Here is a 57,671-nt window from a genome sequence, read left to right as displayed (position 1 = left end):
GATTAATTCTATTTTTTCTTACGAAGAAAATTGAATGAATAAATAAAGCGAATAATACGAAGTGTGATATTGATCACGTTTAACTGTAAGTATGTAGCAAATCATTAACTATTTATTAATTATTACTGCGACAATTCTGCGCTAACTCGAAAAAATTAAATATTTATTCACCTTTTCGCTACTTACTGATTGAATTCATTTCGCCTGCCCGTATAATTTGCTCGTTTTTGTCTCTTGACACATTTAAGCAAAGGCAGTTTTATACAACACTTAGCGTTTCTGAGGCTGAGAAGAGCTGGGAGTATCAAAAAAGTTATGTCTGTATCCCTTTATGACAACAAGCATGCTGCAAAGCAGTTGTCTGTTCAGTTTATAACTTTAGTGATCCTCAGTGGGGCTTTCTGTGCAAATAGTATAGAATGGGGGGCCTCTGCTCTTGCTGGTGGGTTAGCATGCTGGTTACCAAATATCGTATTTATGCTGCTAGCACAATTTCAGAAAGCAAAGGAAGAGGATGAACCTGTCCGCATTGCCTGGTTCTTAGCATTAGGAGCAGGGCTAAAGGTTGTTACAACTATCGTTGTTTTAGTTGTTGCTTTCGGTGTGTTCAAAGCGTCATTAACACCACTGGGTTTGACCTATTTAGCGGTGCTAATTGTTCAGATTGTTGCACCAGCCGTTTTTAAACGGTAAGTATTTTTAAACTACAAAAGGGTAAGAGGCATCATGTCTGCATCAGGAGAAGTGATGACTACAGAGGATTACATAGGCCACCATCTGAGAAACCTTCAGTTGGACCTGAGTACCTTTAAGTTGGTCGATCCCCACGCTAGTCCAACATTTTGGACGTTGAACATTGACTCGCTTTTTTTCTCAGTAGTTCTCGGGGCTTTGTTCCTGTGGCTATTTAGAAAAGTTGCAGCCAATGCGACTAGTGGCGTACCCGGTAAGTTACAGACTGCAATAGAACTGATCATTGGTTTCGTTGATAACTCAGTCCGTGATATGTATCACGGAAAGAGCAAAGTTATTGCTCCTTTAGCATTAACTGTGTTCGTCTGGGTATTCTTAATGAACCTGATGGATTTACTCCCAATTGATTTCCTTCCGTATATTGCTGAGCATTATCTCGGGTTACCTGCATTACGTGCAGTACCAACCGCTGATGTTAGTGTCACCTTATCGATGGCTATTGGTGTGTTTATCCTAATCCTCTTTTACAGTATTAAGATGAAAGGAATTGGCGGATTTACGAAAGAGCTCACTATGCAGCCTTTCAACCATCCTGTTTTTATTCCTGTTAACTTGATTCTTGAAGGGGTAAGCCTGCTGTCAAAACCTGTATCACTCGGTCTGCGACTGTTTGGTAACATGTATGCAGGTGAATTGATCTTTATTCTTATCGCGGCTCTGCTTCCGTGGTGGTCACAGTGGTTGTTAAGCCTACCTTGGGCTATCTTCCACATACTGATTATTACGCTACAAGCCTTTATTTTTATGGTTCTGACTGTTGTCTATCTGTCGATGGCATCTGAAGAGCACTAATTTAATTATCAATAATTGTATTAACTGAAACAAACTGGAGACTGTCATGGAAAACCTGAGTATGGATCTGCTGTACATGGCTGCCGCTGTGATGATGGGCTTAGCGGCGATCGGTGCTGCGATCGGTATCGGCATCCTAGGTGGTAAATTTTTAGAAGGTGCTGCTCGTCAGCCAGATTTAATTCCTCTGCTGCGTACACAGTTCTTTATCGTAATGGGTCTGGTCGATGCTATTCCGATGATTGCTGTTGGTCTGGGATTGTATGTAATGTTCGCTGTTGCTTAATTAACGTTACGGAACACTTTAAGAACATTAATTCACTAATGAATAAGAGGTATTGTCTGTGAATCTAAATGCAACAATCCTCGGCCAGGCTATCGCGTTTGTCCTGTTTGTTTGGTTCTGTATGAAGTATGTATGGCCACCGATTATGGCGGCCATTGAAAAACGTCAAAAAGAAATTGCTGACGGTTTATCTTCCGCAGAACGTGCTAAAAAGAACCTGGAACTGGCGCAAACCGACGCAACCGACCGACTGAAAAAAGCGAAAGCTGAAGCACAAGTCATCATTGAGCAAGCGAATAAACAACGCACTCAAATGATTGATGAAGCAAAAGCAGAAGCAGAAGCAGAACGTGCAAAAATCGTCGCACAAGCGCAAGCTGAAATTGATGCTGAGCGTAAACGTGCACGTGAAGAGTTACGTAAACAGGTTGCGATGCTTGCTATCGCAGGTGCCGAGAAGATCATTGAACGTTCCGTGGATGAAGCTGCTAACAGCGACATCGTTGATAAACTAGTCGCTGAACTGTAAGGAGGGAGGGGCATGTCTGAAATTGCTACTGTAGCTCGCCCCTACGCCAAAGCAGCTTTTGACTTTGCTGTGGAAAACCAATCTGTTGAAAAATGGCAGAATATGCTGGGCTTCATCTCAATGGTGTCGCGTAATGAACAGGTTGGTGAGCTGCTTTCTGGTTCTATTGCACCAGAAACATTAGCTAAAACGTTTATCTCTGTTTGTGGAGATGAAATTGACGAGCATGTTCAAAACTTGATTCGTGTTATGGCAGATAATGGGCGTTTAACTACGCTACCAGAAGTATTAACGCAATTTATTCAATTACGTGATGCTCTGGAATCAACGATTGAAGTTGATGTACTTTCTGCAAACGAGTTGAGTGAACAGCAGTCAGCTAAAATTTCTGCAGCGATGGAAAAACGTCTGTCACGCAAAGTTAAGCTGAATTGCAAAATTGATAAGTCTGTTATTGCTGGAGTGATCATTCGTGCTGGAGACCTCGTCATTGACGGTAGTATCCGCGGTCGCTTAGAGCGTTTAACTGACGTCTTGCAGTCTTAAGGGGACTGGAGCATATGCAACTGAATTCCACCGAAATCAGCGAACTGATCAAACAGCGTATTGCTCAGTTCGATGTTGTGAGTGAAGCTCACAATGAAGGTACGATTGTATCCGTTAATGACGGTATCATTCGTATTCACGGTTTAGCCGAAGTCATGCAGGGTGAAATGATCGCGCTGCCAGGCAACCGTTACGCCATCGCATTGAACTTAGAGCGTGACTCTGTTGGTGCGGTTGTTATGGGTCCTTATGCCGACTTGGCAGAAGGCATGAAAGTAAAATGTACTGGTCGTATTCTTGAAGTTCCAGTAGGCCGTGGCCTACTTGGACGTGTCGTGAATACACTGGGTCAACCAATTGATGGTAAAGGCCCTGTTGAGAATGATGGCTTCTCTCCAATTGAAGTTATTGCTCCAGGTGTTATCGAACGTCAATCCGTTGATCAGCCTGTACAAACTGGTTATAAATCAGTCGATGCGATGATTCCAATCGGCCGTGGTCAGCGTGAGCTTATCATCGGTGACCGCCAGACAGGTAAAACTGCTCTAGCGATCGACGCAATCATTAACCAGCGTGATTCTGGCATCAAATGTGTTTATGTCGCTATCGGTCAGAAAGCATCTACAATTTCTAACGTAGTACGTAAACTCGAAGAACACGGCGCTCTGGAAAACACCATTGTTGTTGTTGCGACTGCATCTGAATCAGCAGCTCTGCAATACCTTTCCGCATACTCTGGATGCGCAATGGGTGAATACTTCCGTGACCGTGGTGAAGATGCACTGATCGTTTACGATGACCTGTCTAAACAGGCTGTCGCATACCGTCAAATTTCACTGTTGCTGCGTCGTCCACCAGGACGTGAAGCATACCCAGGTGATGTTTTCTATCTGCATTCACGTTTACTTGAGCGTGCAGCTCGTGTTAACGCTGAATACGTTGAAAACTTTACTAAAGGTGAAGTTAAAGGCAAAACAGGTTCATTGACGGCTCTGCCTATCATTGAAACTCAAGGCGGTGACGTTTCTGCATTCGTACCGACTAACGTAATTTCGATTACAGATGGTCAGATCTTCCTGGAATCTAACCTGTTTAACTCTGGTATTCGTCCAGCGGTTAACCCAGGTATTTCAGTATCTCGTGTTGGTGGTGCTGCTCAGACTAAAATTATCAAGAAATTGTCTGGTGGTATTCGTACAGCACTGGCTCAGTATCGTGAACTGGCAGCGTTTGCTCAGTTTGCTTCCGACCTTGATGATGCGACTCGTAAACAGTTAAGTCATGGTCAGAAAGTAACTGAATTGCTGAAACAGAAACAATATGCACCGATGTCAGTAGCAGAGCAGTCATTGTCTCTGTTTGCGGCAGAACGTGGATTCTTGGATGATGTTGAGTTAGCGAAAATTGGTGCATTCGAAACAGCATTAGTTTCATATGCACTGCGTGAGCATGCTGACCTTATGAATGAAATCGGCCAGGCTGGTAACTATAACGATGATATCGAAGGTAAGTTGAAAAAACTGCTCGAATCATTTAAAGCAACTCAGTCCTGGTAATACTATTCGGCCCGTGAGTTTTTATGGGCCGTCTGGTTAATAAGGAGAAGCAGTAATGGCCGGCGCAAAAGAGATACGTTCCAAGATTGCCAGCGTGCAAAACACGCAGAAGATCACTAAAGCGATGGAAATGGTCGCTGCGTCCAAAATGCGTAAATCGCAAGAACGCATGGCGGCTAGCCGTCCTTATGCGGAGACCATGCGCAGTGTTATTGGTCACCTAGCGTTAGGTAATCTGGAATATAAACATCCATATCTCGAAGAGCGTGAAGTTAAGCGCGTAGGGTATTTGGTTGTTTCAACAGACCGTGGTCTGTGTGGTGGTTTGAACATTAACCTGTTCAAAAAACTCCTTGCAGATATGAAATCATGGTCTGAGAAAAATGTTCAGGTTGATTTGGCTTTAATCGGCTCTAAAGCGGTTTCATTCTTTGGTTCTGTTGGCGGCAATGTCGTTACACAAGTAACCGGAATGGGGGATAACCCAACGCTTTCAGATTTGATTGGTCCAGTTAACTCTATGCTACAAGCCTATGATGAAGGGCGTTTGGATAAACTGTATGTGGTGACTAACAAGTTCATCAATACAATGTCTCAGGAGCCAACTATTCTTCAATTATTGCCATTGCCTGCAAGCAATGATGAAACATTGAAGAAGAAATCTTGGGATTATATATACGAACCCGATCCTAAGGCGTTGCTGGATACCCTGCTACGTCGTTATATCGAGTCGCAGGTTTATCAGGGCGTCGTTGAAAACCTGGCTAGTGAGCAGGCCGCACGAATGGTAGCGATGAAAGCCGCTACTGATAATGGTGGTAACCTGATCAAAGAGTTGCAGTTGGTTTACAACAAAGCTCGTCAGGCCAGCATTACTCAGGAGCTTACCGAAATTGTTTCGGGTGCTTCCGCGGTTTAACAGCTAGGTTTACGAATTACGTAGAGGATTCAAGATGGCTACTGGAAAGATTATCCAGGTAATCGGCGCCGTTGTGGACGTCGAGTTCCCTCAAGATAGCGTACCAAAAGTGTATGACGCTCTTGAGGTTATGAACGGTAAAGAAAAACTGGTGCTGGAAGTTCAGCAACAGTTAGGCGGTGGTGTTGTCCGTTGTATCGCAATGGGGACATCAGATGGCCTAAGCCGTGGTTTAAGTGTTGTTAACTTAGATCACCCAATCGAAGTACCAGTAGGTAAAGCAACTCTAGGACGTATCATGAACGTTCTGGGTGAGCCTATTGATATGAAAGGTGATATTGGCGAAGAAGAACGCTGGTCAATTCACCGTGCAGCACCTAGCTATGAAGAGTTATCAAACTCAACAGAACTACTGGAAACCGGTATCAAAGTAATGGACTTAATCTGTCCATTCGCGAAAGGTGGTAAAGTTGGTCTGTTTGGTGGTGCGGGTGTTGGTAAAACAGTAAACATGATGGAACTTATCCGTAACATCGCGATTGAGCACTCAGGTTACTCAGTATTCGCAGGTGTTGGTGAGCGTACTCGTGAAGGGAACGACTTCTATCATGAAATGACCGACTCTAACGTTTTGGATAAAGTATCACTGGTTTATGGCCAGATGAACGAGCCACCAGGAAACCGTCTGCGTGTTGCGCTGACTGGTCTGACTATGGCTGAAAAATTCCGTGACGAAGGTCGTGACGTACTGCTGTTCGTAGATAACATCTATCGTTATACACTGGCGGGTACTGAAGTATCAGCACTGTTAGGTCGTATGCCATCAGCGGTAGGTTATCAGCCAACGCTGGCGGAAGAGATGGGTGTTCTGCAAGAACGTATTACCTCAACTCAAACAGGTTCTATCACTTCCGTTCAAGCGGTTTACGTTCCTGCGGATGACTTGACTGACCCATCACCAGCAACCACCTTTGCTCACTTGGACGCAACGGTAGTACTGAGCCGTCAAATCGCATCTTTGGGTATCTACCCAGCGGTTGACCCTCTCGATTCTACTAGCCGTCAGCTAGACCCACTCGTAGTTGGTCAAGAGCACTATGATGTTGCGCGTGGCGTTCAGTCTATTCTGCAACGTTACCAAGAACTGAAAGATATTATCGCAATTCTGGGTATGGATGAGTTGTCTGAAGAAGACAAACTGGTTGTTGCTCGTGCTCGTAAGATCCAGCGCTTCCTGTCTCAACCATTCTTCGTTGCTGAAGTATTTACCGGTTCACCAGGTAAGTTCGTTTCCCTGAAAGACACTATCCGTGGTTTCAGTGGTATCCTGAACGGTGATTACGACCACCTGCCAGAACAAGCGTTCTATATGGTTGGTACCATTGAAGAAGCTGTGGAAAAAGCTAAAAAGCTTTAATCCAGCTGACAGGAGGTTGATATGGTAGCTGCAATGACATACCACCTGACTGTTGTTAGTGCTGAAAAACAAATGTTTGAAGGCCTAGTACAGAAAATTCAGGTGACAGGTAGTGAAGGTGAGCTGGGGATTTACCCGCAGCATACCCCGCTGCTGACTGCCATAAAACCGGGCATGGTACGTATTACCAAGCAGTTTGGTGAAGAAGAACTAATTTACCTCTCCGGCGGTATTTTAGAAGTACAACCAAACGGTGTTATCGTACTCGCTGATACAGCGATCCGTGGTAAAGATTTAGACGAAGCTCGAGCAGTGGAATCTAAACGTAAAGCGGAAGAACACGTCCGTAAAGCACACGGTGATGTTGATTATGCTCAGGCATCGGCAGAACTTGCAAAAGCAATAGCCAAACTTCGAGTGATCGAATTGACTAAAAAGCTAATGTAATGATAGCAGTATAGAAAAAAGCCAGTTGGTTAACCCTAACTGGCTTTTTTATTTGAACGAAATATGTAGTAATTTATAAAGGAAATAGGTTTACTTTCATCCCTAAGTTGGAGTTTCAGGAAAAATGACTGTGCAAAGAAAAAGTGTCGTGATTTTAGCTGCCGGTAAAGGCACACGGATGTATTCAAATCTACCTAAAGTTTTGCATTTACTTGCGGGCAAACCGATGGTGCAGCATGTTATAGATACAGCAAAATCCATTGGTGCATCAGATATTCATCTGGTATACGGACATGGCGGTGATTTACTGAAGGAAAAACTGGGTGAGCAAAACCTAAATTGGGTATTGCAGGCCGAACAACTTGGAACGGGCCATGCGATGCAACAAGCTGCACCAAACTTCCAAGATGATGAAGACATTGTCATGTTATATGGTGATGTCCCATTGATTGCCAAAGATACCTTAGATCGCTTAATTGAAGTGAAACCTGAAGGTGGAATTGGTTTACTGACCGTTATCTTAGATAATCCAAGTGGTTATGGACGTATCATTCGTGAAAATAATGAAGTTGTCGGTATTATTGAACAGAAAGATGCGACTGAAGAGCAACGTAAGATCCAAGAAATCAATACTGGTATTATGGTTGCTAGTGGTAAAGATTTTAAACGTTGGTTGGCTCAGCTAAACAACGATAATGCACAAGGCGAATATTACATTACAGATGTCATCGCATTAGCGCATAAAGAAGGGAATAAAATTGCAACTGTTCATCCTAAACATTTAAGTGAAATGGAAGGCGTGAATAACCGTCTGCAATTGGCTGCGTTAGAAAGGGTTTATCAGAAAGAACAAGCTGAAAAACTGTTATTAGCGGGGGTGATGCTAATCGACCCTGCACGTTTTGACCTGCGCGGAACATTGACTCATGGTCGTGACATTATTATTGATACTAATGTGATCATTGAAGGCGATGTGACATTGGGCAATAACGTCCATATTCAATCTGGCTGTATTTTGAAAAACTGTGTAATTGGGGATAACTCAGTTATTAGCCCATATTCAGTAATAGAAAACTCTGATTTATCATCAGAATGCACGGTTGGCCCTTTTGCGCGTTTACGCCCAGGTGCTAAATTAGCGGCCAAAGCGCACGTAGGTAATTTCGTTGAAATGAAAAATGCGTCTTTAGGGTTAGGTTCTAAAGCTGGCCATTTGAGTTACCTCGGTGATGCACAAATTGGTGATAACGTGAATATTGGTGCTGGAACTATCACTTGTAACTATGATGGCGCTAATAAACATAAAACCATTATCGGTGATGATGTATTTGTAGGCTCTGATACCCAATTAGTCGCGCCAGTTTCAGTGGCAAAAGGTGCAACCATTGGTGCTGGTACGACAGTGACTCGTGATGTGAATGAAGATGAGCTTGTTGTTAGCCGTGTAAAGCAAATGCATATAAAAAACTGGCAACGTCCAGTTAAGAAAAAATAAGTAAATATTAAGGAGTGATAGCGATATCTCTCCTATGATAAAAACGCTAATAAATAGCAAAGATTAAAATAGCTACCTAAGGTAGCAATATAAAAATAAATATCCCCATTTTCTACAAGGCTGGGGAACAGTGAAAACTGTACAACAATTAGGTTACGACAAAATAAGGGTCTCTATAGAAAGAGCCTTTTGTCTAGGAATCAATAAAATATGTGTGGAATTGTAGGTGCTGTTGCACAACGTGATATCGCAGAAATTTTGTTAGAAGGTCTTCGTCGTCTTGAATATCGTGGTTACGACTCAGCTGGTATGGCTGTTGTTGATCACGAAGGTCATCTACAACGCTTACGTGAAGTGGGCAAGGTGCAAATGCTGGCGGAAGAAGCGGAAAAGAACCCTGTATCAGGTGGAACGGGGATTGCGCATACTCGTTGGGCGACTCATGGTATTCCAAGTGAACGTAATGCTCACCCGCATACGTCAGGTTATATTGCAGTTGTTCATAATGGTATTATTGAAAACTACTTAGAACTGAAAGAAGAACTGAAAAAACTCGGTTATGTCTTTAGTTCAGAGACTGACACTGAAGTGATTGCTCACCTTGTTCACCATGAACAACAAAAAGGTGGGTCACTGGTGGAAGTGGTTCAACGTGTTATTCCACAATTACGCGGTGCTTACGGTACGGTAATTATGGATAGCCGTATTCCTGAATTATTAGTCGCCGCACGCTCTGGTAGCCCATTGGTTATTGGCTTAGGTGTGGGTGAAAACTTCTTAGCATCGGACCAATTAGCACTACTGCCTGTGACTCGTCGTTTTATTTACCTTGAAGAAGGTGATGTCGCGGAAGTTACTCGCCGTACTGTTCGTATTTTTGATAATAACGGTGCCCCTGTTGAACGTGAGCAAATCGAATCAAATGTTCAATATGATGCAGGTGATAAAGGCGTTTATCGTCATTACATGCAAAAAGAAATTTACGAACAGCCAATGGCAATTAAAAACACCCTTGAAGGGCGTTTTGACAAAGACAATGGCATCGATTTGAGCGAATTAGGCCCTAAAGCCGGTGATATTTTATCTCAAGTTGAGCATATTCAAATTGTTGCTTGTGGAACATCTTACAATGCAGGCATGGTTGCGCGCTATTGGTTTGAATCCTTAGCAGGTATTCCATGTGATGTGGAAATCGCTTCAGAGTATCGTTATCGCAATCCAGCACATCGTAAAAATAGTTTAATGATCACGTTGTCTCAGTCAGGTGAAACGGCGGATACATTAGCGGCATTGCGTTTATCTAAAGAATTAGGTTATCTGACTTCTTTAGCTGTTTGTAATGTTGCAGGCTCTTCATTGGTACGTGAATCAGAATTTGCGTTGATGACAAAAGCGGGTGCAGAAATTGGTGTGGCATCAACCAAGGCATTTACTACACAATTAACTGTTTTACTGATGTTAGTGGCGTATATGGGGCGTTTAAAAGGTGCAAACCCTGAGCTGGAAGAAAATATTTCCCATGCATTACATGCGCTCCCTTCCCGTATTGAAAGCATGTTGTCTCAAGATAAAGTCATCGAAGCATTAGCGGAAGATTTTTCTGATAAGCACCATGCATTATTCTTAGGTCGTGGTGATCAATTCCCTATAGCAGTTGAAGGGGCATTGAAATTGAAAGAAATTTCATATATTCATGCGGAAGCTTACGCTGCGGGTGAATTGAAACATGGTCCATTAGCGTTAATTGATGCAGATATGCCTGTCATTATTATTGCTCCTAATAATGAGTTACTTGAAAAGCTTAAATCAAATATTGAAGAAGTGCGTGCTCGCGGCGGTTTATTGTATGTGTTTGCTGATAAAGACGCGGGATTTGAAGCCAGTGAAAATATGAAAATCGTTTCTTTACCTCATGTTGAAGAACTGATTGCACCAATTTTTTATACTGTCCCATTACAATTACTGTCTTATCACGTCGCATTAATTAAAGGTACTGATGTAGATCAGCCTCGTAACTTAGCGAAATCTGTTACGGTTGAGTAATTAATAAATTGATTAATAAAGGGCTTGTGGGATGGCAAAATAGTTCTAAAATGGACAAAATAGATCTAAAGCAAGACAAAATAGATCTAAAATAGACAAAATATTTGTAAAATGAAAAAGTCCAGTTATGCTGATTAAAAAGCATACTGGATTTTTTTATGGGCAGATCTCAGCAATCTCTCTCTGAACTTCAAATTGCGCGTCGAATTAAAGACGGTCGTGGCCAAGGAGTTGGTAAAAAGTACACGCCTTGGCTTTATGTACAAGATGTTCCCTCCGAAGGCCGCTCGCACCGAGTGTATTCACATAAAACCGGCAGAATTCATCATTTATTGTCAGATCTAGAACTGGCAGCGTTTTTAGTGTTTGAGTGGGCATCTCATATCGTTGATATTAGAGAGCAATTCCCGTTACGAAGAGATGAAACTCAAGCAATAGCTAAAGACAATTGTCTGAGGCATCCCAGCATACGCGCTGTAGATCAGGTGATGTCATCCGATTTCCTCGTTGATTCTCGTATTGGCCCTCACCGGCAGTTTGCTGTACAGGTGAAATCATCTGAGTCGTTCAATGATACGAATATTATTGAAAAACTTGAAATCGAGCGTCGTTATTGGCTATCGAAGCAAATCCCATGGTTTTTAGTGACGGAGCATGAAATTGACCCAGTCATCAAACAAAATATCAGTTGGTTGTACCCGACGAAATCAGATGGCTTTATTGATGTGGAGCTGATTCAACAGTTGCCTATCCTTCAAAGTGCCTTTAGTAAATCGCCCCAGTCAAAAATGATTGATGTATGTAAGCAAATGGATACCGCTTATGATTTGGAACTTGGACAAACACTTCGAGATGTAAGAACGTTAATCGCGAACGGCTATTTAAAATTTAACATGTATCAAGCTTACAGAGTGCTCACAGCCTCAGATCTAGTTTTTTGTCCATTCAGTGATATAGAGGATTTGCTGCATGTGGCAAACCAATGAGGTCGTGAAGTTTGACGGCAAACTTTACCGCATTTTACTGGTGTTACCTGGTGAAGTTGTTTGGATCTGTCTTGAATCAGAGACTGCACAGCCTGAATACGTTCATGAATTGACTTTAAACAGTTTCATCGATGATTCGCGTTTATTTCGGCATGACGATCCCTTTGAAGCAAATTATTTGGATGAGCCTGCATTCGGCTCCGTTGCTTACAAAAAACGGGAACTGGGGTTGAGTGCGATTAAACCGATTATTGTGGATACAAAATGCTTTGACCCTAAAGTTCGTGCTCAGCGAGTTGAGGTAGTTCGTCAGTCAGGGATCGCTTCAATCGCTACAATTTATAAGTTGTTACGTCGCTACTGGCAGCGCGGGCAGAATCCGAATTCATTGCTGCCAGACTACAAGAAAAGTGGAGCGCCAGGAAAAAGTAGAGCGGCGAGTGGCCAGAGAAAAATTGGGCGTGTTCGTCAATATGGTGACGGCGAGGGGATGAAAGTAACCCCCGATATTGAACGTTTATTCAGAATCGCCATTGAGAAACATTTGCTGAATAAAAATGCAGAAAAAACGACCGTTGCCTATCGTCGTTTTGCGGATTTGTTTGAGCAGTACTTTCCCAATATTTCAGTCTCGGATAGGCCAACGATTAGACAGTTTCGCTACTTTTACAATCGGGAATATAAACAGTCTGAACGCCTAATCGCCAGAACAGCCCCAGGAATTTATAAAAAAGATATCCGCCCGCTTTCAAGCACCGCAACAGCACATGCACTTGGTCCTGGCAGTCGTTATGAAATTGATGCCACCATTGCAGATATCTATCTGGTTGATGATCAAGACCGTAGCAAGATTATTGGACGTCCAACGGTTTATATTGTGATCGATGTATTTAGCCGAATGATTGCAGGCTTTTATCTTGGTTTTGACAATCCGTCTTATGTCGTTGCCATGCAGGCGATTGTGAATGCGTGCATCGACAAAACTAAGGCCTGTAGTGAACTTGGTATTGAGATCAACTTTGAAGAGTGGCCATGCGTCGGTTTGCCAGATGTCATCTTGGCAGACCGTGGGGAGATGATGAGTCATCAGGTTAATGCTTTGATTGCTGGATTTAACGTTCGTATCGAAAGTGCTCCACCGCGCCGCGGCGATGCTAAAGGCATCGTTGAAAGCTGTTTCAGGACTTTACAAGCAGAATTTAAACCTTATGCGCCTGGAGCCGTCGAAGGCAATCGGATAAAAAAGCATGGTGAACGAGATTATCGCCTTGATGCAGTGATGTCGATTACCGATTTTGCTCAAATTATCCTGCGGACCATCCTATTTCGGAACAACTACCATGTTCTTGATAAATATGACCGTGATGAAGATCTACCGGCTGACATTCCGTCAATACCCATAGAGCTATGGAAATGGGGAATGCAACATCGAATGGGCAGCTTGCGCCAGATTGAAGCTAAGCCTCTTCAAATCGCCTTATTACCGCGTGCAAAGGTTACGATTTCGCCGTTTGGTGTGAGATTGTTTGAAATGTTTTATTCCAGTTCTGAGTTACTCAAAGAAGGCTGGTTACACCGTAGCACGGAAATTTACCGGCCAGACTCACTGGAAGCGGCTTATGAACCAGGTTGCGCAGATAGGATTTATCTTTTTCCACAATCCGGCAGCCGAGTTTATTGGGAATGTTTGTTAACGGATAAAAGTCGTCAATTTCGTGGGCTGAGTTTCTGGCAAGTTTGGGAAATACAGGCGGCTGAAAAGCACCACAAAGCAAATGCAAAATTTGTTGCAGATGTGAAGCGTCGAGAATTAGACGCTTTTATCCAGGAAAAAATCTCAACAGCAACCAAGCAATCGCCAGTCACTTCTGCAAGTAATCGCGAGCGTATTCAACAGATCAGACCCAATAAAAAAGCGGCAAGGGATGCAGAGCGGCTGCAACGAGTTCGGCCTGTGATTGCAGAAAACGAAAAGCCGCTTGCCGATGTGGTGGCACTAAAACCTGTTGAAGAAGATTATAGCTTGCCAACCTTTGTACCTGGGCTATTTGAAGATAACGAAGAGAGCTAGGAATGACTGCCTCAAAAATATCCGCAATATATCGTGATACTGGTGTTGCCGCTTATGCCGGCAATCCGTTTATCGAAGCATTGCCACCGCTACAAGAATCGTTCGATAGTGCCGCGGCACTGCGCTCAAGCATGCGCTTTCAGTCAGACGATTTACAAAAAACCAGAGTTACGCGCGCCCACAATATTTGTCGGATTTCCGATGAGTTCTTTCAACCACTTGGCGGACATATGCTGTTAAGCGAAAGGGTTTCATTGATGATCCGAGGCGGTTATGTTGGCCGAAATCCAAAAACTGGCGATTTGCAGCGACATTTACAAAACGGGTATGAAAGAGTTCAGACTGGTGATTTGACAACCTTCAGATTTGAAGAGGCAAAATCTACTGCACAAAGTATGTTGTTAATTGGTTGCTCTGGCAGTGGTAAAACTACGTCATTGGAACGGATTTTACAGACCTACCCTCAGGTTATTTATCACTCGCAGCTCAACCTTGAGCAAGTGGTTTACCTGAAAGTTGACTGTTCACATAATGGCTCACTCAAAGAGATTTGCCTGAATTTTTTCCGGGCACTCGATAAGGCGCTGGGGGCAAATTACGAGAAAAGATATGGCCTTAAGCGACATGGTATCGAAACTATGTTGGCGTTAATGGCCCAAATTGCCAACACGCATGCGCTGGGATTGTTGGTGATTGATGAAATTCAGCATCTTAGCCGGTCAAAGTCAGGTGGCTCGCAAGAAATGTTGAATTTCTTTGTCACCATGGTCAATACCATAGGTGTGCCGGTCATGTTGATTGGTACGCCAAAAGCGAGAGACATTTTTGAAGCAGATTTGCGTTCTGCTCGCAGAGGTGCTGGCCTTGGTGCCATTTTTTGGGAACCAATGGCTCAAGGGCGAGCCGAGCAACTCAATCAAGAGTGGGTTGCCTTTACCAACAACCTCTGGAAGCTGCAGCTACTGCAAAATCGAGATGTGCTACTGACCGAAAACATTCGCGCGGTATGGTACGACTTGAGCCAAGGCGTGATGGATATCGTGGTAAAGCTGTTTGTATTGGCGCAACTGCGCGCACTTGCAATTGGCAAAGAACGCATCACGGAGGGATTGTTGCGTCAGGTATATGAAGATGAGCTCATACCGGTACACCCTATGCTTGCGGCGCTTCGTTCAGGCATACCGGAGAAAATCGCACAATACTCAGATTTAATGGTTCCTGAGATGGATAAGCGGCTTATCCAATTACAGCAAGATATTGCTGCTATTAAAGAGAAAACGACCGAAGAAAAGGCTCTTCAGCAGCTTGCAACTGAGGATGAAAGACGGTTGTATTTGTTGCTTAAAGATGTTTATGACTCCAACCTGTTAGTGCCCACAGTACGAAAAGCTTTTGCAGAAAATCCGCAGCTGACCATGGTTCAACTATTACCAATTGTCTCGAATTGGATGTCATCAGGCGCTAACAGCAATACTTCAATGAAGGGAAAAAGCTCAAAAAACAAAGAAAAGTCAACGGTTATCAAACCCAATAGCTGGGATGAGTTGCCATCAGACGACCTTCGTTTTATCAAGTCGCAGTGCAAGAACTCAACCGACGTCCACACAGCACTCAACAAACAGGGGATGCTGTTAGATTTAACGACCGTGCTGAATTTGGCTGGGTAATACCATGCATAATTTCCCTGTGCCATATCCGAATGAGCTGATATATAGCACAGTGGCGCGTGCCAGCATTTATCATGGTATTACAAGCCCCAAGCAGCTACTGGACGAGATTTTTAACAACCGCAAAGTGATTGCCACGTTAGATTTACCCTGCCATTTACAGTCATTATCGGAACAGTTAAAAAACACTGGACGCTTCTCGTTAGAGGAGTTGATTTATAGGCACACAATGTTTCCACTTTATGCGCCATTTGTAACAGAGCTTCACAGAGTACGCGCTATGCAATTGATGGCTGGACGTTCACAAGGCGCAGTGCACTTGTTACTTGGGGTTGCCGCATCAAGGGTTAAGACCGATAACCGTTTGCGTTACTGCTCAGAATGTTTAAAAGTTCAGTCCCAACAGTATGGCGAGACTTTCTGGCAGCGTAATTGGTTTTTCCCAGGTTTGAATCTTTGTCCTGAGCATGGAGCTCTTCATCTATTTGCAGTTGGCACAACTGAACAGCGTCATCAATTTCATGCGTTAAATGTTAAAATTCCAAATTTGATGAATGATGTGCCTATCAATTCGGATTTAATGCACTTAGCGAAATACGCCAGACAACTCATAGCGATGGAGCCAGAATATTCGCCAAGCTTTTCACAATGGACAACTTTCTACCATGATCTAGCTTTAGACCTTCGCTTGTGCAGGGGCAAGCACATTAAGCACGATGACGTTTATTCAAGAATCAGTGATGCATTCCATCATAAAACCTTTGAGCAACTGCGTCTGCAAATCAATCCCTCGAGAGATTCTTGCTGGCTAAAAAGTATTTTCCGCAAACATCGAAAGGCCTTTAGTTACTTAGAGCATGCATTAGTTTGGAGGGCATTAATTCCCGATTTATCCACAAAAGAAATTGTGGCACTGGTTTGCAAAATTAAGCCAAACAATAAATTTTTTTGCAGTACAACCGAGCAACAGAAGGTAAATAATCAGGATTTACTGCGCAAACGCCAGCTTTGGCAGCAAGCTGTCCTAGAGGTGGGGGTAACCGCAGCGCGTAAATTCGGCAAAGGTAAGGCGTTATATGCTTGGCTTTATCGAAATGATAGAACTTGGCTGCTTCAATTTAATGCAGAATACCATCAGAGAAAACCCAACCCCCAGCTGAAATCTGATTGGCATAAACGTGATCTAATACTTGTGAGGCGTTTGCTTCGTTGGTTTCGGGCAAGTGAAATAGACTATTCTGTACCACGCTTGTCAGCAAACTACCTTTTATCGCAGCTGAAGAATAAAAGCACTGTTGAAAAAAACTTGAACAAACTGCCATTGGTTCATACGTTTTTGCAGCGATATTCCGAAACCATTACCGAATATCAGTTGAGGCGATTAAGTAATGCCTGTATCCAGGCTTACCGAGAAACTAGCCAACTAAAAAGTTGGGTTATTTTGCGTCAAGCAGGGCTAAGTAAGGAACGGTTAACCGCTGACAGCAAACGTGTTTTGGCTGAATTACGTTTATTTTCCTAGGAGATTGAGTGACGAGCATCAAAGGATTTGGCAAGGACGCTACTATAGTTCATATCGGGGATTTCTTTCGGTACAACAATGTGCCTGAATGGTCAATTGCCGTTTGGTGCTGGCCTACGCAAGATAAAAAACATGCCAGATTATCGAATTTACCCCTACTTAGCCGAGGGAAGCTGCCGAATAGTCAGAAAAAACAATCGCGCCGTATAGACAGAGTAATCACATTTGAACCTGGCTATAAGCTTATCGAAGCAAAATTGGCTGATTTCCCAGAGATCAGCAGCTTTAAGTCAATCCGAGATAAAGATGGAATTCAGAATGCTTTCTGCTGTTGGGGTAACAAAGACGATTGGATTGTTATACCACAGCTTGAACTTGCCAGGGCTATTTTCTTGGTCAATTCCTATCTCTGTCGGGCATGTTTGAGCAGTGCCACCTTACCCTTAGAATTTGATGTTCAACCCGTACCTGAACAAAATCATGTCAATATTCATGTGCTACAAACCAGTACTTTTCCAAAATCTGCGTTTGATCAAAGTGGCACTAAGCAACTTTTGGCATGGCTACTGACAGATCCTCAGGCATTGGCCTCTTACCAAAGCATCTTCCAACGCTATCAAGAAACGCGTGAGTTCAGAGATCGTTTGGAGAGCTGGCGTTTTAGCTTTACGCCACCTACGATGACAAACTGGAAATTACATGTTCGCGGTAGGTACAACACCGGTAAAAGCCATTATTTAGTGGAAGAAATTGTCGGGATTGATTTTGACGTCAATTTGCCAGAGAGCGTTGCGTTCATTCATCCGGATTTTGTCAACAACAAGCAAACTGACAGCAAAGCTCGCAGTGGCTCTGGCGGTACCGCCTGGCAACAAACTGACGAAGAGTTTGAAATTGATGACGAACAATCCGCTTCTGATGAAAATGAAACATTGATGCTAGAAGGAGACTTAACCTGGTGCCGCTTTACAAAGCCCAGCAGGGTTTACAAACAGGAAGTGGTTAAAGAACGCCCAAATCTGATTTTTGATGAACTTGCCGAAAAAGAGGCAGGCAGGGACGTGAGCACAGGAGAACCTCATCAAGGCGGCAGCTTGCCTGCGGCAGATGTTGGTGGCAAAGAGGACGTTACGGACCGAGAGCGACAATTTGCAAGTCGTTTCAAGAGTTTCGATCGAATGCTGCAGGTTTTAAAGTTCAAACATAAATGCCGAATTCTTCATGAAGAAACACTACCATTGCCTAAGGTCGGTCGCAGCAAACAACACCTTCTGGAGAATGGCACACAAAGGGCGATTAAGGCCGTTCGGCTTCGTTACATGCAGACTGATGTAGTGCTGTTAGAAGTTGATACCTCAGATGGTATCAAAATGCTCTCAACCAAAGTGATTTTTGGCTCAGATGCACGGGATTGGATCGAGCATTTCACTCTTATCCGCAAAGGTGTGGTCGCAAAATCAATATCTTGGCCTAACGAGTTATTGGATGGGTTGTTTGGTGAAAACTGTCACATCGGCATTAATCACCCCAAGCACCAAGGGGCAGAGGCTGGAAACATTCCGGTTGAGTCGATTGAGAGTTGGGCGCAACGCTTTACACAGTGTTTATCGCATTAATTTGATGGTTTTTTATAAGTGCATCAAATTGGCGCTCGCTTTACGAGATAAAAGGAAAATTATCTATCCAGTGGTTAACCCGGCACTCAATGGCTTCGCCAATTTCACTCGAGAACACCGGCAATGCTCCCACGTTAAATTATACCTACATTATTTTTTTTGCATCAAAAGCGATGAAACAACTTTAGCTTGACATTTAATCACACAAGTAGTGTTTTTTTAGCAGATTAATTAAATGCCCTTTTCGCAATGAGGGGCATCACATTACACCTAATCAGAAATCAAATTTGACTAAAAGTTGATCTTTCATGACTGTGAATTTTTATTCAGACTAGCTTTGTGACCTGTAGCCGGGCGCGATAGCCAGATTTTCTACACCATAGAGGGTGGGTGGTTAATTCCATTTAATACACCACCTATTTGCAAGTCGGTTGCACCACTCGTTGCAAACTGACAGCACCACCTAATTCACTAAAAGTACCACTGTATCGAATAGTGGCTTTGTGCCAATTGCAGACATTCCAACTTTAAGGCTGTAAAGTCCGCTTTTAGGTGTTAGCAGAACGCCGTTATAAGCGGCGGTTTTTAAGTAGCACTTTTGCCATAAAATGGAGCGAAGCGGAATGGCAAAAGAGCTACTTAAAAACCATCCGCTTGATAACCTTGTTAAGCCGTTTTTCCGAAACAAAAAGCAACTATAAACTTACTGGCGTAGACCGGTTCCATGTAAATTTTAAAGAAATTATATTTTCTTTTTTACAGTTTTCGTCAGGGGGAAACTGCGCGCTGCTTGAATTGCAGAAGTAATGGCATTCTTTGCTTGCGGACTATTTTTCCAGCAAGTTGAGCCGGTGATATTTGCGCCATGCTCCAAAATATTATTTATTTCAGCATTCGCCAATTGAGATAGCGTTACAATTCCCATTTGCTCTAAGCGCTCCACAACTTTTGGCCCTACACCTTTAACACTTAGCAATACTGCTTTTTCATCTTCAGAAAATGGCACAGTTTTTATTCCTTGTATTGGCTTAACGCAAAGCACACGGGCGGAAAAACGCGACAGCGTTTGACGCCCCAGCAGCCGCAGGCTGCGAGTGATGCGCATTGTTAGCCGCAACACACTAAACCCACGCGGCACTGCCGCCAAGCGATGCCAAACAGCGGCAACCCTGTGCAATATTAAAAACTAAACCAGCCAGCTGCGATACCAGGAAATGGGCTGGAACCTTAAAAACCGTTTACCAGCGAAGCCAATGAACCAGAAGGAACAACGCTACCGCCTTGGCCGCCAGCGACTAACTCACAAACTAGCGAACGTTAACTTTTGGCGCTGCCGCAAAGAAAACCAAACACGAGCAAGGCCCGAACAAAACTACTGACTAAAACCCTTAAAACCCCGAATGCCTGCTAACGCTTTGCTAATTGGCTGCCGCAGCGCAGCGTAGGCAGTCTATTCGAGGCCACGCCGTTTGTGGCCGGAACGAAATTAAGCAACTTGTTAAATTGTATTTGGTTACAACACAATATCAGAACAGACTTCAGGAGATTTCTGTGAATCTTGCAACATAGTTTGTTCAATCCAATTTCTGAAGTGTGAAATACGTGAATAATTTTCAATAACGCCGTACTTACCTTCTTGCCAACCGGTTGATTCGGCATTTTGCCACGAGCTTACACCAATAATACAAACTGAATTAGCATGGGTAATATATGCAGGCCCGCCAGAATCTCCGGGGCCACTTATTCCTTCCAATGTCAAGGCTTTCTCTCCCTCGTCAAATGCAAACTGCACCCACTGTTCTTTTGCTACAGTCACCACATTGTTTGCCGCTCTTAACTGTTTATCCGCACCGACAACTCCAGTAACACCATTCCCATGATCACCACGCCCGACGAAAGTTGCAATTTTGCCAGCTTCGTTTGGTAAGTCATTCAACTTAGCAATTGTCGCGTTTTCAATAGCAGAAGATAATTTAACAAGAGCTATATCATTAGGTAGTTGCTGATCTTTCCAAAGTGGATGCTTTACAATTTTTTCAATTGTATAAAAAGCATCCTTAAATTGAACTTTGCCACCTTTAGTTAAGTAATTAGCAACGTGCGCAGCAGTAACAATCCATTTGTCGGCGATGATACTTCCGGTTCCCGCAACAATATCTTCGCCTTTATAGACACCATAGAAAGTAACAGTAGAATTATCGCTTTTTGCTAACTTTTGATAATCTTCGTCTGACGTATCATGCCTGATGATTATTGCGTTAGCTGAAAAGGCTATAACCAGTAAAATCAAAAATATGCATTTCATTTAGAAGTTCCTATGTTCTATTTAAAATGGTAGCGCCAATTCAGTGAAGACCTCACTGAAAATAAGCTCTGGTTTATTGCCAGAACAAAATTAAGAAACTTGTTAAACTGCATTTGGTTTCAAGCTAATAACAGCACAGACTTGGGGTAAAATCTGTTCGGTGAGTCCTGCAGGAAGGCGCTGCAATTTGGGAAATGCCAATTGCTGCTGCAAAGCTTCTTCACCTGCAGTGATTTTTTCAATCCAAGACGTAAAAAATGAGACTCTAGAATACACTTCCATGACACCGTATTCCCCGATATCCCCACCTTCAACTCTTGAGCTAATACCAAGTAAGTAATGCGTCCCGTCAATGGTGGAATATGCCGGGCCGCCACTATCACCACTACCTGAAACCCCCTCTAATGGCAAAGCTACATCATCTCTATCAAATTTAAATTTTAATAGCGGCCCTTCTGCTTGTTCGATTTGATTCTGAGCTTTTCGTAAAACCCCACCATTTTCATAGTTATCGACAATTTGTCCGGTCAGCCCATTTCCAGTACCGCCGACACCGATAAACCAAGTTATTTTTGCGAGCTCATTCGTTTGTTCGTAAAGATTAGCCGGTTTTACATCATTTATTGGATTTACTAATTTTATTAAAGCGATGTCGTGACTTTTACTGGGTTGATAGTCTTTATGAACGAAAACGCTTTCAACTTTGTGATAGCCATTATTTAAGCGGAGGTAACTGCCAGGACTTATGCAGAAAGTTGCGTGAGCGGCAGTTACAATCCAATCTGGCTTAATTAATGAGCCATGAGCCCCATCAACATAAAGTGTTGCCAAAGGTGCAAAATCCGTAGCGTCAGCATTATATTTTTTGTCAGTAACATCGTGACGAACAACAATTGCTGAAGCTGGCAAACTTGAAATAATTAATAGAATGGGCAGGATTATACGCATGACTTCCTTGTGCAATTTAACGCCTGGCACAGCGGATCGCAAACCTGGCGCGGCTTTTGGTACAAAAGGCGTGACAGGTTTGCGAATCCGTTGCTGCCACTTGTTAACCCTTTTGCCAGATTTGGTAACTATAATTTATGTTAGAGGCGAAGTCTTGGGTAAAAACTGGCCTAAAATTGCTGGGGATTTCAGGAAAGTAAACATCACCTTCCGGCTCGATGTCTATTGTAGATATATGTAGTGTATCTACTTGATCGATCAGGCTTTTGTATATCTCCCCACCACCTGAAACAATGACATGATCCGTTATTTTCTTTAGGTTGGTTAAAGCATCTTTAATTGATGGAAAGATCAATACGTTCTCATTGTCAGATGTAAAACTTGAACGTGTTACGACCGCATACTTTCGGTTGGGTAATGCTCCCATTGATTCAAAAGTCTTGCGTCCAACCAACAGCCATTGGTTATAGGTAATAGCTTTAAACAGGAGCTGTTCACCTTTGGCACTCCATGGAATATCAGGGCCATTCCCGATAACTCCATTCTTCGATATAGCTACCATTAGTGATAGTTTCACAATTCTTCCTCAGAGGTTAACAGTTATTATGTAGACCTCTCAGTAACATCCGAAAGGCAAAACAAATTTATACCTATGAGTTTACTGAAGATCAATAACTTAAGAAGCTAGTTAAGGACTTAATTTACTTTTAATTTACGACATTACTGACTTCTCAGTAATGTCTCCACCCCATAATGGGGTAATATTATTAATATCAATGCCTTATCTTGATTTAGCCTCCTTATCATCAGGTGTTACTGAGAAGTCTCAGTAACACACTCGATAATCAACAAAGGAGCTTACATGACTCGTTCACCTTTCCTTGAAAGCATCAGACAGGTTATGCGAACCAAGCATTACTCAATTCAGACTGAAAAAACCTATTTACTTTGGATAAAACGCTTCATTTTGTTTAACAAAAAACAGCATCCTAAGAACATGGGGGAACAAGAGGTAACTAATTTTTTGACATATTTAGCCGTAAACCGACAAGTTACGGCGTCTACTCAAAACTTGGCGCTTTGCGCTATCGTCTTCATGTATAAACATATACTTCAGAGAGAACTTACTTTACTACCTGATACGATAAAAGCACGCGCACCTAAACGGGTTCCATCCGTCTTATCTCATAACGAAGCAATGAGTATCATCAATCAGCTATCCGGTAGCTATAAACTGATGTTTTCGCTTTTATATGGTTGTGGGCTAAGGAAAGCAGAACTATTAATGCTAAGAGTTAAAGATATCGATTTTGAGTCAAGGAATGTCTATGTATTTCGTGGCAAAGGCGGTAAAGATCGAGTCACGATGTTACCTGAAAAGCTTGTTGAACCCCTTAAATTGCATATTGAAAAGGTTCGTGATCTTCATGAAAAGGATCTTTGCGAAGGTGAGGGTAAAACAAGTCTCCCGCCAGGGCTCGCGCGAAAATACCCTTACGCAATTTCTGATTTTAAGTGGCAATTTATATTCCCATCATCTGTCAGGTGTAAGCATCCAGTGGATGGATATGTTTGCCGCCATCACTTGCATTGGACGTCCCTAACAAAGAAATTAAGGAGCGCTGTTATACGGTCAGGTGTTCAGAAACACGTTACCGCACACACATTCAGGCACTCTTTCGCAACGCAGCTTTTAAAAGCGGGAACAGACATTCGTACAGTTCAAGAGCTGTTAGGGCATACGGATTTGAAGACAACTCAAATATATACACATGTCATCGGTCAACATTCATCAGGGACAATTAGCCCTATAGACCGATAATTTCGTTTTAAATAAACCGGGCTTCATGTCCGGTTTTGCGGTAAAAGCGGTCATTCGCATGCGGATTGTGTTGAGGTGCTGAATCTCTGCTTTTCGCTCATAGCAGGCAATCAAGTAACTGGATGATTGCTGAACATGGTGGTTCCGTGAAAACACAACGGGTGGTGATCAACCAGTGGTCGTGGTGGTAAATTCGGGTGCCGTTATGCAGGTGGGAGTGTTTTTAAGCCACAAATGAAACTCTGCTCCCTGTAACTCATGCTCAGGTGAGTGACCTATCCCCCCAATTTAAGACCATGACATTGATGAGATTTCCAATAAAATGGAACCAATGGAGATCTCAAAATGAAAAAACGTTACACCGAAGAACAAATCATCAAAGCCATCAAGCAGCATGAAGCAGGCTCGAAGGTCGAGGACTTATGCCGTGAGATGGCGATATCCGTCGGGACCTTCTACAACTGGCGCAGTAAGTACGCAGGCCTAGAAGTGAACGAAGCCAAGCGATTGAAGGAGCTTGAGGCAGAGAACAACAAGCTTAAGAAAATGCTGGCCGACAAGATGCTGGAAGTCGAAGCAATGAAGGATGTACTGTCAAAAAAGTGGTGACGCCAGCGGCAAGGAAACCTGTTGCTCAGCATTTGATAGAAGCTTTTCGCCTGAGTGAACGGGTGGCTTGCAAGTTGGCGGGATTAAGCCGAACGGCATTGCGGTATCAGCCCAAAACGAATGCAGATAACAGCATACGACAGCGGTTGAAAGCATTGGCAACCCAATATCCGCGTTATGGCTATCTGATGTTGCATAGTCTGCTTCGGGGCGAAGGTTGGGTTAAAAACCGTAAGCATACCTATCGCCTTTATACCGAAGAAGGTTTGCAGGTGCGTACGAAAAAACGCAAAAAGCTGACTCGGCCACGACAGCCTATGGAAGTGCCAACAGCTGTGAATCAACGTTGGTCTATGGACTTTGTATCGGATCAACTCAGCAATGGCAGGCGCTTTAGGGTTTTAAATGTGGTGGATGATTATTCGCGTGAAATGGTAGGCCAATTGGTTTTGGTTTCCATCAGTGGCAGGCAAGTCGCCAGATTCTTGAGTTTGCTGATTGAGCAACGCGGCAAACCAAATAAGGTGATCTGTGACAATGGCACTGAATTTACAAGTAAGGCGATGTTCTTCTGGAGCAAAGAAAGCGGCGTTACTCTGGGTTTTATTCAGCCAGGTAAACCAACACAAAACGCATTTGTTGAAAGTTTGAATGGCAAGTTCAGAAACGAATGCCTGAACCAACACTGGTTTAGAACGATGGACGAGGCCAGATACGAAATAGATTTATGGCGCGAGCATTACAATCATGTTCGTCCGCACAGTTCGTTGAATTACATGTCGCCTGTTGAGTATGCAAAGCAGGCAGCATAAGCTGGAAAATCTCATCACGGGATTGGTACTAATTCCGGGGATAGGTCAACTCGTTTAGAGCAAGAGCGTTTACCTATCGATTTTGTTTATGAGAAACTTCGGTTGTGGGTCGGTTAAATAGTTAAACAAATAAAAGTTGATTTAAAACAGATGTTTAACCATGTCCTGATATCATTTTAGATCTATTTTGTCACTTATTGGGTGCGAGATTATGGCAAGCTTAAAATTTATTTTAGATCTATTTTGTCATTTATTTTTAAAGTAGAGCCAAAAAATATGGCTTGTAGCGTAGTTTATTTTAGGACTATTTTGTCATCCCACAGGGCTCATTATTTAACCGTAATGAGCCTTTTTTTTCAAATTTAAGCAATCTTGAACATATTTGTGTTGATTGTATTCGTATAGAAAATGAAAAAGAAAGGCAAGAAAAAGTTGAATATATTGATAACCTCTTCTTTATAAAAAAAGAAAATGCGTTAAGTATCAATGATCTTTCTTTTGAAAATAGTGTTTTTTTACTTGCACTTATACGGTGTTGTGCTGATGAAAACCTAATGTATTTAGATAGCCTTGATAATCGGAGATATGAAAAATTAACACCGAATTATAATTTTGATCTGTTAATTATAGAACAGCTTTATACCGCTGGTTTAGTCACTCATTTTCCTGCATCAGGGTCATTGTCCTTGTAAGAAAAATGACCCTGTGTTGTGGAATAGTATCGTTAGTAAGGATGTTATTTCACTTTCCTTTCAATTTTGGTAAAAGATCTTCTATTTCAGAATAATAAAAAGGCTTTTCATTATTCGTTTTAAGTGGGTTTATAGTAAACATATCCTTATAAATTTCATGTATTGTTAGGGTTCCTAATGAGGGATATTTTTTTAACCCAGTAGCTTGTGCTACAAAGTCGACATCAATAACATATTTTTTTCCATTATTATCTATTTTAACATTTCCTTCAGAACCATAATCAAATAAAATACGCCCTTTCTCTTTTACAAAGTCAAATGCATTTTTTCCAGTTATAGACTTACCATCGACATATTTGGTAATTAGTACTTGTTTACCATTTTTTAATGTGATTCCTCGAGAAAAATCATTATCCCTATTTATTTCATTTAATACATTTGAACAGCGAGAGTACTCGGTGTTTTTATTACTTTTCTGTATATTGTCATCATTGGGTATTTTGATAACAAAGTTACCTATCCTATAGGCGGCTCCATATACCCCTTTTCCGATGAGATCGCCGGAACATAGGACTATAGTATGATCATTATTCCCTGTTGGAATGAATGTTTTTCGGTGGTTTTTAATTAAATTAATATATTGTGAGGGTAGTATTTTATTTTGTGATTGAGTGTAAATTACATTTTTCTCCCTAATTATTTCAGAAAATAAATCTATATTATCTATACTTTCTATGTTTTTTTTATCGCTTTTTATTTTGTTTGATATAATTTCTTTTTTATAATTTAGTTCTATGTTTTTGTTTGCTATATTTACTATCTTGTTTTTTAGTGTGACCTTGTTGGAAATGTTATATATTTTATTTGGGTTATGTTTATAATCAACATTGATAATAATTGGTCTCATAATAATCTCCATTTAAATATGTTGTATAATGATATTAAAATTAAGAGATTATTTATTTTAAAAAAGGATGTTATGAGTCGTTTTTCAATAAGTTAATCATATCACTAAATATAGATTGCCATTCATTATCATCGATTTCCATTAATCCCATATAGCGCAGCATAAAAGCGCCTTCAGTTGCTAGAAAAATAATTCTTGCCTGTTTGCCTTTTTCTGTGGATGTATTCAGGTTTTCAATACGTTCACGATACCAAATACGTGTACTTTTAAGGTATTCCGGAGTTTGTAATAATGACGCCATTAAGGCCGCACCTTTGGCCATTGAGACTTTATCGTGCTCATGGGTTGCTTGTAGATGGGCTAAAATTTTCCTTTCTGGGCTATTATCTTGCTCAATAACTCGGTTGAATACTTCATCATAGGATCGGCCCCAACGTTCAAACATCGCATCGATAAGGGCCTCTTTATTGCCAAAGCAGTACTGAACTCCACCTTTAGAGATCCCCATTGCTTTTGCAACAGCATCAATAGTCAGGGCTGCGGCCCCTTGTGTAATGACGATTTCTTCAGCGGTATCCAGTACCTTATCGCGATCAATCGTTCGTTGACGTCCCATTTAGAAAAACCTCTTTTCAATACATACGTATGGATTTATATTATAGCACGATCATCAATAAAGCGTGATCAACCAAACTCATTGAGAGAATTTTATGTTAGCCGATTATAAACGCTGGATAGTACTTCTGTTAGTATCAAGTGTGTTATTTCTTATAGTTATTGATGTTACTGTGCTTTATACCGCACTGCCCAAGTTGACTCATGATTTAGGTGCGACCGCATCTGAAAAACTATGGATTATGAATGCTTACCCATTAGTGGTTGCAGGTTTATTGCCTGCTGCGGGAATGTTAAGCGATAAAGTGGGTCATAAGCAGATGTTTTTATTGGGGCTACCATTATTTGGCATAGCGTCATTATGTGCGGCTTTTTCGCCAACGGCGATGAGTTTAATTTTATCTCGAGGCTTCCTCGCGGTTGGTGCTGCTGTAAGTATGCCAGCGACATTAGCGATTGTTAGGAATGTTTTTTTAAACCCAAAAGAAAGGGCGCTCGCAATCGGTATTTGGTCTGCTGTGGCATCAGGTGGTGCCGCTATTGGCCCTTTAATTGGCGGTATCTTACTTAACCATTTTTGGTGGGGTTCTGTTTTTTTAATTAATGTTCCTGTTGTGTTATTAGTTTTACCATTTGCTTATTGTTTAGTTCCTAAATGCGGTGGAAATAACAACAAAAAAATCGATGTACTGGGGGCTATTTTAGTTTTGATCGGGCTTATCAGTTCTATTTATACATTAAAAGAAATAGGTAAAGCTTATACAGATTGGACTGCTGTAATGGCTTCTGGGGTTATTGGTGTGGTCTTTTTGGCGGTCTTTAGGCATCGGCAAATCACATCGGAATCGCCAATGATTGATTTTGCCTTATTGAGAAATCCTAAATTTAGTGCTGGTATCTTGATGGCAATTATATCCCTTGTGGTTATTGTTGGGGTCGAACTGCTGCTTAGTCAGCGGTTACAGTTGGTACTAGGTTATACGCCATTTGATGCGGCGCTTTATATCATGCCTATTCCTATTGCCTCGTTGATCTCAGCCCCTTTAGCGGGGGTGTATTTGCATAAGTTAGGTGAAACAAAATTAGCTGTTTTAGGGTTTACATGTACCTTAATTGGTGTTGTTGGTTTAGCGTGGGTATTTAAAACATCAACAGGTTTATTATTACTTTCATTCTTATTTTTGATTGGCTTTGGGTTAGGGGCTATTTTTACTACGGCTTCTACAACGGTAATGTTAAGTGCATCCGAAGAAAAAGCAGGTATGGCAGCTTCTCTTGAAGAGGTTGCTTATGAAATTGGTAGTGTACTTGGCGTGACTTTTATGGGGGGGTTGATGAGTGCTGTTTATACGTTAAAGCTATCCCTTCCAGATGATTTAGCGGTCAGTAATAAGGTCTATGATAGCATTGATGAAGCGTTGCTGGTTTCTGAAAAGCTACCATTAGACAGTGCTAACAGATTAATTAATCAGGCTAATATTGCTTTTGATCATGCCTTTTTAGTGGTCATGATAGCGACGATTGTTGTCTTGCTTGTTAGCATATTGGCTCTACCGTACTTTATGCGTACTAAAAAACACTGAATTGATTAATTAAAAATGGGAGCTAGGTTGCTCCCATTTTAGTTGGATTTAATTATTTCACTTTACGGATCATGATGATAGCCATCAACGGGCTAAGGGAAAATAACGCAAATAGCCAGATAGATGCCTGTTGTGCCCCCAACATTCCGCCGGGGCTGATTAGCCCACTATTGTTAACAACGACACCAACAAGAGCTGCTGATAAGGCCGTGGCATATAGCTGAATAGTAATTATTGAAGAAGATGCAAGGTTTTCTTCCCCTTTTGGCGCATTATTAAATACACGTAGAACGAGGTGAGGCCAACAAATGCCAATACCTAGCCCAACGCCTGCCATAGCAATTAAGTAAATAATAAATAAAGGTAAAGATTCGGTCAGTTTCTGGTTATGCGTCAATACTGCTAGAACAATCAGAGATATAAATATGATGACCGGCCCGACTCTTATAATCTGAATGACTACCTTACCTGTTTTATTTGCACTAAATAGTGCCCCTATTGTCCAGCCAGCAGCCATGATCGCAGTTAAGTACCCTGCATATAATGGTGAAAAGTGATGAATGGTTTGAAGAAAATAAGGTACATAAATTTCTGTTGTCATGCCACCAACAAGTAAGCACATAGTTAAAAAAATCACACCAAGCTGATTTTTTAACGAATAGGAGCCGGTTGGTAATAAACGTTTTCCGTTTTTCCCATCTAACAACACAATAATAATAAGTGTGGCGAGGCCAATGAATAAGCCAATCAGGTTTACTAGTAATTTTTCCGATAAGCTACCAATTGAAATAGCAAGAACTGAGATAACAAGTAATGATATTGCTAAGAAAGGAATTTTAGCCGTTTGAGGTGGCTGGTTTTGCCTTTTTGGTAGTTGTCCGATGACAATTAAGGATAAAAAAACGGCTACAGGGAGTAGGGCCCAAAATGCCCAGCGCCAATGACCACCCTCTGCAAAAATACCACCAATGGCTGGGCCACATAAGGTCGCTATTCCCCACATACCAGAAACGACGCCCATCGCCCGTGACCATAAATTTTCTGTGAAAACAATTCGGATCAAAGCATAACTTAGTGCGAATAAAATCCCCCCACCAAGCCCTTGTAGCGCTCTCCCTCCAAGTAATATCAACATAGATGGGGAAGCCGCACACCAGATAGACCCAAGGGAAAATAATATTAATGCTATTAAATAGGCAAATTTAGGCCCAAAGCTATCTAAAATTTTGCTGGAAAGCGCTGAACCGACAATTGAAGTTGCCACAAACAACGTGGTATTCCATGCATAATATTCAAGACCACCAATATCGTTAACCACACTGGGTAATATGGTTGTTACGATATAAATATTAATAGCGTGTAAGGCAACGCCTCCAGTGAGCGCTATTGTGAGTAATGCATTGGAACCACTGAGTAAATCAGCCCATTTACCCTGTGCTGTTGTTGGTGTTTTATTGCTCATAGAGAGACCCGCTAGACGGAATAGTCAGAAAAGAGGTATTATCCAAGTAATGTATTGGATAATAGAGTCGTATAATGATTAAAGCAAGTAATTACTTTGATAATTTAAATCTCACTCAAGCCGTAGATAAAGTCCTTTTTTGTATTAAAACGAAAGGGCCAATATCTACAGCAGTAATCGCTAAAGATTTAAATCTGACGGGGGAGGCTGCACGGCAACACCTTCAAAAGTTAGTTACTTTAGGGTTAGTGGAAGGTGCTCAGTGTATGTCACAAACCGGAGCGGGAAGGCCTCGGCAAAATTGGGTTCTCACTGAATTAGGGCACCAGCGTTTTCCTGATACCCATGCGCAATTAGCTCTGCAATTAATTGATTCTGTTCGTACTATTTTTGGTGATGAGGGTTTAGAGCGCCTGATAAGCCAAAGAGAAGAGGAAAGCCGAGATAAATATTTTGCACGTTGTAAAGGTTTGGCATTGCCGGAACGTTTAGCAGCATTAGCAGAAGTCCGGAGCGAGGAAGGCTATATGGCGAAAGTTGAGCAAGATAATGACAGTTGGTTATTTATTGAAAATCATTGCCCAATTTGTGCTGCCGCGACGGTTTGCCAAAACTTTTGCCGTTCGGAATTAACTTTATTTAGCGAGGTAGTCGGTGACGAGGGGAGTGTTGTGCGTGAGCAATACTTGCTAAATGGTGCGGCACGTTGTGTATATCGAGTCACAGTTAAAAACTAAATACCAAGAAGTCTTGGTATTTAGTTATCAAAATAAGCTTATTGATAAACAGTGAGTGTTTCCGTTGATTCTATATGTGGCGCCAGTTCTTGTTTATCTAACCATAATGGTTTTTTACCGAACTGGTTGTACAGTGAAAGCTGGTCTTGGTAATGGGGTGAGCGTTTGCCTTGGGGTGAAATAAAACCACTTTGACCAGGAGCAACAACATCCCACGCTTGAACACCATTTTCAGTAAATACCACAAGGTCATTTTCTGTACCTCTATTATGGTATTCATTTTGATGGAAATTTTCTTTTGCTAGAGCCTGTGGAACCCCAAAGAAATTATTTTCACGGAAAGTTAATGCAGTAGCATTGGTTTGCCAGTTTGCAGGGTCGTCGCCGTATTTATCTTTCATTTTTTGGTAGGTGGTATCCAGTGCTTTTCGGATGATAGTATTCTTGGATTGACCTGAAAAAATATCCACTGTTTGAGGAATAGCGGAGTCATTACCCAGTAGTGATTCATAAAGTAACTTGGCACCCGTGCTAATATTTAATGACCCTGTAGGCCCTTCTTGTGTGGTTTCATAGCCACTTGCAAGATACCATTTATCAAATGGGGTTGGGATCGTTTGGCCTAATGTAGCTTTGAGCATTTCTTTTAACCAAATATCAAGGATGGCTGAACCTGGGTGAATATAGTGTTTACCATCACTGGATAATTGGTTTATACCATCCCATTGTTTGAGTATTGAGACTAATTTGGCTGCGTTATCACTAGCTGGTAAGGCTTCAGTAGCTTGTCTTAAATAAGGCATAAATAAACGCCGGTTGAGGTCAACACGGCTAGTCTGTTGTAAAATATTCCACATATCATCTGATGTTAATTTATCATAAGAATCTATGAGGTTGTCTATCTCTGTCACTCTATCCGCACTGCCCCAGAGAAAAGCAAAAAGGTCGCTCGCAGGGTAATTTTTTGCGGGGGAATTATTCCAGTTAGCGATATAACCTGATTTAGGGTTATACACTTTAGGGTTGTTTTCGAAGGGTTGCATACCTTTCCAATCCCAATCACCTGTTCCTGGAACAGGTAAACGCGGATCATGGTTAGCTTGGCGATCTGGGTAATGACCGGTGTGAACATAGCCGATGTTTCCGTCTTTATCGGCGTAGTACCAGTTAATTGTGAGGGCTTGGTCCTTTGCTTGGTTTAGCCATTGCTGCCAATTTTGTGCTTGCCCTTGTTTAACCCATGCCATTAATGATGATACTTCTTTCCCATCCCACGCGCGAGATTTACTGTAAGCGGTGTGAGTAGAGTCGTCGCGCTTAATAATATTGCCATGAACTGTACGGTAAACAGCAAAGGTAACCGGTTTTTCGCCTTTTACGTTGATTGTTTCTTGGCGTGTTAGCATTTTTTTCCATTGGCCTTGATGTAAATAATTATTGGGGTTTTCAGGTGAAACTTCTTCAGCAAAGATATCAACACCATCGCCAAACCCTGCCGTTGACCCCCAAGAAATATGGCCATTATGACCGAATAAAATAGCTGGGTAGGCAAAAGGAGTATTTCCAACAATGTTAAACCCTGCACCATGCAAACCAATACCATAGGTATATGCGGGGTTAAACCAACCGAACTGAGGGCCGTTGAGTAAAATAGCGTTTGCGCCAGAAGCTTTATTTTTCCCCACTAACCAAATATTGCTGGTGGTGGGGTAGCCCGCAATCCCATTAGCTCCACTTTGTTCGTACTGTTGGGAAATTAACGCATTGTTTTGTTTAGGGGAAAGAGCAATAAGTTTACCTGAGTTATTTTTAGCGGGTCGATCAAACATGGGAGCCGTTAAACGGTAATCATTAATTTGATTCAATTGTGTTGTTATTTTGTTATTTTTTGAATCTGAATAGGTAAATTCTTGCGGTGAGATGGTTGTTGGTGCATTGGGGTTATTAAGCCAATTAATTTGGTCAAAGACTTTTACTCCCATTTGTTCACCATACTTATCTTTCAGTGCAGTAAGTAATGCAAGGTTATCAATTTCACTGTTCATATCAGAAAAACGATTTGCCATTGTACCAACCATGATCATGGCAACATCAAAGCTATCCCATTGTGAAGGTAAAAAACCATAATCGATAAACTGCTTAGGCATTAATTCATTTGGTTTTTCATTAACTTGTTTTATCCATGCATTCATTCCATCAGCATAACCTTTTAGAATATCTTTCTGTTCTGTCGGTAAATGAGTTATTTGTTGATGAATAGAATCTGGCCAATAGTTAGTTCTAATATCTTTGTCAAAAGCGATGTAATCTTTACCTAACACTTCTGAAACCGTGCCCTGTGTGCTGCGTTTCGCCATTTCCATTTGGAACAGCCTGTCTTGTGCGACAGCATAACCATACCCATAAAAAAGGCTATAAGTATCATCGGCATAAATATGAGGAACACCATAGCTGTCTCGTTCAATTTTCACTTGTGTAGTGTGTGCGGCAAGTGAGGTGAATGACAAGGTGGTTAACCCGAAAACCATTGCGATAGGTATGACTTTTTTTTTCATCGGTTGTGTCTCCATTGTCGTTATTGTTTTTTGAGACTAGCATTATTATATTGTTAATTATTGGTTAATTTTAAGTTAATTATTAATATGTGAATCAAGCTCACAAAAAGGGATACGTAAAATGGGAAAAAATATAAAAAATGAGTCAAATGGTGGGGTTATTTGAGCGAAGATCAACGCGTTTTTTTGTCGTAACGATTAGCTAACCATGCGTAGGTGATACCAGCTAGGGCACCAGCAATATGGGATTCAGTAGAAATATACAGGTTAATGGGGAGCAAGCCGCTAGCCATCGTACCAAAATAAAATAACACGAATAATGCAATGGCAATATCAACCCATTTTCGCCGTAAAAAGCCTTGGGCAATGAGTAAGCCCCATAGACCAAAAACCCAGCCACTAGCACCGATATGGATAGCATTACGGCCTAGTAACCAAACAGCTAAACCACCAACACTGATAATAAACAATGATGCCAGTAGATAAGCTTTAACTGTGCGATGAAGTAGCAAGGCACTTAAAATGATAAATGGCGGTAAATTGCTGAATAGATGCCCCCAACTACCGTGGATAAAGGGGGCAAAAAAAATGCCTAGTAACCCGGTCATGGTTCGAGGGACAACCCCAAAGGGGGTTAACCCACCCGCTGTTAGACTATTAATTAACTGAACAATAATAAAAATTGCTACCAGAAAAATTAATAGCCTAATACGCGGGTAACCTTGCAAAAAGTTCATCAGGGGTTACCAAGGGCTTGGACGCTTTCTACTAATGAAGCTAGCTGGCCCACAACCCGATCACCAATATCGGCATTATCGCCACCAAGTGCTTTATTACGCATGAAGTCTTTCTTAATTTGCTGCCAGCGTTTAGCATCTTTCTGAGAAAGAGTGCCACGTATTTCAGCCAGTTTAAGTAAGTTTTCTTCTGCACCAGTGGTTAAAAGTTGAGCTTCCCCAAGGTAGTGGTCATCAAGTAACCTTTCTAGCTCATCGTCATTCATAACTGAAGAAACCTTTTCACTCAATTTATTCATGTTTCGATAGCTACCTTGTAGGCGGAAAGCCGGCTCTGTACGGTATTTATCTGATTGGGCTGCACTTGCGATATACTGTTGGTTCACCTTCAATACAATATCTCGTAACTTAATCATTTTTTTGATTACTGAAGTAATTTCATTTATTTCAGCATCAGAATATGGGTAGCTGAGTGAGTTAGTTGAGATTGATTTCCCCATAGCTTTGTCGACAAATAAGTAGAGGTCATTAAGGTCCCGTAACGCTAGAGGGGCTAATACAGGGTTAGATGTGAGGCTATTTTCGATATAACTCAATGCAAAAGCATCATCCATCCCACCTAATACTTCCCCGAGGTTATAGATATCAGCACGGTTTGCTAGCATATCTGGAATACGGAACACTTCTCCTGACTCGGTATAAGGGTTACCGGCCATGACGACACAGAATTTTTTGCCTCGCATATCATAAGTTTTAGTTTTTCCTTTCCAAACCCCTTCAATGCGCCTTGTTCCATCACATAAGGAAATAAATTTCTGTAAAAACTCAGGGTGTGTATGTTGTATATCATCGACATATAGCATCACATTATTCCCCATTTCGAGGGCTAAATTCAGCTTTTCAAGTTCTTGCCTTGCCGTGGCATTAGGTGCTTGTTCGGGGTCAAGGGAAAGCACATCATGCCCAAGAGCAGGGCCATTAACTTTCATAAAAATTAACCCTAAGCGATCTGCCGCGTATTCCATTAAGGTAGTTTTACCATAACCTGGTGGGGATATCATTAATAGTAGCCCCATTAGGTCGGTGCGTTTCCCTTCCCCAAGAGCCCCTATTTGTTTCGCCATATTGTCACCAATAATTGGCAAATAAACATCATTTATCAATTTATTACGAACAAATGAACTCAGTGGTTTGGCTTTGAACTCATGAAGTTTTAAGCGACTACGTTCTGTGGCAATAATGCGTTGTCGTAATGCTTGATACTGGCGAAATTCAGGAATAAAACGTTTCCTTTGCCCACGCATACGACCAAAGTAATTATCTAAACTTAAGGATAAAGTCTGGTTTTCAATCGTTGGATGCTCACCTAGCAAACCGCTAACTTTAAAGTAAAGGTCAGCTTCACTATAACGGGCAGAGGCGACTTTATCTAATATGATAATCGCGATTGCACCTGGTATATAAGGTTCTAGATGAGAAAATTCAGGTACAGAACATAGCCCTTGTAGCCAGTTTTGAATTAATGACCAGCGTTGAGCATAGCGAGTACCTAAGTTTTGTTGTGAACGATTGAAATCGAGCCACATATGCGCATCTTCCAATCGGCTTTGTAATGCGAGCACTAATTCCCTAGCATATTTACTATAAACCAATTCTATGGGTGTTCTCGCTAAGGCAAAACTTAGATATTCAGCAGCCTGAGTCTGTACATACCCTTGGCATTGAATTGGGTTATCTTGTAAAAATAAGCTGATACCAGCTTCAATTTCGGCTTGTAGGTCAAGTAGGGCATTATCATTATGGAATAATTGGTGAATATTCATTGCCGTTCTTGCGCGTTCCGGCCATTGAGCAGGGTAATCTTCGTTTTGTACTTGTTCCCAATAGATTGCAGCAATGGCACGGGCTGTTGGGTTATAACGTAGAAGGTCTGCATTTTCACCGATTGGCAGTAATTTTTTCAGTAGTGCAACGGCATCATGGTCATGAATACCTTTTTCATAGCCTTCTTTGTAACGTGGGCTAGCAAAATCACGGACAATTTTCTCAAGTTTTTCTGGGGAAGTTAACGCACTTTTTAGAAGACTAAAATCCAGCCCGTCTTGGCGCTTGGTTGCCGCATAAATAATAGAATAAGCAAGGTATTCTGAACGATAAACGGTATCAGACTCAGATTCTAGTGATGCACTCCAATAAGGTCGTAACTGTGATAACTCTGCATTCTCAATAGGTTCTTGGAAATCAGTCCCTGTTAGATAAACCCACAGTTGATCATTCTTAGGTAAAATCGTTAGGTCTAGTTCTTGGGTATTCACACTAAAACGGTGACGACCCAATTTAATGATATTGCCGCCATCTTCAAAAATATCTGTTTTATCCCTTAGGACGCGGATAGCTTGGTCGCGAGAGGCTTTTAAACGAGCATCGATATCATCTGCCTTAACGTTATCGTTAATTTCCCTTAGTTTTTCAATAATTTCGCGAGTTTTTAATGCGAGGGGATCAGATGCGAAGAAAGCGTTAAGTTCATCTTGAGATTGTAAACGGACGGTTCTACGTTGCAAGCTATCGAGTAGGCGATCTGCTGCGGTTAATAAGTTTTGAGCACGACGTTGGCGGTCGTCAATTAGAACTTGTTTATGGGACTCAAAGGTTTCGAGTAATTCTTCACGTTTAGCAAGAATATCATCGAGAAATTCATCATGGCTACTAAACTGGCTTTCCAGTTCTTCTAATTGAACCAGTAATCTTGATAGCTGATCATCACAACTTTCAGGGTCAGAGGCAAGGGAAAGTGCATTGGTGATCCCTTGGCTAAACAAGCGAAATTGAGCCCCAAATTGCGCGACAGTTTCCACGCTACTTTGAGATTTTCGTTTTTGTTGTAAGCGAGCACGAGACTGGTTTAATTGTGCATATATTTGTGAGATAGCATCAATAATACTTGTTTGTTGAGTGACATCGTTAAAAGACAATGATGCCATTAAATTGGATAACATATCTAAATCAGCAGACATTTTTTCCATGTCATTCATGGGGACGTCTAACTGAGCACTGTTTTGTGATTTTTCTATTTGTTCTTCAAAAATAGCAAGCTGTGATTTAAAAGGTAGTAATGCTTTATCGCTTGCAAGGAACGCTGCGGTTGCTTGTGAAACAGATTGCTGAGCTTCAATTATTTCATTTTCCATTTCGCTGAGTTGTTCTAAATCCATATAGCGAAATTCACGTAATGAAATTAAATGCCCTCGATGTGCATTGAGAGAATTTAAGCCATCAACAAACTGTTGAATATCAGTCCAACCATCAGGCAGTGTCAAAGAAAGTAGTGATTTTTGACGACTGACCGCCTCATTCATTGATTTGGCGGATTGTTGCCTAATACTCTCAACTTTTTCATACTCATCAAGAACTAATTCACTAGTCTGAGTAATCTCTTTCAGTAATTTACCAATACTTAGGCACTGTTCATCGCTGAGCCAATAATAGAGATCTAATAAATTTTTGGGTTGTTGGCTAAGTTGTTCATAGCGCGCAATAGAAACTTGGTTACCTTCTATCTCTTTTGCAACATGCAAAATTTCTGAAATACCCCTTACTAAATCAGCATTTCCTATACGCCCAAAAAAACCACTCCGTGTTGGTTGCTGATCTGCAAACTCTTCTGAGTAAAAAGGTGTTTGCCAAACCTGCATAGGATGCACTCGGGTGGCTTCCTCCCCTTCACCTTCAAACAGTACCATTTTGCCATCTTCAAACATGGCGTAACCATGCCCAATAAGCGGAACGGATAATGTACGTTCGATTAAATTATAGTTAAATAGGGCAAGGCGACCTTGGTTTGGGGAATAGAAAACATATAAGACATCTTCACCATTTGGAGAACGACGTAAACGACGAAAACGCATTCCCTCCATGGGCTGATCAAAGGTTTTGTAATCGCCATTTTGTAAATAGTAGCCACCAGGGAAAATAATGCCGTGATCTTCAGGTAGCTGAACACAAGCTTGCCCAATGGCATCGATGCGTTGTACTGATTGGGATAATGTGTTGTAAACCAGATAACGCCAGCTTTCTTCTCGGTAAGGCAGAACCTTTAATATAATTAAGCTGCCTGTTTGAGCGTATTCAATTTGTGCGTCATCAAGAGACTGGTTTTTATCCAGAACAGCTTCCCGATAAATCCCTAAACCATCTTCAGTATTATTTTCACACTTAATTGTTAAGTCGCCACCGATAGTTTCAATAAATACAGTATCAAGAATATTTAGATGAGGGTAACGACCATTAACCGTGTTTTCGCGTGTGGTTTTATGCCATTCAAAGTCATACGCGGGAGGAAGAGCTATGTCCCGCTCACCTCGATTATCTATATATTCGATACGGCGCTTATCACTTGATATAGACCAACGGAAAACACGGACATCAGTGATGCGGTCACCAATTTGGAAACTGGCGAGAAGTTTCCCATCCCTTTCAACAAGCTGAAGGAGTTGGGTGTTTTTATAGTAAGTGTACAGTTCAGTAAAATCTTGAACAAAGCGATTATCGCTTAAAAAGGTTTCTTCGTAAGGGACGGCTTCAACATCAAATTCATCCTCACCTTCGACGAGTCGATATAATGAAAAAACATCTTCAAGGTGAGTTTCTTTTTTAAGCCCGAGGAAAACGTTATAACCAAATAAAAGCCATTCACCAACACGAACAATGTCCCTTGCTTGGCAATTATTTTCAGTACGAATACGAATGCGGCCAATAATATCCATTTGGCTTTGGCCAAATTCTTCTAGCCGTTTTTCATTCAGTAACGAAGCTTTTTGATGAAGTTGCTGACCTTGCTCGGTTAGGCGCTTACGCAATATTTCATACGCCCCCCCTTCTGCGACAGCGCTATCGAGTATTTCTTGTTCGCGATCCGTATCCTGAATATCTGACATGGTGCAGCAAATTCCCTTAACTAAGACAATAAAAATGAAAAGCGATTAGGGGTAGAATTACCCCTATATGTGCTGATTACTTAAAGTTGGTCATCTGTCGGTGGAATAGGTTTTGCAGTGACTGTTTTTGCCAGTTGCCCTGCCCCTTTCGCTGCCATAAAGCCATTGATTAGGTCTTGAACTTCAGGGTTTTTTAGTAAAGCGGCAATATCAACTTTCTTATCTTCTTTGCTGCGATTAATTAGTTTTTCAACATTCTCTTTAGCGAAGCTGCTTTTATCCATAAAACCATCAACAGCTTTGCCTAAGCTAAGTGCTTTTGAGAAAGTATTAAAGAAGTTGCCATCACCACCTACAATTTCGATATTGGTTTTGCTCAGTGCAGCAGCCAATACATCGGCTTGTTCACGAGCAATTTCTTTATTCGCATCAATAGAGGCCATGGCTTGTTCAAATTCTTTCTCAAGACGCATACGGAACTCTTCATGAGAACGAGCAGTATCGCTGAGGTGATCCATTGATTTAAATTTATCTGTTAAACCGTCAGCTTCGGCTTTCAGGCGTTGGCGGATAACTTCTGCTTGTGCTGAACCTAATTGACCTTCACCGCGAGCTTGTGCTGCCAGTTTTTCTTCAAGGACTTTGGCATCGGCTAAGCCTAATTTTTCTTTAGCGTTAGCTTGTTGTTCTTCACCACGAGCTTGCGCTGCTAATTTTTCTTCAAGAATTTTTGCTTCAGCAAACCCTTGTTGTTGCTCAGCTTTTGCTTTAGCTTCCATAACTTGGGCTTCAGTTAAGCCTTTTTCTTTCAAGCCACGTGCTTCGGCTAGCAGTTTCTCAGCCGTGATATTAGCAAGTACTAAACCTTCTTTTTCTTCGGCTTCCGCAGTTGCTTGGCGAACACGAGCTTCTGCTAAACCTAATGCGGCATGCTCAGCTTCAATACCTTCAGCTAAACGTTTTTTCGATTCAGCTTGTTTTGCTGATGCTTCTAATTCAGCTTGTGCCATCGTACTGATTTCTTCTGCACGGTGTTTAGCGCTAGCTTCATCTGCGGCAGCTTTTTTCACTTGGCGGACTAAAGACTCTTCCGCTTCTGCTTCGGCATTAATGACAGTGACTTTTTTCATACGCTCAGCTTCAGAAACTTCGCGAACTTCTTTAATGCGTTCCTCTTCTTGTGCAACCGTTTTTTCCACTGCTACACGCTCACGGATTACATTAGAGATATTCTTACGTTCTTCTTCCAGCGCTTTTTCTTTTTCAATACGTTGTAATTCAACTTCTCGTTCACGAGCAACGACTTCAAGTTCACGAGCACGGCTAACGCGTTCTTCTTCAATAGCAACAGCGCGAGTGCGGTTCTGTTGAGCCACTTCGACTTCACGCATGCGGTTTTCTTCGCGAATTTCAATTTCTTGCTGAGTTTGGATACGCGCTTGTTCTGATTTTAAACGTTCTTCTTCTTGAACACGTAAAGTTTCAGCCTGTTCACGCGCTCGGATATTATCGATTTCACGTTTTTGACGGGCTTCTGCATCAGCTTGTTGACGCTCAAGTGCTAAGCTAGCTTCACGCGTTTCCACATTTTTCTTTTGAATCGCCAGTTCTTGGTCTCGTTCTTTCTGGTTGGTTTCTATATTGTGAATAGCCGTAATTTCAGTAATTTTACGAATACCTTCGGAGTCAAAAATATTATTTGGGTCGAGGGCTGATTTTGGTGTCTGTTCTAGGTAGTCGATAGCGACATCTTCCAGAGCGTAACCGTTGAGGTCTTTACCTATTACATCCACAATGCGGTCACGGAAATCTTGTCTATTTTCAAATAATGTTGCTAAATCTAATTGTTTACCGACAGTTTTTAATGCTTCTGAGAATTTAGCACTAAATAAGGTGCTGACGGCTTGGTGGTCTGATGCGCGGTCAACCCCGATAGCTTTAGCCACTTTCAGTACATCTTCAGTAGTTTCATTTACGCGCAAGTAGAATGCAACCGTGATATCTGCGCGTAGGTTATCATGACAAATAAGGCCATCTTTACCGCGACGGTCAACTTCCAGAGTCAGCAATGAAATACGCATGAACTCTTTTTTGTAGATAACGGGATAAACTAATGCCCCAGTAAAATGTACTTTTGGTTGAGACGACATATCGTTGACAATCAAAGCAGTACCTTGTGGGACTTTGATATAGAAGGCTTTGAATAACCCAAAAAACCCTAAAATAACTAGGATTATCCCTCCGACAATGGTTAAAAAGGGCATTAATGCAGCCAAATCCATATTTTTTCTCCATAGGTTCTGACGATGTCGTCATTTCGATGATTCAAGCAAGTATTATTTTATATAACAACCAATAGCTTTAGTTGCGGAATTCTTTTTCAGTGACAACTTGGTAACTGTGTGAGTCTGCGTCATAGCTAATAATAACAACGCGATCACCCCGTTTTATACCTTCTGTAAATGGCGCTCGTATTTGCAAAATTAGCCCGGCACCACCATCTTCGAGTATGGCTTCACCGTTTTTTTCATTGACGGTACCTGAGCGGACTGTGGCATATTTCCCGATGAGTTGGTGTACTGTTTTGGGTTTATTGAGGCTAATAAGTTTATTCCGTACAGGTTTTAAGCAAAGGGCGGTTAAGTGAAGTGAGATAAATATCGTGATAACAAATACAGCAAAACCAACAAGATAACGCAATAGACTTAAATCAATAAAGCGAATAAAACCATAAACACTAAAGTAGGTGATCACCCAACCAAACAGTGTAAATAATGTCAGAATAATGGTGACAGGGACCCCTGCTAACCCAAGTTTTGTTAACCACCCAGCAAAACCTGTTGCGTCAATACCGCTATCAAATTCAGTATCAACATTGAATAAATCAATATCTAACAGACCAAAAGCAGCGCATAACCAGTAAAACAACACAATAATTAGTAAGCCGCTAAAGATAACTGTTGGAAACATCAAGCTGTTATGGAAAAACAAACTCATAGGATTTTCTCTTTATTCTAAGTATGTATACATAGTATGCAAAAACAGGAACAGCTTGTTTAATTTATCACCATTAAAAAATATAACGTAATAATATATTTTTTAATTAATTACAGTATCAGACTAGTCTATAAGCACTTTTAATTTTTGAGTTTCGTACAATACTGGATTGATATCCAGTGTGATCCTCTGAAGTTATTCCTAAAGTACTTTTTATAATAAGAAGCTACTGACAGAGCATGATTTTATCATTAATAGCTAAGTTGATGATAATCATTCTCAACCAAAGAGGTGGTATTTAAAGGATAAAATGGGGAAAATAGAAATGATTAAAGTGATAAATTTGCGCTTCATTGGCTAAAAGCTTAATGAAGCGCAAAAAAGTACAAAGTTAGTCAATTAAGTTTAGGAATGCTGCCCCTCGAGCCCCACCAGAGTCACCATAACGTGCTTTTTCAATCGCAGGTAATGTTGCGATGCCATAAAGATATTGTGGTAGGACTTCAGGTAGTCGTTGATAGATTTCTTCAAATTGTGAGAGCCCCCCACCAATAACGACTAAATCAGGGTCGAAAACGGTGACGATTTGCCCCATAAACATTGCAAGCAATGATATATAACGGTCGACATGCTGTTTTGCTTGGATATCACCTTGTTTATATTGTTCAATGATTTCGATTGCTGAATGTTTTCTACCAGTAAACGAAGCATAGATACGTTCAAAGCCGGGGCCAGATAAATAAGTTTCAAAGCAAGCGGTTTGCCCACAACCGCAAATGATTTCAGGGACTGTATCACCCAAAAGCTTAGCGCCGCGAACGCTTAAATTCATGTGGCCAATTTCTCCGGCAATCCCATTTTTTCCAGGTAGCACTTTGCCGTTTATGACGAAACCACCACCAACCCCTGTTCCTAGAATTAAGCCTAAGACGGTTGGATAACGTTTGAATTCAGGGTCCCAAGCTTCTGATAAAGCAAAACAATTAGCATCATTTTCCACTTTGACTGGGCGCTGTAAAATATTAGCCAAGTCATGAATTAAAGGTTTATATTGCGCAGTTGGGACGTTTGTTGTGAATACAGTGCCTTCAGCATGGTTGACGATACCTGGCACACCAACTCCTATTTTGCCTAGACAGTTAAATTTTTCATCGGCTTCTTGTGTGAGTGTGAGAAACGCGTTTAACAGTGATTGGTAGTCGTTTTTAGGCGTAGGAACACGTTTTTGCCAGACTTGATTTAACTCTTTGTCAAAGACAGCAAGTTCAATTTTTGTTCCGCCCATGTCAAAGCCGTAATACATTTTCACCTTCCCCTAATGGTTTATTTATTAAAAAGCTAATGTATCTCTTTGATAAATAATAAATGATAGTGCGTAATAGGTTAATTATACAAAAGATCACTAGAGGATAAATTATTGTTTTAGATTTTATTTTTCTTTAGGTGTTTTTAGGTTGATTTGCATTGAACAATAACAGATTAAAAGAGGCCAGTGTGTAACGACTCGCCTCTCGGTGAGGGTTAATCAGTTGTTGTAGGATCTACAGGAGATTTGAAATTTTTTGCAATAAATTCATTGAGTTTAAGTGCCACAATGGCATGAACTTCTTGTGTTGGATGGACATTATCATTAAATAGATAAGGTGGGGCCGTATCTAGTTGTTCTTTTCCACCAATATAACCGTTAGCAAATGGTAGGTTTGTTTCATAGTTAAGGGTTTTGGCTTGCTGATAAATCTCTGTCATCGTTTTATCAATATCAAAAAAAACGATATTAGTACTATGCAGAGCATTTAATTTTTTTATGCTATTTTCCAATGCTTGATTATGCATAAGAGTTAGCATTTTCATTTTATTTTCATATTCCATCGGTTTTTCGTTCTTAAAGGGGGTTTTACTTGGGTCAGGTATCCCCATTATTAAGATATTCTGTGCACCATGCTTTATCATTTTATTGATTGCTTTGAGCTGACTGGAAATGACTTTATAGGTATTTGTTTTATTGAATGTCATGTAATCATTAGAGCCAATAGAGATAATAGCAAGGTCTGACTTATTGAATTTAATACCTTGTATTTGCCTTTTTATATTGGAAATAAATCTAAATTTAGGGTTTTTTTGGTTGTAAGTTGCGCAGACAGCGCCCCCTTCGGCCTTATTGATAACTTCAACAGGTCGATATGTATTATTTGAATTTTTGTCTTTGTAGCTCATCACTGTTGGTGAAGTTAGGAAGTCTACCCATGTGAAGCCGTTAGTAAAGCGTCCTTTATAGTATTGTGGTGCAGAAGGTAGTAGCCCTAGTGTCTTTTTCAGCATTCTTCCTTCTGAATCTGACAGGCTGTCTCCAACCACAATAACTCTTTCAAAATTATTAATTTTATCTTTTGGCTGGCTATACATACTAACAGCTAATGAAAATAGTTCTTTAGACTGTGAAGAGTCAGTCTCATCGGTATTAATACTATTAGTTGATGGGTTAGACACATTAAAAATAGGTACGCCTCCTAACTGAAAACGGGAATTAAATAACATTTTGATTTTACGAGTGAATGAGGAAGAGGTATTTTCAGGTCGACAATTATTTACTTGATCAGTATGACGAGGGAAAGTGCGTATTGTTTCTATAGGCATTGTTTTTTACCCAAATAATTAATTAAGTACTTATAAAGTTATCAGGTAATTTTTTATTCAAATATCAAATAGTGATAACAGATTTTTGGTTTTTCTAGTATTTATTCTCTTATAAAGTGTTTTAATTCAGTTTGTTATGTTTATTTTGTTGTTTGTGAAATAGTGTTGGTCCATAAAATAGTTGCGTCGTTATTTTAAATAATATATTGTTATATTATAACATAACATTTAGGTGGCTATTATGAAACAGGGGATACATCCACAGTACCGTACAGTGGTTTTCCATGACACAAGTGTTGATGCTTATTTTAAAGTGGGCTCGACGATAAAAACGGCAAAAACGATTGAATTTGAAGGGGAGATTTTCCCTTATGTCACCCTTGATGTGTCTTCTCAATCGCACCCATTCTATACCGGCAAACAAAAAGTGATTTCTCAAGAAGGGAAAACAGCACAATTCCAAAAACGTTTCGGGCGTTTTTTACAAACAGAGGGGAAATAAACGTGAAAGTGTTGAGTTCGTTAAAAACGGCAAAAACGCGTCATCCAGATTGCCAAGTTGTTCGCCGTCGTGGTCGTGTGTATGTGATATGCAAAACAAACCCACGTTTTAAAGCTGTACAAGGCTAACTCCTTGTTAATTTTTTCTGGTGTTTCTTGCTTTTGCCATGGCAATTCATGCTCCTTGCCATGGCATTTTTTATGCATTTACAAAATTGAGAATGCTATTTTTAATTTGTTCTCTTAGCCATAATGTTTTGGAATTATACGAGTTGCGTTTATGCCACAACACTAAAAAGGGGATTTCGAGTTGCTGGTAAAGAATGTCATCAATGGGGAGTGGTAGACAGACGAGATCAAGTTTGAAGTTATTCACATAATGTTGGCAGTATCCGGGAGTACAGGTAATGAGATTGTGTTCAGGTCGTGATGCCATCAGCAGTGATTGTTCAAATGTTGAAAATGAAAGGCTAATTTGGCGATTAAGCCCCATTGTAGACAATAAGTCATCTAGGGCCCATGGAATACGATTACCAAATTCAGTGCTAATATGAGGGTATTTTAGGAAATTGGCTAAACTCCATTCTTCTTTTAGAATGGGGTGATCTCGGCGAATAAAGGCCAGAGGTCGGTCAGTAAACAACACGTCGAAATTAAGGATATTTGGTAAGTGGTTTATTGACTCTTTTGAGCTGTGAAAACTTTCCCTACCTACTAACCCAATATCGGCATCACCTGCCACTAATGCCGCAAGTGAATTATAGTCCCAATCCCGCATAATGACGTCTGATTCAGGATATTGATTGAGGATATTCAAGGATAAATCATGGAGCATGATCAGATTTAATGGAGCTTCCATCATTAACCGGAATGTTATTCCCCGTGGTTTTTCAGTATCACGGATTTCAGTGATATAGCTGGATAAATTCAAAAACTCAGGAAGTGATTTTTCTATATGATACATCAATGGTGTAGGAAGAAGCCCTTGCGGGCTGCGAATAAATAGCGGGTCATCAAACCATTGGCGTAGTTTAGACAATGATTTACTGACAGAAGATGGCGTGATAGCAAGGCGTTGAGCTACGAGGCTAACACTCCGCTCTTCCATTAAATATTGCAAAATAACCAGTAAATTTAAGTCTAAACGATGCAATTGTTTATTCACATGCTATTACCTTTTCATTGACTTGTGTGGCGGGAACTCTGAGCAAGATTATGCCCATAGTACCTGCTGCTAATAGGATAATTAGCAACATACTGATTGATGGTATGCCAATTGCCCCCATTAGCCAAATATACAAAGAGGCGAAGCTGAGTTGCGAAATGGCTAAAATGGAGCTTGCAATACCGGCTTTTCTGGTAAATGGGGATAGCGCTTGGCTCATAATAATCCCAAATTGCATTGAAAAACCCATTCCGCTACAAGCAAAAACAATAAATAGCAAAATCAGGTTGTTAAACGTAAAGAGATACACAGATAAAACAACGGCATTGAATAAAAATAACCCAAGGGCAGTATTGAGCAGCGATTGGCTATTAAATGTTGATAGCAATTTTGGCATTAAGAACGAAGTCCCCATACTCACCATTGCTAGAACGGTCATAGCTGTGGAATATTGACCCGTGGTAAAACCTAGATTACCCATCAGGATAATCGGTGCGACATTCACATAGGTCAGGATCACAGCCATTCCAAAGCAAGAAATAATCAAACGAGTGACAAAGAATAAATTGAAGATTTTTTCTGTGGTGTCTGGCGATGATGTGGTGTGTTTGGTTTCTTGGCGAGCCGCAGGTTTAGTTTCTTTTATCGACACTAAGCAGAAAACCATACTCAGTACCGCATAAGCAGCCATAAAGTAAAACATCATTGACCAATGGTAGACCAGTAAAATGGCAAACCCAATGACAGGGGCAAGTACGGGGGCGATACAAGTCACGCCATTCATTGCCGCTAAGACTTTAGTCCGCCTTTGTGGACTAAGTACATCTCGTAAAATAGCGAAAGTCACCACATAACAGAAACCAGCGCCGATGCCTTGTAGGAAGCGAGCCATCAAAAATAGGTCAATCGATGTCGAGTTTCCTGCCATGACAGAGGAAATGGCAAATATTGCCGTCCCCACTAAGACCACGGGTTTACGGCCAACATGGTCGGCGAACCATCCCCCAATGAGCATTGTGGATGCCATGCCTGCAAGGTAAATAGAAAATGCGACATGAAGTTGGCTTTCACTAGCGCTTAAGTCAGCGGCTATATAAGGAATACCCGTTAAGTGAAGGTCGACACCAAGGGGATAGATAAGGACTATCCAAAAGCTAAAAAGAACATATTTGGTCATGAGATAAGCTGTACTGTGAGAGGGATTATTCTAATTTTAAGCTGAGTGAATGATATAACGAATGGATTAATTAGAAAACAGCATTTTCCAAAATGGAAATAAGATATTCATGTGTTTTAGGAGGAGTATTAGCTTTATTACTAATCTTCTTACTATTAGTGATGAAATTCACTTGCACACTGATGCATATTTTGTCAGGTTTAATATATCCGAAAAATTTCTAGCTCCAGCTTTCATGAGCCTCTTATAAATGACAAAAATGCGGTATTGCTTCTTATTAAGTTGGAACAGGAAATTTTTTGGTAAAACTTTAAACAAACAGGGTGAATAAAAATGAAAAATGTAGGGTTTGTTGGTTGGCGCGGTATGGTCGGTTCAGTATTGATGCAGAGAATGGTAGAAGAACGTGATTTTGATGCGATCCGCCCTGTATTTTTTACGACGTCACAACAAGGTGCAGAAGCACCAACTTATGGTGGTCATCGAAGTGTTTTACAAGATGCCTTTGATATCGATGCATTGAAAGCGCTAGATGTTATTATTAGCTGCCAAGGTGGTGATTATACTAATGATGTCTATCCGAAGCTCAGAGCCGCAGGCTGGGATGGCTACTGGATTGACGCAGCATCTTCATTACGTATGAATGATGATGCGATTATCATTCTTGACCCAGTGAATAACCAACACATTCAAGATGGTTTGAATAAAGGTATTAAGACCTTTGTTGGTGGTAACTGTACAGTTAGTTTGATGTTGATGTCTTTAGGTGGTTTGTTCACGAATAATTTAGTGGAATGGGCGTCAGTTGCAACTTATCAAGCCGCATCAGGTGCAGGTGCACGTAATATGCGTGAGCTACTGGCACAAATGGGGTCTTTGCACACACAAGTGGTCAAAGAACTGCAAGACCCAGCCTCTGCTATTTTAGATATTGAGAAGAAAGTCACTGATTTTACACGCAGTGGCGCGATGCCAACAGATGCGTTTGGTGTCCCACTAGCAGGAAGCTTAATCCCATGGATTGATAAAGCGCTAGAAAATGGCCAAAGCCGTGAAGAGTGGAAAGGCCAAGCGGAATCTAACAAAATATTGGCAACAGGTAAAAATATTATCCCTGTTGATGGTTTGTGTGTTCGTATTGGCGCACTTCGTTGCCATAGCCAAGCCTTTACATTGAAATTGAAAAAAGATGTGCCGTTAAAAGAGGTTGAACAATTACTGGCTTCTCATAATGAGTGGGTAAAAGTCGTTCCAAATGATAGAGAAATCACAATGCGTGAACTGACACCTGCTGCAGTGACTGGTACATTAAGTACGCCAGTTGGCCGCTTACGCAAATTGAATATGGGGCCTGAGTATTTATCAGCCTTTACTGTTGGTGACCAATTACTGTGGGGAGCCGCTGAGCCTCTTCGCCGTATGTTAAGGATTTTATTATAATTCCTTAATGAATGTCGGTGGGTTATATAGGCCTGCATATAAAAATATGTTGGCTTTACCCAAGGGGATATTCTTGTTGTACACGAATAATGGCGTCTTGATATGACGCCATTATGTATTTTGGTGATGAATAACCTTTAATTCAATATACTTCACTGGATAGAAAATACGGTTTTTTTAGGTATTGAAACATCATTAGGGGGAAGTATATTCACGTTTCCTCAAGCAGTTTTATATTATGACCCACTGTATTATTGGCAATACTAGGGCGAACAGTATTGGCGACTTCCATGATGCCACTATTTTTCTTTAGATAATGCCAAATATTTTTAGCTTTTATTGAGGGTCTTTTGTTTCCGATGGTAATTGATTAACCGGTAATATGTTACGGTTGCCATCAATCACCTGAATGTTGTTATTGGGTTGATAGCATTCACGCATGGGAGATAAACAAGCTTGTGATGCATGCTGTTGTATTCCTAACCAGTCACTAATTAACCAATAATTATTAGCAGTTGAATAGGGTTGACCCAAAGCTCGTGGGTTTAATGCCGGTTTTGGTATGGTTTGGCTGTACCAGATTAATAAGGGTATCTCATAAGCTTCTTTTCTTGGGTTATTTACGCCATGGTGGTAGTGAATATTGTTATCACTGTCTAATCGTTGTAATGCATGGTCTGAAAAGTACATCAACGAAGCGGGCTTCCCGTCTAGCTGTTGGAGTAAGTTTTCGATAAATTTATCGGTATAAGCGATAGAGCTGTCATAACAATTATCATCTTCTTGTTCACTGAATTTTTTTAACTCTTTTTCTGGAAAACGGTTACACGCAGGCTCATGGCTCCCATAAGTATGTAGAATGATCAGTTTTTTCTTGTCTGTTGGGTCGTTAATCGCATCATTAAAATGGTTTTGAATTTCCTCATCATAACCCACGAATTCATTCCATTTTTTCTTTTGAGCCATGTTAGCTATCGCAGAGATGACACTGGTTCGTTTATTGGTTTTTCCTTGGTTACTTATCCAATAGGTTTTAAAACCCGCATGATTGGCTAATGAAATAATATTGTCAGCATAGTGTGATTTATCCTGCATTTGGTCAAAGCGAATATTAGACAGTGAGATTGGCACTGACAATATGGTGACCGGAGCAGGAGAATAAGCTTGTTGGAATACCAAAAGCTGTGACTGACGATTATCTAGATTAGGGGTTGTATCATATTGATAGCCATATAAACCCATATGGTCACGACGTAGGGATTCGCCAATGACGAGAACATAGATTTGTGCTTCAGTATCTTTTTTCTCATAGTCAAATGATACGATTTGGGATGAGATTTTTTTTATGCCGCGGTTTTCATACAAGTTTTTGACGAGAGCAGCTGCATTGTAAAATGGCGTGTTGAGCAAATATTTTTCGGTTATTAACAATGAGCTATCTGGTTTATTGAGTAATGACGCGTAATAAGCAGGGATTGCTAAGAGGTAACCACATAACATCGCGATACTAATCATTGTCGTACGGCGGTTTATATATTTAGTACATTTATGGATGCTTAATAAATACACTGAAAAAACAAACAAATAAAAGATCACATAACCAATATTGTAGGAGAGCATCCCCACCGTTTCGCTACTATTGGTATTAATAAAGGTTTCGGCAATTGAAGAGGAAAACCGAATATCGTGTTTTTTGTAAAAGAAAAATGAGACTGAAAGATTTAACGCCCAAAGCAATGAGACGAAAACCGTGAATATTTTTCCGATAAGGGACCGATATACGCCAGCACACAGAAGCATAATGAGTGTGCCAGAAATGATAATCGCAGTGTCTGCCATCACATTCGCATCACCACTGAAAAAAACAGGGATGGATGAGAGCAACAAAAAATAAATAGGGATAATCAGTTGTCGTATCATTGTTTTCTTATTACGTATTTTGCTTTTACCTTGAGTGTGTTGGGTTATTGAACATATGGATTTAACCATTAACATCTAATTAACTTAGGGTATTAACCGTTTATAGCACATAAAAAGATAAGATAATCAAAATAGTGGCGTAAAAAACTGTAAAATCTCGTGAGGTTAAGTCATGAGCTTTTCCCTACCAAGAAAATGGCAGCGAAGAAACTTTGTTAAAAGAGAGAGCAATTTGGATCTCAATATCACTGTGATGGTCACTTTTAGATAAAGGCTTACCATAATCGGCTAATAAATTAATGAGTTATTGTTTATTTTAAAATAAGAGGGCTGCTGAATGTCATGTTCAGTGAGCAAATAAGTAGGGGAAATAAAGAAAAAAATAACCCCACACTTTCGAGTGGAGTTATTTAATATTAATCAGTAAATATAATAATTAAATATCAATATTTGCTGCTTTTAGCGCATTCTCTTCAATAAATGCACGACGAGGTTCAACAGCATCACCCATCAATGTAGTAAAGAGTAAATCTGTTGCGATAGCATCTTTTACGGTTACGCGCATCATACGGCGAGTTTCAGGGTTCATGGTGGTTTCCCAAAGCTGTTCTGGGTTCATTTCACCAAGACCTTTATAACGCTGTACATACAGACCACGACGCGATTCACGAGATAGCCAAGCGAGAGCTTCTTCAAAGTTATCAATATTCTGACGACGCTCACCACGTTGGATATACGCCCCTTCTTCAATTAAGCCACTGATTAAGTCGCCTAAATGAGTGATACGGCGATACTCGCTACCGTGAACAAAATCGAAGTCGAGGTTGTAATCAGTATCAACACCGTGAGTGCGAATACGGATTGTTGGCTCAAATAATTGGCGCTCACGATTTTCTTTAATTATGTAGCTATATGTGCTGCCGAATTGCTCATTGTCTTCTAAGCGCTTAACTAATGTTTGAGCCCATTCTTCAACTTTTGCGTTTTCTTTTAAGTCTTCCTCAGTCAGCGTAGACTGATAAACTAAGCTGTTGAGTAAGGCTTGTGGGTATAAGCGCTCAAGGCGACGAATAATACGGTGAGCCGCATTATATTCGACAACCAGCTTTTCTAATTCTTCACCTTTCATTGCTGGAGCGTCGGCACTGAGATGTAACTCTGCACCATCAAGGGCGATAGAAATAAGATAATCGTCCATCGCATCATCATCTTTTATGTATTGCTCTTGTTTGCCACGTTTTACTTTATACAGTGGCGGCTGAGCGATAAAGATATGACCACGTTCAACAATTTCAGGCATTTGACGATAGAAGAAGGTTAATAGCAGTGTACGAATGTGTGAACCATCGACGTCCGCATCCGTCATGATAATAATGCTATGATAACGCAGTTTGTCTGGGTTGTACTCATCACGTCCGATGCCACAACCTAATGCTGTGATAAGAGTGGCAACTTCTTGTGAAGAAAGCATTTTATCGAAACGCGCTTTTTCAACATTAAGAATTTTACCTTTTAGTGGCAAAATAGCTTGGTTTTTACGGTTACGGCCTTGTTTTGCTGAGCCGCCCGCAGAGTCCCCTTCCACTAAGTAGAGTTCAGATAATGCTGGGTCACGTTCTTGGCAGTCTGCTAATTTACCCGGTAGGCCGGCTAAGTCTAACGCACCTTTACGGCGTGTCATTTCACGTGCTTTACGTGCGGCTTCACGAGCACGAGCGGCATCGATAATTTTACCGACAACAATTTTAGCGTCATTCGGGTTTTCCAGTAAATACTCAACCAACCGCTCGTTCATGATAGTTTCAACGGCAGTTTTTACCTCAGAAGAAACTAGTTTTTCTTTGGTTTGTGATGAGAATTTAGGGTCTGGAACTTTCACGGAAATAACAGCAATTAGGCCTTCACGCGCATCATCACCTGTAGCGTTGACTTTGCTTTTCTTCTGATAGCCTTCTTTTTCCATGTAGTTATTTAATGTGCGGGTCATCGCTGCACGGAAACCAGCTAAGTGAGTACCACCATCACGTTGTGGGATGTTATTGGTGTAGCAGTACACGTTTTCTTGGAAGCCATCATTCCATTGCATTGAAACTTCAACACCAATACCGTCTTTTTCTGTAGAGAAATAAAATACTGACGGATGAATTGGCGTTTTATTGCGACTTAAATATTCAACAAAGGCTTTGATACCACCTTCGTAATGGAAATGGTCTTCTTTCCCATCACGTTTATCAATAAGCCTGATTGATACCCCAGAGTTTAAGAATGATAGCTCACGAAGACGTTTAGCTAAAATATCATACTCGAATTCTGTGACACCTTTAAAGGTATCCATACTTGGCCAAAAACGTACGAGAGTACCTGTTATGTCTGTTTCCCCAACAACAGTCAGAGGACCTTGTGGTTCACCGTGTTTATAAATTTGCTCATGAACTTTACCGTCACGACGAATGACCAGTTCAAGTTTTTCAGATAAGGCGTTAACAACAGAAACCCCAACTCCGTGTAAACCACCGGAGACTTTATAGGAGTTGTCATCAAATTTCCCCCCTGCGTGCAGGACAGTCATGATAACTTCTGCAGCAGAGACACCTTCTTCTTCGTGTATACCTGTTGGTATCCCACGTCCATCATCCTGTACGGAGATAGAGTTATCGGCATGGATAGTGATCACGATATCGTCACAGAAGCCTGCGAGGGCTTCGTCGATAGCGTTGTCGACAACCTCGAAAACCATGTGATGAAGACCTGTTCCATCGTCTGTATCACCGATATACATGCCCGGGCGCTTACGCACCGCATCCAGTCCTTTTAATACCTTGATACTTGAGGAGTCATATGTATTCGACATCAACGTTTCCTGCTCTTTCTATTCCTGAGGTTGAACTTCTATTTTGCCATGTTCTACACTAAACATCTTACTGTTTGCGTCTATCATATCATTAACTTGTTCAGCTGTAATGGCACTGACAAACACTTGTGCTTGCGTAGCTTTGAGACGTGTCGCTAACAATTGGCGGCGACCCGCATCAAGCTCGGAGGCAAAATCATCCAGCAGATACAGGCACCTTTGCCCGCTCTGACGAGTGAAAAACTCACCCTGCGCTAACCTTAATGCACACATTAATAGCTTTAGTTGGCCCCGAGAAAGCATATCTTCTACAGGGGTACCATTTGCACGAATACGCAAATCTGCTTTATGTGGCCCTGAAGCGGTATAGGTTAGTGCTCTATCACGCTCAAATTGGCGCTCTAATTGTTCTGAATAATCAATTTCTTTATCCCAACCGCGCTGAAAGGATACCGAGAGTGAAAATTCGGGTAAAAACTGCTGACAGGTTTGCTCTATATTTTCGGCAATACCTGCGATGTAGTCATGACGCCATTGGCTAATTTGCTCTGAAATTGGCGCCAGTTGTTTATCCCAGTGACGTATTTGTTCGTAACGGGTAACTTGGCGTAAAGCCGCATTTCGCTGCTTTAATAACCGTTTTAAATCAGACCATACTGAAAAAAACAACGGATCATTGTGAAAACAGCCCCAATCAATGAAGGCTCGACGATATTTCGGGCCGCCATTGAGTAGTGTAAAACCTTCTGGGGTAATTAATTGCATCGGCAACAGTTTTGCAAGCTCTGCAATTTTATGGCCGTCGGTGCCGTCTATGCGAACTTTACTGTCACCCTCGCGATTTTTGCTTAACCCCAATGAAAGGTCATTACGATTTTTATCTAGATGGCTAAGTTTACCATGAAGAATAAATTGTTCTTGCTCATGACGAATAACACGATTCGCTTGAATACTGCGAAATGCGCGGCCATGACCTAAGGTGTACACTGCTTCCAGTATACTAGTTTTGCCACTCCCGTTTGGGCCAATTAAAAAATTGAACCCATTAGCAAGGGCGAGATCCGCATTTTCAATATTTCGAAAATCGCGGATTAATAAACGCGAAAGGATCATAAATACCGATTATAAACGCATTGGCATGACAACATATACCGCCGCTTTGCTTTCAGCGTCTTCAATTTGCACACTGGAAACTGCATCGGTTAATAATAGCTGCACGTTTTCACTTTTCAGTGCATTTAAGACATCTAAGATGTAGCTGACGTTAAAACCAATTTCCATCTCAGTTCCCTGATAGCTAACATCAACAATTTCTTCAGCTTCTTCTTGCTCAGGGTTATTTGCTGTGATGCGTAATTGGTTTTCACTAAAATATAAGCGTACTCCGCGGAATTTTTCATTGGATAAAATCGCCGCACGGGAAAATGCCTGTTTTAGTAAGTCACAACGAGCTTCTAATGTTTTATTTGGGTTTTTCGGTAACACACGGCGATAATCAGGGAAGCGACCATCAACCAATTTAGAGGTAAAAATAAAATCCCCTACGTGGGCGCGTATGTTATTGCTACCGATTTGCAGTTGTAATGGTGAATCGCCACCATCTAACAAGCGCATTAACTCAATCACCCCTTTACGAGGAACAATTACCGAATGAGAAGGTAAAGATTGACCGATGTCCATCGCACAAACTGCTAGCCTGTGCCCATCGGTTGAAACGGTTCTCAGCATTGAGTCTTCAGTTTCAAATAGCATTCCGTTGAGATAATAACGCACATCTTGGTGTGCCATGGAAAACTGAGTTGCTTCAATTAAACGTTTCAGTATTGACTGAGGAAGAGAAAATTCAACTTCACTTTGCCAATCATCTAGGTTTGGAAAGTCTGCTGCTGGCAAAGTAGATAATGAAAAGCGGCTACGACCAGAACGGACGAGCAGTCTATCATCATTGAGTTCTACTAGAATTTCAGAACCTTCAGGTAAACCACGCCAGATATCAAAAAACTTGCGTGCAGGCACCGTTGTTGCACCAACTTCATGTTCCTGCGTTAGAGGAACGTTGGCCATCATCTCCATTTCAAGGTCGGTTCCAGTGAGTTGGAGGGTGCCTTCTTTTACCTGTAATAAAAGGTTACCTAAAATAGGCAGAGTTGGACGCCCACCTAAAGGACCACTAACCTGTTGTAACGGTTTTAATAACTGCTCGCGTTCTATAATAAATTTCATAGCAATTAAGATGATAATGTTCTGATTAAATTAGAAAAATCTTCTTTGATGTCATGGCTCTCTTCCCGTAACTGTTCAATTTTACGACAAGCGTGTAATACCGTGGTATGGTCACGGCCGCCAAAGGCATCCCCGATTTCAGGTAAACTATGGTTGGTCAGCTCTTTTGCCAAGGCCATTGCCATCTGACGCGGACGAGCGACAGAACGAGAACGGCGTTTCGACAGTAAATCTGCCACTTTAATTTTATAATATTCAGCAACAGTTTTTTGAATATTATCAATAGTTACCAGTTTTTCTTGTAGTGCTAATAGGTCACGTAATGCTTCGCGTACAAAATCGATAGTAATTGCGCGACCTGTAAAGTTTGCGTTGGCGATCACACGATTTAATGCGCCTTCTAACTCACGAACATTAGAGCGAAGCCGTTTTGCGATGAAAAAAGCCACTTCACCTGGCAGTTGGATTTCATTTTCATCTGCTTTTTTCATTAATATCGCGACACGGGTTTCGAGTTCTGGTGGTTCGATTGCTACCGTTAAACCCCAACCAAAGCGTGACTTTAAGCGATCTTCAACCCCGTTAATCTCTTTTGGATAACGGTCGGATGTTAAAATAATTTGCTGATTGCCTTCAAGTAACGCGTTAAAAGTATGGAAAAACTCTTCTTGTGAACGCTCTTTGTTAGCAAAAAATTGAATATCATCAATAAGTAATGCATCTACAGAACGGTAATAACGTTTAAATTCTTCAATTGCGTTATTCTGTAGAGCTTTGACCATATCTTGAACAAAACGTTCAGAGTGCATATAAACCACGCGTGCGTTGGCTTTATGCTCCATAATACTATTGCCTACAGCATGTAATAAGTGAGTTTTACCTAAACCTGTTCCACCATAAAGGAATAGTGGATTATAGGCCCCACCCGGATTTTCAGCCACTTGCCTCGCGGCGGCACGAGCCAATTGGTTCGATTTACCTTCAACAAAGTTATCAAAAGTGTGCTTAGGGTTCACATTAGAACGGTAAGCGACTTCCGGTTGTACTTTGGCTGAGTTATCCCAACTTGGTTTAATCGGAGCTGACGGCGCGGCAAATGCAGGTACTTGGTTTGTTGTACGTGCTTGCGTTGCTGCCGGTGCGACGGCAATCGGTTTATTGCCCACTTCAAAGTGTAGAGCAGGCGCGTCAGTTCCACAAAAGTCATTCAATAATTCATTAATATTATTGATGTACTTGTCTCTAACCCAGTCGAGAACAAAACGATTTGGGGCATACAGTGCCAGTGTGTTGTCGTTTAATTCAGCTTGAAGGGGGCGTATCCACATACTGAATTCTGTGGCAGGTAGTTCATCCTGCAATCGGGCAAGACATTGCTGCCAAAGCGAAAGTGACAC

45 protein-coding genes are annotated in these 57,671 nt (G+C 41.1%); 24 read left to right on the top strand and 21 right to left on the bottom strand.

The genetic code is table 11. The features are described 5' to 3' along the window. Positions 1-315: 315 nt before the first annotated feature. From atpI to ABE954_RS00150, 16 genes are all read left to right on the top strand, one after another. Positions 316-693 (top strand): F0F1 ATP synthase subunit I, encoded by a 378-nt coding sequence (gene atpI, locus ABE954_RS00225; RefSeq protein WP_042846804.1) that lies wholly within the window; start codon positions 316-318, stop codon positions 691-693. Positions 694-726: 33 nt separating this feature from the next. Then, positions 727-1,545 carry a F0F1 ATP synthase subunit A gene (atpB, locus tag ABE954_RS00220; protein ID WP_048605636.1) on the top strand — a complete coding sequence of 273 codons (819 nt, stop codon included), beginning with the start codon at positions 727-729 and terminating at the stop codon, positions 1,543-1,545. Between the two features lie 46 nt (positions 1,546-1,591). Next, on the top strand, positions 1,592-1,831 hold the full coding sequence (gene atpE / locus ABE954_RS00215; RefSeq protein ID WP_004093904.1) for a F0F1 ATP synthase subunit C: 240 nt from the start codon (positions 1,592-1,594) through the stop codon (positions 1,829-1,831). Positions 1,832-1,889: 58 nt separating this feature from the next. Then, positions 1,890-2,360 carry a F0F1 ATP synthase subunit B gene (gene atpF / locus ABE954_RS00210; protein WP_042846802.1) on the top strand — a complete coding sequence of 157 codons (471 nt, stop codon included), beginning with the start codon at positions 1,890-1,892 and terminating at the stop codon, positions 2,358-2,360. A 12-nt stretch (positions 2,361-2,372) separates the two neighbouring features. Then, positions 2,373-2,906 carry a F0F1 ATP synthase subunit delta gene (atpH, locus tag ABE954_RS00205; protein ID WP_042846801.1) on the top strand — a complete coding sequence of 178 codons (534 nt, stop codon included), beginning with the start codon at positions 2,373-2,375 and terminating at the stop codon, positions 2,904-2,906. 14 nt (positions 2,907-2,920) lie between these two features. Next, complete coding sequence (atpA, locus tag ABE954_RS00200; RefSeq protein WP_042846800.1) at positions 2,921-4,462, top strand: F0F1 ATP synthase subunit alpha; 1,542 nt, start codon at positions 2,921-2,923, stop codon at positions 4,460-4,462. A gap of 55 nt (positions 4,463-4,517) precedes the next feature. Further along, positions 4,518-5,381, top strand: coding sequence for a F0F1 ATP synthase subunit gamma (gene atpG, locus ABE954_RS00195; RefSeq protein ID WP_042846799.1), 864 nt, complete (start codon positions 4,518-4,520; stop codon positions 5,379-5,381). Between the two features lie 34 nt (positions 5,382-5,415). Then, positions 5,416-6,798 carry a F0F1 ATP synthase subunit beta gene (gene atpD / locus ABE954_RS00190; RefSeq protein ID WP_042846798.1) on the top strand — a complete coding sequence of 461 codons (1,383 nt, stop codon included), beginning with the start codon at positions 5,416-5,418 and terminating at the stop codon, positions 6,796-6,798. Positions 6,799-6,819: 21 nt separating this feature from the next. Beyond that, positions 6,820-7,245, top strand: a complete 426-nt coding sequence (locus ABE954_RS00185; protein WP_042846797.1) for a F0F1 ATP synthase subunit epsilon — start codon at positions 6,820-6,822, stop codon at positions 7,243-7,245. A 124-nt stretch (positions 7,246-7,369) separates the two neighbouring features. Next, positions 7,370-8,740 carry a bifunctional UDP-N-acetylglucosamine diphosphorylase/glucosamine-1-phosphate N-acetyltransferase GlmU gene (gene glmU, locus ABE954_RS00180; protein ID WP_042846796.1) on the top strand — a complete coding sequence of 457 codons (1,371 nt, stop codon included), beginning with the start codon at positions 7,370-7,372 and terminating at the stop codon, positions 8,738-8,740. A 210-nt stretch (positions 8,741-8,950) separates the two neighbouring features. Further along, complete coding sequence (gene glmS, locus ABE954_RS00175) at positions 8,951-10,783, top strand: glutamine--fructose-6-phosphate transaminase (isomerizing) (protein WP_042846795.1); 1,833 nt, start codon at positions 8,951-8,953, stop codon at positions 10,781-10,783. A 158-nt stretch (positions 10,784-10,941) separates the two neighbouring features. Beyond that, positions 10,942-11,769 carry a heteromeric transposase endonuclease subunit TnsA gene (locus ABE954_RS00170; RefSeq protein WP_063099979.1) on the top strand — a complete coding sequence of 276 codons (828 nt, stop codon included), beginning with the start codon at positions 10,942-10,944 and terminating at the stop codon, positions 11,767-11,769. After that, positions 11,753-13,840, top strand: coding sequence for a DDE-type integrase/transposase/recombinase (locus ABE954_RS00165; protein ID WP_063099980.1), 2,088 nt, complete (start codon positions 11,753-11,755; stop codon positions 13,838-13,840). Before ABE954_RS00170 ends, ABE954_RS00165 begins: the two co-directional genes overlap by 17 nt. Positions 13,841-13,842: 2 nt before the next feature. Beyond that, positions 13,843-15,507, top strand: coding sequence for an AAA family ATPase (locus ABE954_RS00160; protein WP_063099981.1), 1,665 nt, complete (start codon positions 13,843-13,845; stop codon positions 15,505-15,507). 4 nt (positions 15,508-15,511) lie between these two features. Further along, positions 15,512-17,029, top strand: a complete 1,518-nt coding sequence (locus tag ABE954_RS00155; protein ID WP_063099982.1) for a TnsD family Tn7-like transposition protein — start codon at positions 15,512-15,514, stop codon at positions 17,027-17,029. A gap of 8 nt (positions 17,030-17,037) precedes the next feature. Then, positions 17,038-18,645, top strand: coding sequence for a Tn7-like element transposition protein TnsE (locus ABE954_RS00150; protein ID WP_063099983.1), 1,608 nt, complete (start codon positions 17,038-17,040; stop codon positions 18,643-18,645). A 742-nt stretch (positions 18,646-19,387) separates the two neighbouring features. On the opposite strand, the gene ABE954_RS00145 is transcribed toward ABE954_RS00150, so the two are convergent. Beyond that, positions 19,388-19,750, bottom strand: a complete 363-nt coding sequence (locus ABE954_RS00145) for a hypothetical protein (protein ID WP_306804508.1) — start codon at positions 19,748-19,750, stop codon at positions 19,388-19,390. A 109-nt stretch (positions 19,751-19,859) separates the two neighbouring features. On the opposite strand from ABE954_RS00145, the gene ABE954_RS00140 reads away from it, so the two are divergent. Beyond that, positions 19,860-20,024 (top strand): hypothetical protein, encoded by a 165-nt coding sequence (locus tag ABE954_RS00140; RefSeq protein ID WP_272678896.1) that lies wholly within the window; start codon positions 19,860-19,862, stop codon positions 20,022-20,024. 134 nt (positions 20,025-20,158) lie between these two features. Here the strand turns inward: ABE954_RS00140 and ABE954_RS00135 are convergent, their stop codons facing one another. The 3 genes from ABE954_RS00135 to dfrA1 all read right to left on the bottom strand — a co-directional run bounded on the left by ABE954_RS00135 (position 20,159) and on the right by dfrA1 (position 22,475). Next, positions 20,159-20,950 carry a trypsin-like serine protease gene (locus tag ABE954_RS00135; RefSeq protein ID WP_063100058.1) on the bottom strand — a complete coding sequence of 264 codons (792 nt, stop codon included), beginning with the start codon at positions 20,948-20,950 and terminating at the stop codon, positions 20,159-20,161. A gap of 102 nt (positions 20,951-21,052) precedes the next feature. Then, entirely contained in the window at positions 21,053-21,898 is an 846-nt protein-coding gene (locus ABE954_RS00130; protein ID WP_063100059.1) for a trypsin-like serine protease, read from the bottom strand. A gap of 103 nt (positions 21,899-22,001) precedes the next feature. Further along, entirely contained in the window at positions 22,002-22,475 is a 474-nt protein-coding gene (gene dfrA1 / locus ABE954_RS00125) for a trimethoprim-resistant dihydrofolate reductase DfrA1 (RefSeq protein WP_000777554.1), read from the bottom strand. Positions 22,476-22,760: 285 nt separating this feature from the next. On the opposite strand from dfrA1, the gene ABE954_RS00120 reads away from it, so the two are divergent. Both ABE954_RS00120 and ABE954_RS00115 read left to right on the top strand, forming a co-directional pair. Further along, the gene (locus ABE954_RS00120; protein ID WP_063100060.1) at positions 22,761-23,720 is read left to right on the top strand and encodes an integron integrase; all 960 of its coding nucleotides are present in this window, start codon (positions 22,761-22,763) and stop codon (positions 23,718-23,720) included. A gap of 345 nt (positions 23,721-24,065) precedes the next feature. Continuing rightward, positions 24,066-25,141, top strand: a protein-coding gene (locus ABE954_RS00115; protein ID WP_104768132.1) for an IS3 family transposase whose coding sequence is annotated in 2 segments (ribosomal slippage) — positions 24,066-24,315 and positions 24,315-25,141 — 1,077 coding nt in all. Because the reading frame shifts where the segments join, the coding sequence is not laid out codon by codon here. 741 nt (positions 25,142-25,882) lie between these two features. On the opposite strand, the gene ABE954_RS00110 is transcribed toward ABE954_RS00115, so the two are convergent. Continuing rightward, positions 25,883-26,740, bottom strand: a complete 858-nt coding sequence (locus ABE954_RS00110; RefSeq protein ID WP_166696396.1) for a hypothetical protein — start codon at positions 26,738-26,740, stop codon at positions 25,883-25,885. Between the two features lie 70 nt (positions 26,741-26,810). Further along, positions 26,811-27,356: a TetR/AcrR family transcriptional regulator gene (locus ABE954_RS00105; protein ID WP_129467263.1), complete on the bottom strand. Its 546-nt coding sequence runs from the start codon at positions 27,354-27,356 to the stop codon at positions 26,811-26,813. Positions 27,357-27,450: 94 nt separating this feature from the next. On the opposite strand from ABE954_RS00105, the gene ABE954_RS00100 reads away from it, so the two are divergent. Further along, complete coding sequence (locus tag ABE954_RS00100; RefSeq protein ID WP_042846794.1) at positions 27,451-28,938, top strand: MFS transporter; 1,488 nt, start codon at positions 27,451-27,453, stop codon at positions 28,936-28,938. A 52-nt stretch (positions 28,939-28,990) separates the two neighbouring features. On the opposite strand, the gene ABE954_RS00095 is transcribed toward ABE954_RS00100, so the two are convergent. Continuing rightward, the gene (locus ABE954_RS00095) at positions 28,991-30,400 is read right to left on the bottom strand and encodes an MFS transporter (RefSeq protein WP_129467262.1); all 1,410 of its coding nucleotides are present in this window, start codon (positions 30,398-30,400) and stop codon (positions 28,991-28,993) included. Between the two features lie 74 nt (positions 30,401-30,474). Between ABE954_RS00095 and ABE954_RS00090 the strand changes: the two genes are divergently transcribed. Continuing rightward, the gene (locus ABE954_RS00090; RefSeq protein ID WP_048605648.1) at positions 30,475-31,137 is read left to right on the top strand and encodes a metalloregulator ArsR/SmtB family transcription factor; all 663 of its coding nucleotides are present in this window, start codon (positions 30,475-30,477) and stop codon (positions 31,135-31,137) included. 38 nt (positions 31,138-31,175) lie between these two features. Here the strand turns inward: ABE954_RS00090 and ABE954_RS00085 are convergent, their stop codons facing one another. The 7 genes from ABE954_RS00085 to ABE954_RS00055 form a co-directional block, all read right to left on the bottom strand. Next, positions 31,176-33,665, bottom strand: coding sequence for a penicillin G acylase (locus ABE954_RS00085; protein ID WP_226619030.1), 2,490 nt, complete (start codon positions 33,663-33,665; stop codon positions 31,176-31,178). A 200-nt stretch (positions 33,666-33,865) separates the two neighbouring features. Beyond that, positions 33,866-34,429, bottom strand: coding sequence for a rhomboid family intramembrane serine protease (locus ABE954_RS00080; protein WP_166685551.1), 564 nt, complete (start codon positions 34,427-34,429; stop codon positions 33,866-33,868). Next, complete coding sequence (locus ABE954_RS00075; RefSeq protein ID WP_131680792.1) at positions 34,429-39,366, bottom strand: DNA repair ATPase; 4,938 nt, start codon at positions 39,364-39,366, stop codon at positions 34,429-34,431. The genes ABE954_RS00080 and ABE954_RS00075 overlap by 1 nt, the downstream gene beginning before the upstream one ends. An 80-nt stretch (positions 39,367-39,446) precedes the next feature. Next, a complete protein-coding gene (locus ABE954_RS00070; RefSeq protein WP_264403158.1) occupies positions 39,447-41,648 on the bottom strand; it encodes a hypothetical protein in 2,202 nt (733 codons plus the stop codon). A gap of 79 nt (positions 41,649-41,727) precedes the next feature. Beyond that, the gene (locus ABE954_RS00065) at positions 41,728-42,363 is read right to left on the bottom strand and encodes an OB-fold-containig protein (protein WP_042846787.1); all 636 of its coding nucleotides are present in this window, start codon (positions 42,361-42,363) and stop codon (positions 41,728-41,730) included. A gap of 391 nt (positions 42,364-42,754) precedes the next feature. After that, entirely contained in the window at positions 42,755-43,666 is a 912-nt protein-coding gene (nagK, locus tag ABE954_RS00060) for an N-acetylglucosamine kinase (RefSeq protein WP_042846786.1), read from the bottom strand. A gap of 218 nt (positions 43,667-43,884) precedes the next feature. Continuing rightward, the gene (locus ABE954_RS00055) at positions 43,885-44,997 is read right to left on the bottom strand and encodes an SGNH/GDSL hydrolase family protein (RefSeq protein WP_131680791.1); all 1,113 of its coding nucleotides are present in this window, start codon (positions 44,995-44,997) and stop codon (positions 43,885-43,887) included. Positions 44,998-45,238: 241 nt separating this feature from the next. On the opposite strand from ABE954_RS00055, the gene ABE954_RS00050 reads away from it, so the two are divergent. Continuing rightward, positions 45,239-45,499, top strand: coding sequence for a type B 50S ribosomal protein L31 (locus ABE954_RS00050; RefSeq protein ID WP_071547547.1), 261 nt, complete (start codon positions 45,239-45,241; stop codon positions 45,497-45,499). A 2-nt stretch (positions 45,500-45,501) separates the two neighbouring features. Continuing rightward, positions 45,502-45,627: a type B 50S ribosomal protein L36 gene (gene ykgO, locus ABE954_RS00045; protein ID WP_042846784.1), complete on the top strand. Its 126-nt coding sequence runs from the start codon at positions 45,502-45,504 to the stop codon at positions 45,625-45,627. Positions 45,628-45,697: 70 nt separating this feature from the next. On the opposite strand, the gene yidZ is transcribed toward ykgO, so the two are convergent. Together yidZ and ABE954_RS00035 are read right to left on the bottom strand one after the other, a co-directional pair. Further along, positions 45,698-46,663, bottom strand: coding sequence for an HTH-type transcriptional regulator YidZ (yidZ, locus tag ABE954_RS00040; RefSeq protein ID WP_071547546.1), 966 nt, complete (start codon positions 46,661-46,663; stop codon positions 45,698-45,700). Continuing rightward, a complete protein-coding gene (locus ABE954_RS00035; RefSeq protein ID WP_166686685.1) occupies positions 46,656-47,840 on the bottom strand; it encodes an MdtL family multidrug efflux MFS transporter in 1,185 nt (394 codons plus the stop codon). The genes yidZ and ABE954_RS00035 overlap by 8 nt, the downstream gene beginning before the upstream one ends. A gap of 333 nt (positions 47,841-48,173) precedes the next feature. Between ABE954_RS00035 and asd the strand changes: the two genes are divergently transcribed. Then, a complete protein-coding gene (gene asd, locus ABE954_RS00030; RefSeq protein ID WP_042846781.1) occupies positions 48,174-49,280 on the top strand; it encodes an aspartate-semialdehyde dehydrogenase in 1,107 nt (368 codons plus the stop codon). Between the two features lie 336 nt (positions 49,281-49,616). On the opposite strand, the gene ABE954_RS00025 is transcribed toward asd, so the two are convergent. The 5 genes from ABE954_RS00025 to dnaA form a co-directional block, all read right to left on the bottom strand. After that, on the bottom strand, positions 49,617-51,200 hold the full coding sequence (locus ABE954_RS00025; RefSeq protein ID WP_166685547.1) for a phosphoethanolamine transferase: 1,584 nt from the start codon (positions 51,198-51,200) through the stop codon (positions 49,617-49,619). Between the two features lie 436 nt (positions 51,201-51,636). Further along, a complete protein-coding gene (gyrB, locus tag ABE954_RS00020) occupies positions 51,637-54,051 on the bottom strand; it encodes a DNA topoisomerase (ATP-hydrolyzing) subunit B (protein WP_042846780.1) in 2,415 nt (804 codons plus the stop codon). Positions 54,052-54,069: 18 nt separating this feature from the next. Further along, positions 54,070-55,164: a DNA replication/repair protein RecF gene (recF, locus tag ABE954_RS00015; protein WP_042846779.1), complete on the bottom strand. Its 1,095-nt coding sequence runs from the start codon at positions 55,162-55,164 to the stop codon at positions 54,070-54,072. A gap of 9 nt (positions 55,165-55,173) precedes the next feature. Beyond that, positions 55,174-56,274, bottom strand: coding sequence for a DNA polymerase III subunit beta (gene dnaN / locus ABE954_RS00010; protein ID WP_042846778.1), 1,101 nt, complete (start codon positions 56,272-56,274; stop codon positions 55,174-55,176). A 5-nt stretch (positions 56,275-56,279) separates the two neighbouring features. Continuing rightward, the gene (dnaA, locus tag ABE954_RS00005; RefSeq protein WP_042846777.1) at positions 56,280-57,671 is read right to left on the bottom strand and encodes a chromosomal replication initiator protein DnaA; all 1,392 of its coding nucleotides are present in this window, start codon (positions 57,669-57,671) and stop codon (positions 56,280-56,282) included.

The organism is Providencia sp. TYF-12, from assembly GCF_041344805.1.
GTDB lineage: Bacteria > Pseudomonadota > Gammaproteobacteria > Enterobacterales > Enterobacteriaceae > Providencia > Providencia huashanensis.
Note: the sequence above shows the minus strand (reverse complement) of the source record. Positions and strands in the feature narration are given on the sequence as shown.

Excerpts from the sequence above, each read along its gene's own strand:
- atpI (WP_042846804.1), top strand. The coding sequence starts at position 316 with ATGTCTGTATCCCTTTATGACAACAAGCATGCTGCAAAGCAGTTGTCT.
- atpB (WP_048605636.1), top strand. The coding sequence starts at position 727 with ATGTCTGCATCAGGAGAAGTGATGACTACAGAGGATTACATAGGCCAC.
- atpE (WP_004093904.1), top strand. The coding sequence starts at position 1,592 with ATGGAAAACCTGAGTATGGATCTGCTGTACATGGCTGCCGCTGTGATG.
- atpH (WP_042846801.1), top strand. The coding sequence starts at position 2,373 with ATGTCTGAAATTGCTACTGTAGCTCGCCCCTACGCCAAAGCAGCTTTT.
- atpA (WP_042846800.1), top strand. The coding sequence starts at position 2,921 with ATGCAACTGAATTCCACCGAAATCAGCGAACTGATCAAACAGCGTATT.
- atpG (WP_042846799.1), top strand. The coding sequence starts at position 4,518 with ATGGCCGGCGCAAAAGAGATACGTTCCAAGATTGCCAGCGTGCAAAAC.
- atpD (WP_042846798.1), top strand. The coding sequence starts at position 5,416 with ATGGCTACTGGAAAGATTATCCAGGTAATCGGCGCCGTTGTGGACGTC.
- ABE954_RS00185 (WP_042846797.1), top strand. The coding sequence starts at position 6,820 with ATGGTAGCTGCAATGACATACCACCTGACTGTTGTTAGTGCTGAAAAA.
- glmU (WP_042846796.1), top strand. The coding sequence starts at position 7,370 with ATGACTGTGCAAAGAAAAAGTGTCGTGATTTTAGCTGCCGGTAAAGGC.
- glmS (WP_042846795.1), top strand. The coding sequence starts at position 8,951 with ATGTGTGGAATTGTAGGTGCTGTTGCACAACGTGATATCGCAGAAATT.
- ABE954_RS00170 (WP_063099979.1), top strand. The coding sequence starts at position 10,942 with ATGGGCAGATCTCAGCAATCTCTCTCTGAACTTCAAATTGCGCGTCGA.
- ABE954_RS00165 (WP_063099980.1), top strand. The coding sequence starts at position 11,753 with ATGTGGCAAACCAATGAGGTCGTGAAGTTTGACGGCAAACTTTACCGC.
- ABE954_RS00160 (WP_063099981.1), top strand. The coding sequence starts at position 13,843 with ATGACTGCCTCAAAAATATCCGCAATATATCGTGATACTGGTGTTGCC.
- ABE954_RS00155 (WP_063099982.1), top strand. The coding sequence starts at position 15,512 with ATGCATAATTTCCCTGTGCCATATCCGAATGAGCTGATATATAGCACA.
- ABE954_RS00145 (WP_306804508.1), bottom strand. The coding sequence starts at position 19,750 with ATGCGCATCACTCGCAGCCTGCGGCTGCTGGGGCGTCAAACGCTGTCG.
- ABE954_RS00140 (WP_272678896.1), top strand. The coding sequence starts at position 19,860 with ATGGGCTGGAACCTTAAAAACCGTTTACCAGCGAAGCCAATGAACCAG.
- ABE954_RS00135 (WP_063100058.1), bottom strand. The coding sequence starts at position 20,950 with ATGAAATGCATATTTTTGATTTTACTGGTTATAGCCTTTTCAGCTAAC.
- ABE954_RS00130 (WP_063100059.1), bottom strand. The coding sequence starts at position 21,898 with ATGCGTATAATCCTGCCCATTCTATTAATTATTTCAAGTTTGCCAGCT.
- ABE954_RS00120 (WP_063100060.1), top strand. The coding sequence starts at position 22,761 with ATGACTCGTTCACCTTTCCTTGAAAGCATCAGACAGGTTATGCGAACC.
- ABE954_RS00110 (WP_166696396.1), bottom strand. The coding sequence starts at position 26,740 with ATGAGACCAATTATTATCAATGTTGATTATAAACATAACCCAAATAAA.
- ABE954_RS00105 (WP_129467263.1), bottom strand. The coding sequence starts at position 27,356 with ATGGGACGTCAACGAACGATTGATCGCGATAAGGTACTGGATACCGCT.
- ABE954_RS00100 (WP_042846794.1), top strand. The coding sequence starts at position 27,451 with ATGTTAGCCGATTATAAACGCTGGATAGTACTTCTGTTAGTATCAAGT.
- ABE954_RS00095 (WP_129467262.1), bottom strand. The coding sequence starts at position 30,400 with ATGAGCAATAAAACACCAACAACAGCACAGGGTAAATGGGCTGATTTA.
- ABE954_RS00090 (WP_048605648.1), top strand. The coding sequence starts at position 30,475 with ATGATTAAAGCAAGTAATTACTTTGATAATTTAAATCTCACTCAAGCC.
- ABE954_RS00085 (WP_226619030.1), bottom strand. The coding sequence starts at position 33,665 with ATGGTTTTCGGGTTAACCACCTTGTCATTCACCTCACTTGCCGCACAC.
- ABE954_RS00080 (WP_166685551.1), bottom strand. The coding sequence starts at position 34,429 with ATGAACTTTTTGCAAGGTTACCCGCGTATTAGGCTATTAATTTTTCTG.
- ABE954_RS00075 (WP_131680792.1), bottom strand. The coding sequence starts at position 39,366 with ATGTCAGATATTCAGGATACGGATCGCGAACAAGAAATACTCGATAGC.
- ABE954_RS00070 (WP_264403158.1), bottom strand. The coding sequence starts at position 41,648 with ATGGATTTGGCTGCATTAATGCCCTTTTTAACCATTGTCGGAGGGATA.
- ABE954_RS00065 (WP_042846787.1), bottom strand. The coding sequence starts at position 42,363 with ATGAGTTTGTTTTTCCATAACAGCTTGATGTTTCCAACAGTTATCTTT.
- nagK (WP_042846786.1), bottom strand. The coding sequence starts at position 43,666 with ATGTATTACGGCTTTGACATGGGCGGAACAAAAATTGAACTTGCTGTC.
- ABE954_RS00055 (WP_131680791.1), bottom strand. The coding sequence starts at position 44,997 with ATGCCTATAGAAACAATACGCACTTTCCCTCGTCATACTGATCAAGTA.
- ABE954_RS00050 (WP_071547547.1), top strand. The coding sequence starts at position 45,239 with ATGAAACAGGGGATACATCCACAGTACCGTACAGTGGTTTTCCATGAC.
- ABE954_RS00035 (WP_166686685.1), bottom strand. The coding sequence starts at position 47,840 with ATGACCAAATATGTTCTTTTTAGCTTTTGGATAGTCCTTATCTATCCC.
- asd (WP_042846781.1), top strand. The coding sequence starts at position 48,174 with ATGAAAAATGTAGGGTTTGTTGGTTGGCGCGGTATGGTCGGTTCAGTA.
- ABE954_RS00025 (WP_166685547.1), bottom strand. The coding sequence starts at position 51,200 with ATGATACGACAACTGATTATCCCTATTTATTTTTTGTTGCTCTCATCC.
- gyrB (WP_042846780.1), bottom strand. The coding sequence starts at position 54,051 with ATGTCGAATACATATGACTCCTCAAGTATCAAGGTATTAAAAGGACTG.
- recF (WP_042846779.1), bottom strand. The coding sequence starts at position 55,164 with ATGATCCTTTCGCGTTTATTAATCCGCGATTTTCGAAATATTGAAAAT.
- dnaN (WP_042846778.1), bottom strand. The coding sequence starts at position 56,274 with ATGAAATTTATTATAGAACGCGAGCAGTTATTAAAACCGTTACAACAG.